The following is a 57,671-nucleotide window of genomic DNA, read 5'->3' as shown; positions in this document are numbered from 1 at the left end:
AATATGATTGCGACTTACGTTGATTTGGATCATATATATGATGTAGCTACAAATAAGTTGGGTATGATTTATGCTAAGAAGAATCAGGTTATAACATACGAAAAAACGGAAAGTGAATATGTCAGACAATTTGAAGATATCCCGAGATAAAAAGGGGAATAATAAAAAAGGTAAGGACGGAAGTACTTCCAATCCTTTAGATAATTTGCAGGGAAGGCTTGTAATCATCCTGTTTATGATTATACTTGCTTTCGCTGCATTGTTTTTTAAGATTCTAATGTTACAAGGAAGTAAGTCTAAGGAATACAATCAAAAGATTCTGTCACAGCAAAAATATGATTCTAGAGATATACCTTACAAAAGAGGTGATATACTCGATAGAAACGGAACATATATTGCTACAAGTGAAAAGGTTTACAATTTGATAATCGATCCGAAGCAGATAAACAGCGATCAGGAAGATTATTTAAATGCTACTGTATCTATTCTGAGTGAAGTTTTCGGATACAGCGCAGATGAGTTGAAAAGTACAATTGCAGAAAAGTCGGACAGCTCATATGTAAAATATGCTAAAGATATAAGCTATGAGCAAAAAACAGCTTTTGAAGAAAAAAAAGAAGAGTACAATAAGTCTTACAAAGAGAGTAAAAGCTCTGAAAGAGTATACGGTATCTGGTTTGAAGAAAGTTATGTAAGAAGATATCCTTACGGTTCAAGTGCATGTAATGTTATAGGCTTTGCAAATAATGAAGATTTGAGCGGTAATTCAGGAATAGAGCAGTATTATAATGATAAATTAATAGGAGTATCGGGCAGGGAATACGGATACTTAAATGATGAATCGTCTCTTGAAAGAGTGATTAAAAATCCTACAGACGGAAATAAGGTGGTTTCGACCATAGATTTGAATATCCAAAAGATTGTAGAAAAACATATTGCAGAATGGCAAAGTTCTACAGGTTCAAATATGACTGCGGCAATAGTGATGAATCCTAATAACGGTGAAATTCTTGCTTTGGCTACCAGCAGAACATTTGATTTGAATAATCCCAGAGATTTGAATAATTATTACTCGCCTGAACAGCAGGCCGAGATGGATGACAAGGCAAAGGTGGAGGCGCTCAGTAATATATGGAGAAACTATGCTGTCAGCGATACATATGAGCCGGGTTCACCTTCAAAGGTATTTACGGTAGCCTCCGCCATGGAAGAGGGAATTATAACAGGCAATGAAAGCTATGAATGTAGGGGATTTGAAGAAGTTGGCGGCTGGAAGATAAGATGCGCCAACAGAAACGGACATGGTGTACTGAATGTTACGGAGGCTCTTATGGAGTCTTGTAATGTGGCGATGATGGATATTTCAAGAGCTGAAGGAAGTCAGAAGTTTTATGAATATCAAAAGGTATTCGGATTCGGTTCAAAGACCGCAATAGATTTGCCGGGAGAAGCGGATACAAGCGGACTTATACATACTGCGGATAATGCAAGTGCAACGGATCTTGCAACAAACTCTTTCGGACAAAATTATAATACAACTATGATTCAACTTGCGGCTGCGTATTCATCTGTTGTAAACGGCGGTTCATATTATCAACCTCATGTTGTAAAACAGATTTTGAATTCAAAGGGTGCAATAATAGAAAATATTGAGCCTGAGCTTGTAAGAGAGACGGTTTCCGCACATACCACAGCGTTTATAAATGAAGCGCTCAGGAGAACGGTAGCGGAAGGAACAGGTAGTGCCGCAGCGGTTGCGGGCTATGATGTCGGCGGAAAAACCGGTACTGCAGAAAAGTACCCAAGAGGAAACGGAAATTATTTGGTTTCTTTTATAGGAAGCGTACCTGCACAGGCACCGGAAGTTGTATGCTATGTTCTTGTGGATACTCCTCATGTGGCGGATCAGGCAAGATCGGCATATGCAAGCTCTTTGTTCTCAAAAATCATGACAGAAGTATTGCCATATATGAATATATATTCAAATGTAGACGAAAGTATAGATGTAAGTTCATTCCCGACTGCAGAGGGTATTACGGACAGCAATACTCCAAAGCAAGAGGAGACAAAGAACTATTCTACAGAAGAAGTAATACCTAACGACGGCGGAAACGGGCTTCCGGGAGCGCCTGCCGGAGAGGGAGAAGAATAAAATTTTGGAGTTATTATGTTAAGAGATACATTGATTGCATTATTGATAGGTTTTGTTGTCACTGCAATTGCCTGTCCTTTGTTTATTCCTGTTTTGCACAGACTTAAATTCGGCCAGATGGTAAGGGATGACGGGCCTAAGGAACATTTGAAGAAGACAGGTACTCCCACGATGGGCGGAATTTCATTTCTGGCCGGCATATTGGTTGCAAGCCTGTTTTTGATACCTAAATATAAAGAAGTGGCGGTAGTATTCTTATTTACTATATCCTATGGTATAATAGGATTTTTGGATGATATTTTGAAAATAAAGAAAAAGCAGTCTGAAGGACTGAAGTCATCACAAAAATTCATACTTCAGCTTGTAGTCAGTGTTATTTTTATAATATATCTGTATAAAATATATGGACTTGACTACGGTGTGCTTATACCTTTTACAGGTTCATTTGATAAAGGTATAATATTAAATCTCGGTATTATCTGGATACCTTTTGCACTTTTTGTAATACTGGGAACCGATAACGGTGTGAATTTTACCGACGGACTTGACGGATTATGCTCAAGCGTTACTGTTATAGTAGCATTATTCTTTATGCTTATAGGATTAAAGGGCGGTTTTTCGGTCACACCTGTTACAGGTGCGGTTATAGGCAGCCTTATGGGATTTTTGATATTTAACGCTTATCCTGCCAAAGTATTTATGGGAGACACGGGTTCTTTGGCACTTGGAGGTTTTGTCGCATCATATGCACTTATGTGCAGGATACCTGTATTTATTGCAGTTATCGGATTTATATATATGATAGAGGTAATATCGGTAATCATTCAGGTCGGATATTTTAAAGCTACAAAGGGCAAGAGATTTTTCAAGATGGCACCTATACATCACCATTTTGAACTCTGTGGCTGGTCTGAGACAAGGACCGTGACAGTATTTTGTGTAGTTACCATAATACTTGGTATTTTAGTTTATCTGTTTATGTAGGAGGCAATATGATTGGAGTTGCGGGCTTAGGAAAGAGCGGTATATCCGCCGCCACATTACTTTTAAAAAATAATGAGGCGGTAATACTCTTTGACAGTAATAAAGAACTTAATAAAGAAGAAATACTTGCAAAGTTTGATAAGGCATATCACAAAAACATAAATATTATTCTCGGAGAATTAAAAAAGAAAGATTTAGAGGATATGTCATATTGTGTTATAAGTCCGGGAATAGATTTGGAGACTGATTTTGTACAGGTACTTAAAGCAAATAACATTCCGATATGGAGCGAAATTGAGCTCGGGTTTAAATACGCTAAAGGCGGATTGATAGCTATAACAGGTACAAACGGTAAGACAACCACAACATCACTTGTCGGCGAGATAATGTCAAATTTTGCAAAAAGCAGCTTTACGGTCGGTAATATAGGAATACCTTATACAGACATTGCAGATAAAACGGATGAGGATTCGGTTACTGTGCTTGAGACATCATCTTTCCAATTGGAAACAATTATCGACTTCAGACCGAATATATCGGCTATTTTGAATATAACTCCGGATCATTTAAACAGACATCATACTATGGAGAACTATATCAAAGTAAAAGAAGATATAAGTAAAAATCAAACTGAAGATGACTTTTGTATTTTAAACTATGAAGATGAGGCTTTGAGAGAATTTGCAGACAGGGTAAAAGCCAAAGTCGTATTCTTTTCAAGCAGGAGAAAGCTTGAAGACGGATTTTATCTTGATAAAGATATTATTATGCAGAGTAAAAACGGTGTTGCAAAAGAAATTTTGGATACAAAGAAGTTGAATATACTTGGCAGACATAATTATGAGAATGTTATGGCCGCAATAGCGATAGCATCTTCATACGGTGTACCTATGGAGAGCATCGTAAATTCATGTTACGCATTTCATGCCGTTGAACACAGAATAGAATTTGTAAAAGAAGTAAAGGGAGTAAGATATTATAACGACTCCAAGGGTACAAATCCGGATGCGGCGATTCAAGCCGTACTTGCAATGCCGGCGGTAACATATATTATTGCCGGAGGTTATGATAAGGGCTCGGAGTATGATGAATGGATAGAGAGCTTCGGTACAAAGGTTAAAAAACTTGTACTTATGGGAGCTACAGCCGGGAAGATAGAAGAGTGTGCAAAAAAACACGGCTTTAATGATATAGTTACGGTTGACAGCATGCAGGAGGCCGTAAAAATATGTGCAAATGAAGCAAAAACGGGAGAATATGTACTTCTTTCACCTGCTTGCGCAAGTTGGGGAATGTTCAAAAACTATGAGGAGCGTGGAAGAATATTTAAGGACTGTGTTAGGGAATTAGGATAATATGGCTGATGATATAAAGAAGAATAAAGCCAAAATTAAAAATGTAGCAAAAAAAGAATTGAAAAACCAAGCCGTAAAAAGAAAAATAAAGGTGGAAAAAGGCGGACAGAAGAAAACAAAAGTTGATACTGCTAAAGAAAATAAAATAAGAAAAATCGGAGTTAAGAAACCGGTTGTTAATGACAGTAAAAAAAATGAAACTAAAAAAAGAAGGTTTTACGATTACAGTCTTATATTTACTATTTTGTTTTTGTTGGTGTTGGGCTTGATAATGATTTACTCGGCAAGTTCATACACTGCAGATTTGAAGTTTAAAAACTCCGCTTATTTTGTAAATAAACAGCTTATCTTTGTTGTTGCAGGTCTTATTCTGATGATATTTGTATCAATAGTACCTTACCAAGTTTGGATAAAACTGTCGAAGCTTATTTACATGGTTGCGACCGCACTTGTCGGAGCTGTTTTGGTTATAGGTAGGGATGCAAACGGAGCAAGAAGATGGATTAATCTGTTCGGTATAAAATTCCAGCCTTCAGAGTTTGTAAAGGTGGCGATTATTATTTTTTCGTCTTACTATCTGGTAAAATATAAAAATGATTTACATTCTACAGACAGAAAGGTTGCTGAAAAGAAACTTTGGTTTTTATTCGGAGTAATCTTTGTTCCGACAGTATTGGTTATGGTTGAAAATCTGAGTACATCCATAATTATATTTTTAATTGCGTTTTGCATGAGCTTTTTAGGTACATCAAATAAGAGACTTCACACAGTAGGTGCAATAGCAATGGGTGTAATTTTGTTTTTCTCAAAACCTTTTGTAAAATTTATATATGAAAGAGGAGCAAGAGATTATCATTTGACAAGATTGCTTGTTTGGGCGGAGCCGGAGAAGTTCAGCAGAGACGGAGGATATCAGGTAATTCAGGGACTATATGCTATAGGTTCAGGAAGTTTCTTCGGCAAGGGACTTGGACAGGGAATGCAAAAGTTTTTCCTTCCGGAGTCTCAAAATGATATGATTTTTGCTATAATAGTGGAAGAACTTGGACTTTTCGGTGCCGGACTTATAATGGGTGCATTTGTATTTTTAATATACAGAATGATAAAGATATCATTTTCTGTAAAGGACCCTGAAGGTGTGTATCTTGTGGTGGGAATTTTGATACATTTGTCTTTGCAGGTTATACTTAATATTGCGGTTGTAACGGGAGTGTTGCCTAATACCGGAGTTTCACTTCCATTTATAAGTTACGGAGGTACATCTATTTTGGTACTGCTTGGAGAGATGGGAATTGTTTTGAGTGTCGCAAGATCAATAAAGCTGGACTACTGATATGAAGAAGTTTTACATTGTTTTATTTTGCCTTGCATTTATACTTGTCGGAATATTTTCGGTCAAAATAACCGATTTTAATTTCGGAGGAAATACAAGGTATACTGATGAAGAAATGAAGGAAATGCTGTTTCCGAATGAATTATCAAAAATAACACTTTATAATTTTATACGAAGTAAATTTAAAAAAGATTACAATATACCTTTCATTCAAGGGGTTGATATATATGTAACCGGAATGGACAGTGCCGATATCATAGTATATGAAAAAAGTGTTGTAGGCTGTGTAAAATATATGAGTTCATATATGTATTTTGATAAGGACGGAATTGTGGTGGAGAGTTCAAATAATCTTCTTGACGGAATTCCGATAATAGACGGTTTGGATTTCGGAAGAGTGGTATTGTATGAGAAACTTCCGATTTCAAATGAAAAAGTTTTTGAAGAAATGCTCAATATCACACAGGTTCTGGTAGGATACGGAATAACGGTAGATAAGATTACAATTTCTTCAGATAATAATATAACATTATATATAGGAAAAATAGAGGTCTATCTGGGAGATTCGAGTGAATTAAACGGTAAAATAGGCGAATTGAGAGATATATGGGAGAAAATAAAGGATTTGTCCGGAATACTTTATCTGGATAATTATAATCCTATAAAAGAAAATACAACATATACTTTTAAGAAGAGATAACTATATAATATACTTAAGTTATTACAGAAGACTTTAAAGAAAAATAAGTTGATATTTATATGAAAAACCTTTATTATAAGATGAGAGTTTGCTTAAGTGTAGGGGTACAGGAGGAATATATCTGTGTTAGAAATAAATAAGCCGGTAAATGAGAATGCAGCGAAGATCATCGTGGTTGGTGTCGGAGGTGCCGGAAACAATGCCGTAAATAGAATGATTGATGAAAATGTAGAAGGCGTGGAATTTATTGGAGTTAATACCGATAAACAGGCCTTGGTTAATTGTAAAGCCGGGAGTATTATACAGATAGGCGAGAAGCTTACAAAAGGACTTGGTGCCGGAGCAAAGCCTGAAGTGGGAGAAAAAGCGGCAGAAGAGAATATTGAAGATATCACAAATAAGCTGAAGAATGCAGATATGGTATTTGTTACATGTGGAATGGGCGGTGGTACAGGAACAGGTGCATCACCGGTTATTGCCAGAGCGTCAAAAGATCTCGGTATACTTACAGTAGGTGTAGTAACAAAGCCTTTCCCTTTTGAAGGCAGACAGAGAATGAAAAATGCACTTGCAGGTATAGAGAATCTGAAGCAGTATGTGGATACTTTGATTGTGATACCGAATGAGAAATTACTTCAGATAGTGGACAGAAAGACCACTATGCCTGATGCTCTTAAAAAGGCTGATGAGGTATTACAGCAGAGCGTTCAGGGTATAACAGACCTTATAAGTGAGACCGCTATAATTAATCTTGACTTTGCCGATGTACAAACAGTAATGACAGGCAAAGGACTTGCACATATCGGTATCGGTTACGGAACAGGAGACAACAAGGCTCTTGATGCTGTGAAGGCTGCTGTTTCATCACCGCTTCTTGAGACAAGTATTGACAATGCCACTCATGTTCTTATTTCAATATCAGGTGATGTCGGTCTTGTTGAGGCAGATGAGGCAACCGGATATGTACGTGAGCTTGTAAGTGAAGAGGCAAATATTATCTTCGGTGTATCATATAATGATGCTGAGCCTGACAGTGTGAAGATTACAGTTATTGCTACAGGTGTAACCAATGCAATAAATGATACTCCTGTAGGAGAATTAATCAGAGATATAAATACCAAGCATCAAAATGATAATATGCCGAAAAGAAATGATGCATATTTGCAGGGAATGCATACGGCGGGTATGGAAAGACCTGTACAGACTCAGCCTGAGCAGAATAATTATATAAATCCTACAGCAAGCTATACAGGAGAGAGCTATCCGGAAGGCGGTTATACCGGTGGATATACAGGAAACTTCGGGCAGTATCAGAGTGATTTTAACAATCCTAATTTGAATACTCAAAACAATCAGGGCTTGAATAATCCGAATATGAACAATCAAAATTATAACGGAAATTATTCATCAGTACAGCGCCCGACTATTATAAGAACAGGTGAAGCAAAGATAAATGTACCTGATTTCTTAAAGAGAAAGAAATAATGCAATTAATAAGCCTTGGAAGAAATTTCCAAGGCTTTGTTGTGCTTATATATAATTTTTGATATATAGTTTGAGCAATCCCTTAAGTAAAAGATTGTCATCTACGATAATATTATGTGTACAAAGAGGTGTTACAAAAGGTGCGAGACCTCCTGTGGCTACCACATTAAGTTTTTCACCAAGCTCTTCTTCCATACGTGATATAATACCGTCCATCATACCTGCATGTCCGAAGAGGATACCGCTTCTCATACTGTCTATTGTATTCTTTGCTATAACTTTTTTCGGCATATCGAGATTTACCTGTGGAAGCTGAGCGGTTTTTGAACTTAGAGTATCAAGTGAGATTCGTAGTCCCGGATGTATTATACCGCCTATATAATTTCCACTTTTATCTACTACAGATATGGTGGTAGCGGTTCCCATATCTATGATTGCCAAAGGGAGAGGATACTCATCCATTGCAGCCACAGCGTCCACTATCATATCGGAGCCGACAGTTTTCGGATTGTCCATAAGTATATTCAATCCTGTTTTCATACCTGATTCTACAAGCATACATTCAATACCGAGTATTTTTTTGATTGCATTTCTGACGGTTTCATTCAGAGGAGGAACTACACTTGATAGAATTGCACCTTCTATATCCGAAGGTTTTATTCCATGTATATCGAGGATACCTTTTATATACATAGAGTACTCAAGATCGGTTCTTGTAGTGTAGGTTGTGACTCTTTCAAGAAAATATGTTTTTTCATTGTCGATACCGCCGATGACAATATTTGTGTTACCCATATCGATTGCTAAAATCATAAAATTATCCTTCTTATGTAAGTAGATTTAAGGCTTTTAAAGTATGTATACCGTCTAAGCGTTTGAGAACGATATTTCAATAAAAGCTTTATTTTATATAAAGTATACTAATCTCTGTTCTTGCTTGCAATAATAAAATAGCGTATAATCGTGTAAGCATTATATCTAAATAAAAATTAAGATTTATGGAGGCTTTATGCTGAAAGATAAAAATATATTACTTGGTGTAACCGGAGGTATTGCGGCATATAAAATTGCAAACCTTGCAAGTATGTTAAAAAAACAGGGTGCAAATGTAAAAGTAATAATGACTGAGAATGCCTGTCAGTTCATCACACCTATGACATTTGAAACTCTTACGGCACAAAAAGTATATACAGATACGTTTGACAGAAATTTTGAATTTAAAGTGGATCATATAGAGCTTGGAAAGTGGGCGGATGTATTTTTGATAGCACCGGCCACCGCAAATGTTATAGGAAAGCTGGCAAACGGTATCGCGGATGATATGCTGACTACTACGGCTTTAGCAATGAGATGTCCTATAGTGGTTTCACCTGCTATGAATACCACTATGTTTGAAAACAAGGTGGTTAAGCACAATATTATGAAACTTAGAACCTACGGTATGGATATTATCCTGCCTGCAAGCGGTCATCTGGCATGTGGAGATAGCGGAGCAGGAAAAATGCCTGAACCTGAAATGCTCTTGGAATATATCAAAAGAGCAGTATATAAGAAAAAGGATCTTGTCGGTAAGAAAGTATGCGTAAGTGCGGGACCTACAAGAGAGGCAATTGACCCTGTAAGATATATATCAAACAACTCCACAGGAAAGATGGGGGTGGAGGTTGCAAAGATGGCGGCTTATCGAGGCGCCAAGGTAAGTTTAATAATGGGACCGTCAAATGTCTTTGTACCTGATTTTATAAGCAGAATTGATATAAAATCAGCTGAGGATATGTATGAAGAGATTATGAAAATATCCGATTCACAGGATATTATAATAAAGGCTGCGGCCGTTGCGGATTATACACCTGCAAATTACAGTGATGAAAAGATAAAGAAAAAAGACGGGGATCTTTCTATTGAACTTTCAAGGACTAAAGATATATTAAAGGAACTTGGAGAGAGAAAAGAAAATAATCCTAAGAAACAGTTTATTTGCGGATTTTCCATGGAGACCGAAAATATGGAAGAGAATTCAAAGAATAAATTGGCTAAGAAAAATGCGGATATGATAGTTGCAAATAATGTAAAGGTTGAGGGAGCGGGGTTCGGAACAGATACAAATGTGGTTACCATATTTACAAAGGATAATGAGATAAGACTTGATAAGCTGTCAAAACTGGAAGTGGCAGAAAAGATATTTGATGAGATAGTGAGGAATTTTTAAGTGAACTTTGGAGAGATAAGTAAGAGAAGAACATTTGCCATAATATCACACCCGGATGCAGGAAAAACAACATTGACCGAGAAGTTTTTGCTCTATGGCGGTGCTATTAACTTAGCAGGAAGTGTAAAGGGAAAAAAGACTGCCAAATATGCGGTAAGTGACTGGATGGAGATAGAAAAGGAGAGAGGTATCTCTGTAACTTCATCTGTTATGCAATTTAACTATGAGGGATTTTGTATCAACATTTTGGATACACCGGGACATCAGGACTTCTCCGAGGATACCTACAGAACACTTATGGCGGCGGATTCAGCAGTCATGGTAATAGATGCAAGCAAGGGTGTTGAGGCACAGACAATAAAACTTTTTAAGGTCTGTGTAATGAGAAAGATACCTATATTTACATTTATAAACAAGCTTGACAGAGAGGCGAGAGATCCTTTTGAGCTCTTGGATGAGATAGAGAATGTGCTCGGTATCAGAACATGTCCTGTGAACTGGCCTATCGGTTCGGGAAAGAATTTTAAGGGTGTATATGACAGACAGACAAAGCAGATAAATAAGTTCACAGCCGCAAATGCGGGTATGAAGGAAGTGGATACACAGCTTATTGAACTTGAGGACAGTAAGCTTGACGATTATATCGGATTTGACTATGCGGATATATTGAGAAATGATATAGAGCTTTTGGACGGTGCAAGTGATGACCTTGATATGGAGAGAGTGTCCGCCGGTGAACTGAGTCCTGTATTTTTCGGCTCGGCTCTTACAAACTTCGGAGTGCAGACCTTCCTTGAGCATTTCCTGAAAATGACCACATCACCTCTTAAGAGAAAAACTCATGACGGAGTGGTGGATCCTATGAAGGATGAGTTCTTCTCGGCTTTTGTATTTAAGATTCAGGCAAATATGAATAAAGCCCACAGAGACAGAATCGCATTTATGAGAATATGTTCAGGCGAATATGATGCCGGTATGGATGTTTTCCATGTACAGGGAAACAGAAAGATAAAGCTCAATCAGTCCACTCAAATGATGGCGGATGAGAGAAAGATAGTGGAAAAGGCATATGCCGGAGATATTATCGGAGTGTTTGATCCGGGTATATTCGGTATAGGTGATACACTTGCCACTGTAAACAATATCGAGTTTGAGGGTATACCTACATTTGCACCTGAGCATTTTGCCAGAGTACGTCAGGTGGACACCATGAAGAGAAAGCAATTCCTAAAGGGTGTGTATCAGATAGCTCAGGAAGGTGCAATCCAGATTTTCCAGGAGTATAATACCGGAATGGAAGAGATAATAGTGGGAGTTGTAGGTGTGCTCCAGTTTGAAGTATTATTATACAGATTGAAAAATGAATATAATGTAGATGTAAAACTTGATAAGTTGCCTTATGAACATATAAGATGGATCGATGAAACATCTACTGTAGATATAGATAAGATACAGGGAACAAGTGATATGAAAAAGATCAAAGATCTTAAAGATCGTCCGCTTCTTATTTTTACACATCCTTGGAGTGTAAGAATGGTTGAGGAGAGAAATGAAGGACTTGTTTTAAGTGAGTTCGGAAAGAACTAGGAAAGGAAAGTTATGAGAAAATACAGAGAAGAAATAGAAAAATATATAGATGAGCACAGAGACGAGATGGTAGCGGATATCATCAAGCTCTGCTCTATAAACAGTACAAGAGGTGAGTATGTGGAGGGTGCACCTTTCGGTGAAGGACCTAAAAGAGCACTTACTATGGCACTGAGTATTGCTGAAAAGTACGGTTTTGATATAACAAACTATGATAATTATGCAGGTGCAATAGATCTTAACAATAAAGAAAAGGGACTTGATATACTTGCTCATTTGGATGTAGTACCTGAGGGAGAAGGATGGAGTGTTACGTCACCTTTTGAACCTAAGGAAATAGACGGAAAGATCTACGGAAGAGGAACTTCAGATGATAAGGGACCTGCAGTTGCGGCGCTTTTTGCTCTTCGTGCGGTTAAGGATCTTAATATACCTGTAAAGAAGAATACAAGACTTGTTTTGGGTACGGATGAGGAGTGCGGAAGCAGCTGTATAAAGTATTACTATACCAAGGAAAAAGAAGCTCCTATGACATTTTCACCTGACGGAGAATTCCCGGTGGTAAATATTGAAAAGGGACAGCTGCAGGGAGAGTTTTCAGCCTCTCTTGAAGATGCGGGTGAAAAAAGACTTGTAAGTATTGAAGCAGGTACAAAGGTAAATGTAGTACCTCCAAAGGCAAAGGCGGTCATAGAGGGATTTGATATAGAAGAAGTGGAGGCAAAAGCCAAGGAAGTAACAAAGGAAACAGGCATACAGTTTAAGTACGATCTTGTGCCGGTTTTTGAGATTACGGCACTTGGTGCAAATGCACATGCATCAACTCCTGAGAACGGAAATAATGCCATTACAGGACTTTTGGAATTACTCTGCAGACTTGATTTTTCTCCTTCAAAGAAGATAGAGACTATAAAGAAATTGTATGCTCTTATGCCGCATGGAGATACAAAGGGTGAGGCGATGGGTATTGCCGTAGAGGACGAGAAAAGCGGTGCACTTACACTTGCTTTTTCAATGCTCACTTTAAAGAATAATATAATGCACGGATTCTTTGACAGCAGAATTCCTGTAAGCGGTGACGGAGATAAGATATTAAAAACCGTAAGGGGAAAATTTGCAGGTATAGATGTGGAATTTTTAAATAATTCGGTTCTGGCACCACATGAGGTGGACGGAAATTCTCCTTTTGTAAAGACCTTGCTATCAATTTATGAAGATTATACAGGTCTTAAGGGTGAATGTATTGCCATGGGAGGCGGTACCTATGTACACAATATCGAAAACGGTGTTGCATTCGGTGCAGTTTTCCCGGGAACTGATACAAAAATGCATGGAGCTGACGAGTTTGTTGTAATAGATGAGCTTATTGCTTCAGCAAAAATATTTGCACAGTCCATAGTGGAGTTGTGTAATTAAGGGGGAGTATGGATTCTATTGTAAGCTTAAAGTCCATGGGCAAAGTCTTTCATACAAAGAACGGAGATGTAAAGGCCCTGGATGATATAAATCTGGATATAAACAGAGGGGAAATATTCGGAATAATAGGTTTATCGGGAGCAGGTAAGTCTACTTTGGTCAGATGTATCAATTATCTAGAGGTACCTACTGAAGGAGATGTGTATTTTGAAGGCAAGCCTTTAAAGCAGATGGGTGAGCAGGGTATAAGAAATATCAGAAGGAATATGGGAATGATATTTCAGCAGTTCAACTTGCTTTCACAGAGAAATATACTGAATAATGTATGTTTTCCTCTGGAAATAAGCGGTGTTCCAAGAGCTGCAGCTGTAAAAAGAGCAAAAGAGTTACTGAAGCTGGTGGGACTCTCAGACAGAGAAAAGGCATATCCTGCGCAGCTTTCCGGAGGACAAAAACAAAGAGTGGCTATAGCAAGAGCGATTGCCACAAATCCGAAACTCTTATTATGTGATGAGGCCACATCGGCACTTGATCCAAAGACTACAAAACAGATACTTGATCTTATAAAAGATATAAATAAAAATATGGGAATTACGGTGATAGTAATAACTCATGAGATGAAAGTTATTGAGAGCATCTGTGATAGAGTTGCAATTATTGAAAACAGCCGTATTGCCGAGATGGGCAGAGTGGAAGACATCTTTGCCAATCCGCAGTCCGACATAGGTAGAAAGCTGATACTTGGTGATGTATTGCCGAATAAAGAAATTGTATCGGGAGTTAAACTTCGTATAGAATTTGACGGCAGAAGCTCTTTTGAGCCTGTACTCTCAAATATGATTTTATCATGTGGAATTCCTGTTAATATTCTTTATGCACAGACAAAGGATATCGGAGGTTCTGCAGTAGGTCATATGATTGTTCAGATATCCGGTGAAGAAGAAGCATTAAAGGCAAAAAGATATCTTGACAGTATAGGTGTAGTATATCATGAGGTGGAATTAACCGAAGGAAAGGAGCTGATATAATAATATGACATCAATGATTTTAAAAGGTCTTTTTGAGACTTTATTAATGACTGTTGCTTCATCATTCTTCTCTTACCTTATAGGTATTCCGCTTGGTGTTGTTTTGGTTGTTACAGATAATACAGGTATAAAGCCTATGCCTAAGTTAAACGGTATATTGGGTGTGATTATAAATCTTATACGTTCGGTTCCCTTTATGATCTTGCTTATTATGGTAATACCTCTTACAAGAATTATAGTTGGAACTTCAATAGGACCTGTTGCCGTAATACCGCCTCTTGTCATAGCGGCGGCACCCTATATCGCCAGAATGGTTGAGTCCTCACTCAAAGAAGTGGATGCAGGTGTAATAGAGGCGGCAAAGTCAATGGGTGCAAGTAATGCCCAGATAATATTTAAAGTGCTTTTACCGGAGTCAAAGCCTTCTCTTCTTGTAGGTGCTGCAATATCCGTTACAACAATACTGGGATATTCGGCTATGGCAGGATTTACAGGTGGCGGAGGTCTTGGAACAATCGCCATAAACTACGGATATTACAGATATCAGACGGATATAATGTTTATTACCGTAGCAATCCTTGTGATTTTGGTTCAAATAATACAGGAAATCTTTATGAGAAGTTCAAAGAGCTCCGATAAGAGAATAAGGTAATATAACCTGTTATAAAAAAAGACTATAAACATATGTCGGCTAAATCATTGACATAATATCTTGTATGGTCTATAAATTGTATATGAAATTTAAGGAGGAATAATAAATGAAGAAAAGAATATTATTAGCATTAGGTTTGGTATCACTTCTTGCACTTGCAGGATGTGGAAAGAAGGCTGCAGATACAAATAAAAGTGAAAGCGCAAGTGAGTCTGTAAGCGAGTCGGCACAAACAAGTGCTGCGGCAAAAGATTTAAAGACAATCACTGTAGGAGCAACTCCTGCACCACACGCTGAAATTTTAGAGGCTGCAAGAGAAGAGTTGAACAAAGAAGGCTATGATTTAAAGATAGTTGAGTACAATGATTATATTCAGCCGAATGTGGCCCTTGATACAAAGGAATTGGATGCGAACTACTTCCAGCATTATCCATACCTTGAGAACTTTAACAAAGAGCACAATACAACACTTGTTTCAGCAGGTGCAATTCATTATGAGCCTTTCGGTATCTATGCCGGAAAGACTGCATCACTTGATGCACTTGCAGACGGTGCAAAGATTTCAGTGCCGAATGATGCTACAAATGAGGCAAGAGCATTACTCTTACTTGAAGCAAACGGACTTATAAAGTTAAAAGAGGGTGCAGGTATCAATGCTACAAAGCAGGATATTGTGGAAAATCCAAAGAACCTTGATATTCAGGAAATTGAGGCCGCACAGGTTGCAAGAACACTTAAAGATGTCGATGTTGCCGTTGTAAACGGAAACTATGCAATCGAGGCCGGATTAAAGGTAAGCGATGCACTTGCTATAGAGGATTCAAAGTCACTTGCGGCTACAACATATGCAAATATTATAGCTGTAAGAGAGGGTGATGAGAAATCAGATGCAACTCTTGCACTTATAAAGGCTCTTGAAAGCGATACTGTAAAGAAATTTATTGAAAGTAAGTATAATGGTGCTGTTGTACCGATGTTCTAATCTATGAGCGGATTTACAGGGAAAAAGATTATATTTACTCTGATTGCCTGTGTACTTGCTTTTGTTTCTGTCGGAAAGATTACATATGCTTCAGAGGCAAGTGTAAAGGCGGCTCTTGACAGTATTGATTTTGAAAGAAAGTCAAAAAATGAGATTAATCTGTTTTTTTCAGGCAGCGGTATAAATGAAGTCGTCAGATATGTCATCCTGAGAAAGGATGCATCTGCAAAGGACTTCAAAGAGATAAAGAGAATTTCATCCAAAGATGTAAATAAAACAGGAAATATCTCTTGTACCGATAAAATAAGCACAAACGGATATGTAAAATATGAGTACAGAGTGGACGCATATTTAAAAAACGGGAAGCAGGTAAAGGGTAAATCAATATTTGCAAGTAATGTCCTTATATGTATTGATCCGGGACATTTTCAGACAAAGAATGCCATAGAGGGAGAGGACGGTTACGGTTACTCGGAATCTATGGCGGTATTAAAACTCGGACTGGCCTTAAGAGACAGTTTAAAGAAAAACTACGGTATATCTTCGGTTCTTACAAGAACAACGGAAAGTATCACCATTGACGGATTTACAGATAAAAATCTGGATGGAGGTCATATTTCACTTAGAGGAGATATGGCGGGAAGAAGCGGTGCGGATTTGTTTATATCATTGCATACTAATTCAAACAATTCACATGCAAACGGATATCCTACAAATTCACAGCCTGTTGCAATTAATAAGCCGCTTATAATATTAAATTCGCTTGCAAAAGAAAATGAACTGTGTATAAATATTGCCAATAAGATAGGAGAGAATCTTTCAACTGTAAACTTTAATGAAGGACTTGCAAAGAGTAAGGATTTTGATTCTGTTAAGAAAGGTTCCTTAAGTGAGTGGACTGTTGCTAAAAATGACAGTATTGCAATAAACGGCAGTGTATACTACAGAATGGGAGAAAACGGAGACTATTACGGTGTACTTAGAGGTGCAAATGTAGCAGGAGTACCGGGAATGATAGTGGAACACGGTTTTCACTCGGTGCCTGAAGTCAGAAAAAAGGCTATGCAATCCGATTTGATAAATAAATGGGTTGATGCGGATGCCAAGGCTATAGCTTCAGGTTTCGGATTTTAAAAATTAACATAAATAAGAGTTATTACAAATAAAACTCCTCAGCAGGTAAACCGACTGAGGAGTTTTTATTTTTAGTAAATAACCATGGCATCATATATCGCAATGGTTGCATTGGATCCCGGGTCTACAGAGTATTGTGAGAATCTCCATATACCGTCATTACCTTTTTTTAGAATATATTCGGGCTTTTGGTTTACTCTTTCCCAGATACGTATCTGACTGTCTGCATTTGCACTCCATGAGTTTTTATATAGAGCGGTATTGACTTGAGTCAGCTTGTCTCCTGTAAATGAAGAGTATTTTCTGTCAAGTATAACATCATAATCTTCGTTGGTAGCAAGTTTTATGGTATTTTCATCCACCACAGTTATAGAACTTACATTGTAGGACATAAGACTTTCACTTACTACATTGGCAAAGCCGCCTGTAACCTGTTTAGTCATCTGATATTTAAGTCCTGTTTCATCTGTAGGACTTACTGTATCGTCAATTTTTGAAGCCATCTGATTGTAGCTGTGTGCATTCATATCTTCAATATAGCTTCTTAGGAAATTGCCGAGAAGGGTGTTGAAGAAGTCATTTCCTGAGTTTGTTTCTATATCCGCACTTCCTCCGACTCCGTCTCCCTTCACATATACACTGATATCTCTCTTATCCGTATAATTATTTGCGTCAGGCATTTCATATTCTATTTCATAGTACTGTTTCATACCCTTGTAGATGTTGCTGTAGAAATTGCCCATATCCATACCGAATGAGTTGAAGTATTTAAATTCACCACCTGAAGCGGAAGTAATCTGAATAAGATCACTGTCATTTGCACTGTAATTATCACCTATTCTGACTATGTAAACAGGAATCTTATATGCCGATACCACATTGATAACATCACTTGCACTATTGTAGCTTCCGACATCTTCGCCGTCGGTAAAAGCAAGGACACATTTTGCACCGGGTATTCCGGATACATCCTGAACGGCATAGATAAGTGTATCATACAGTTTAGTTTGTCCGGATGCGATATATGAAAAAATCTTTTGGTTTAACGCGTTTACATCGGAAGTGAATACACCGCTTTTATCAATATATGAGTTGAACTCTGTAAGCTTTACCTTATCACCTACATTAAACTGAACCGTATTAAGGAAGGTGGACATTACAGTTTTTGCACTGCTCAGTCTTTCTCCTTCCATACTTGCACTTGTATCTGCAACCATATCAATATTTAATGCATCCTTTTGGTCAAGCATTGAAATATTTTTAATTGTAACAGACTGAAAGTCACCGTTTGCAACACTTTTTTGTGATACATAGAACATATTCGGTGAGAGATTTGTGACAACATCACCCGAAGAGTTCTTTACATCCACATACATTCTGACTGTAGGATAATTGGTGTAGTCAAATTGGACTATATTTACATCCAGACCGGTAAGTTTTGTACTTGAGTATTCTACAAGTTTGCTCCAGTTTTCTGAAACCTCCTTGTAATTGATAAAATCATGTTTCTTTAGCATTTCGGAAACGGTTTCACTGTATTCTGCAAGTTTTTTCTTTTCATCTTCCGAAGCATAGGGTACATCGGCATTATCTAATTTTTCTACAAGTTCTTTGGCTGAAGTCTCGATTCTGGATTCTACTTGTGAAGTCAGTTTGACAAGCTTTTTTGCAATCAAAAGCTGATTCTTGTAATCATTGTTTCCGATATCATCACATTCAGCATCAATGTTTTGAAGCCTTTCTTTTTCATTTTCCTCCAGACCGTAAGATTCAAGTTTTTCCACCAGATCCATTTCCCATGCGTTGAACTCCTGACCTTCAGTTATCTTTTTCAGACTGCCCTTGTCAACAAGTCCGCATGCAGTCAAAGAAAACGATATAGTCAAGAAAGTAACAGCGATTATGATTTTTTTCATATTCAATAAAACTCCTTACTTTATTATTAATATTATACATCTTAAAATATTAAGTGTAAATCAGGAACAGAGGTCGATTATATAGTATTCAGGAAAAATTTATGGTAAAATTATTATATAAAGAAGATAAGGGAGAATGAGCATGTTTTGTTCAAAATGCGGAAAGCAAGTCAGAGACGGAATGAATTACTGCACAAACTGCGGTGAGCCTGTAAAAAAGGATGAAGGTGGAGTAAATCTTAAAAAAGATGATGATAAGGTAAGTTCGGCAGCCACTTTACCTCACGGTGATGTTTCGGGTAAAAGTAATACGGAGGGTAATAAGGCTAAAAAAACCAAGAAAAATAAAGGTGTTAAAATTGTATTTATTACAATAGCGGGTATTATCCTTGCACTTCTTTTGATTTTATTTGCTTTAGTTCAGACAGGAATTATCAGCATATCAATTGATGACAGTACAAATCAGGAAAGTGTACTTGATAAAAAAAGCAAGTCGTCAAAGAGAGAAAAGGAAAAGGAGAGAAGAGCCAAGGAAAAAGAGAGTGAAGAGGGAGATGTAACAACAGAAACACAGACAGAGCCCGTTTCTACAGAGGCACAGACCGTACAGCCTGCTACAATGCTAAGTACAGTCGCAATAAATAATGAATTTATTTTGCCTGACAGCAGCGTAAGAGTACTTGATAAAAGTGAATTGGTAGGATTTAGTGCCGAGCAGTGTCGTCTTGCAAGAAATGAAATCTATGCAAAACACGGAAGAATGTTTGATGATGCAGGATTGCAAAACTATTTTAATTCCCGCAGCTGGTATCACGGCACCATACCTGCAAAACAATTTAACGACAATATGTTAAGTGATATTGAGATACAAAACAGAAATTTGATAATCGCCTTTGAAAAGGAGATGGGATATACAAAGTAAGGAGTGAATATGAAAAGAATTAAAAAGTATAATTTGTTATGTACATGTGTATTGGTTATATCTGCAGCAATGAGTATAAGTGTAAGTGCGGGTTTGGCAAAAAGAAAAGTAACTCCGGTTACAAGATACGGTACTGCAGAGACTACAGCTGCTACTCAGGCAGTTAATCAGCAGGAGGATAAGAATTCAAAGGGAAATAGTAAGATAATTACAGATAAAGGCGTGTATCATCTAAGTGAAAACTCAAAGTACAGACCATATTTGTGGAAAAATGCCGACGGTAGTGCTCCCGACTATAAGGCCTATGTATTTGAGCCGACTGTATTCAACGGACATACCGTATTTGTAGATCCAGGACATGGTGACAATAATGCACCCGAAGCCAATCAAAAAAGAGAAAAATATTATCCTGTTGAGGATTCAATGCTAAAGCCCATGAAGACTTCTATGGTAGGTGATAAAGGTTATGGAGTAGGTGTTGAAGCAAGAGACAGTAAAAATATCTATGACAAAACAGAGACGGAGCCTGAATTCAGTTTGAAAGTAGCACTGAAACTTAAGGATTTGCTTATAGATAAGGGATATCGTGTGGTGTTGAGCAGGACTGATTTTAATCAAAATATTTCAAACGGTGCCAGAAGTGCTTTAGCCGGTGAGACCTCGGATATAATGATATCAATTCACTCAAATACAGGTAAAAACTCAGGTACTCTAAGCTTCTATCCGGGAGACAATGATTATATATCGGGTAGTAATTATCCCGGATATACAAATATAATGGGACTGACAAAGACAAATATAGAGTTGTCAAAGAAACTTGCCGAAAATATGGAAAGCAATATTACTGCTGCTACAGGTTTGAAGAATAAGGGAACACATACTGCAGTTCTTAGAATATTCTCATATTCATCTATTCCCACTTGCTTGGTAGAGGTAGGATTTGCCGATAACGCTATTGATGCCAAGATACTCTCAACGAAAAAGGATGAAATTGCAAAATCTATGGCAAATGCTATAGATCAGTACTTTAATAAGTAGTGGAGGTTTTATGAGAAAAATAATATATTTAATTTGTGTATTTGTAAGTATATGTATTTTGTCAGGTTGCGGTTCAAAAAGTGTCACCATAAAATTTGGAGGTGATACTGAAACCGTAGCAGAAAGTAAGGATGAGTCTGAAACGAAAGAGGAGAATGTTAAATTGGAGGAGAGCAGCGTAGGTGAGATGTCTGCTGTAAGTGAAACAGAGACAGAGGCTGTACATTCAGCACCTTTGCAGGAGACTCAGCCTCAAACTGTAGCTGTTACTCAGGCACAGGTTTTGACAACTCTTTATGTAGTGAATTGTAATGAAAGCATTACGCTTCGTGTATCAGATTCCACAAATGCAAAGGAGATAAAGCAGATACCTTTAGGTGCGGCGGTAAGCTTTATGGAGAATGCGGCAAACGGTTTTTATAAAGTAAGTTACAACGGAAGCATAGGTTATGCACTGGCATCATATTTAAGTGTCGACCCGTATGATCATTATGTTGCATCTACAAAAGCAAGCACGGTATGGTCAGGAAAAGTGGTAAGATGCAATGAATATATAACACTTCGTAGGACTCCAAGCACAAAGGGAGAGGAGATTACAAAGATTCCGCTTGGAGCTATAGTTACAGTTTATAGCGGAGCGGATAACGGATTTTATTATATAGATTATGACGGATTTGAAGGCTATGCATTAGCAGGATATATTAATGCATATTGATATTCTATTGTTCAGTAAGCTGTATTATTTGGTATAAGTATCAGCATTATAAATATTGACTAGATATATATCTTGATATATACTATTTGTGAAAGGATGGTGATTTTATGTTGTCAGCAAAAATTTTTGAAAATGGTAGAAGTCAAGCGGTAAGATTACCTAAGGAGTATAGATTTTGCTGTGATGAAGTTATGGTAAATAAAATTGGTGATGTATTGATTTTATTGCCGAAAAACAGTAAGTGGGATTCATTTATTACAGCCATAGATATGTTTTCAGATGATTTTATGGTTGACAGAGGAGAAATCCCGGTTCAAAAGAGAGAAGAACTATGAGATATATGTTGGATACAAATATATGCATATATATAATAAAGAATAAACCGGAGAGTGTAGTAAAAGAACTGAAAAAGCATGATCCTAAGGAAATATGTATTTCCGCTATAACATATGCGGAGCTTATACATGGCGTCGAGAAAAGTATGGCAGTTGATAAAAACAGACTTGCGCTGACATTGCTGTTGTCGAATATAGAGGTGTTGGATTTTGATATTAACGCAGCAAATAATTATGGAAAGATAAGGACATATTTGGAAAAACAAGGAACACCGATAGGTCCTCTTGATATGATGATAGCCGCTCATGCGCAGTCTCTAGGTTATTCTATAGTAACCAACAATATTAAAGAATTTATGAGAGTACCAAATTTAGAAGTATGTAATTGGGTCAAGCAAGCATGAAATTCGATTTCCCCCTTGCATTTATGTAAGAAATGTGCTATAGTGATTAAAATATGTTTGACAGGAAAGTGGGCCGATGGGTCCACTTTTTTATGCATATGAAAGGATAGAAATGAGCAAAAGTGAAACTTATGTAAAAAGAACGGAAGAGTTCTTGGAAAAACTTAGCAGTGAGCTCCAATTTGAAGTAGTGGATGTCGAGTTTGTAAAAGAGGCGGGCGAGTACTACTTAAGAGCATACTGTGATATGGACAAAGAAGGCGGCATAGGAATAGATGACTGTGTCGAAATTTCAAGGCATCTTAGCGACTGGCTGGATGAAAAGGACTTTATTGAAGAGGGATATATTCTGGAGGTTTCCTCTCCGGGACTTGGAAGAGCACTAAAAAAGGATAAGGATTTCCTAAGAGAACTTGGAAAGGAAGTGGAACTCAAGCTCTATAAGGCAAGAGAAGGTGTTAAAGATTTTGAAGGAATATTAAAGGCATTTGACGGTGAAAATATTACTGTAGAAACAGAAGACGGGGACGAAGTCTTTACAAAAAAAGAAATTGCAAATATCAGATTAAAGATAGATTTTTAACGGAGGATAATACTAAGGATGAATAAGGAATTACTGGAGGCACTTGATCTCCTGGAAAAAGAGAAAAATATAAGTAAGGCGGCAATTTTGGAAGCTATTGAGAACTCTTTAATTTCCGCATGTAAAAACAATTTCGGAACAGCGGATAATGTAAAGGTAAGTGTAAATCCCAACACATGTGATTATTCCATAATACAGGCAAAAGAAGTTGTAGAGACTTTGGGCAGCAAGCCTACTATAGAAGACAAGGCAACAAAGATATCACTTGCAGATGCCAGAATGCAAAATCCTAATTTAAGCATCGGTGATACAGTACTTGTACCGGTTATTTCAAAGGAATTCGGAAGAATCGCCGCCGGAGTTGCCAAAAATGTTATCTTACAAAAGATAAGAGAAGAAGAGAGAAAAGTGATATTCAACGACTACTATATGAAGGAAAGAGATATAGTAAGCGGTGTTGTTACCAGATTTATGGGTAAGAATATTGCAATCAATCTCGGCAGAATAGATGCCGTGCTTGCAGAGAGTGAGCAGGTAAAAGGAGAAGAATTAAAACTCGGAGACAGATTGAAGGTGTTTGTGTTGGAGGTAAAGGACAATCCTAAGGGACCGAGAATATCGGTATCAAGAACACATCCCGAATTTGTAAAGAGACTCTTCGAGTCTGAAGTACCTGAAATCAGAGACGGAGTGGTAGAGATAAAGTCAATTTCAAGAGAGGCCGGATCAAGAACAAAGATTGCCGTATGCAGCCATGAAGCCGATATTGACCCTGTGGGTGCCTGTGTAGGTGTTGACGGTGTCAGAGTAAATGCTGTGGTGGAAGAGCTTAGAGGAGAGAAAGTCGATATAGTAAACTGGGATGAAAATCCGGGATACTTGATAGAGAATGCACTTTCACCTGCAAAAGTAATTGCTGTTGTGGCGGATGAAGAAACAAAAGAAGCTGATGTAATAGTTCCTGATTATCAGCTTTCACTTGCTATCGGTAAGGAAGGACAGAATGCAAGGCTTGCAGCCAGACTTACAGGATATAAGATAGATATAAAGAGTGAGAGCCAGGCAAGAGAAATGGGAGTATTTGATTCTTTGGACGGCAGTGAAGATATGTCTGATGATATGCCTGTTGACGAGGGATATACACCGGATACTGAAGAATTTGATGCTGAGGCAGAAATAAAAGATGACAACGACATTGAAGAATAAAACACCTCAAAGAAAATGCATCGGATGTAATGAGTCAAAGCCTAAAAAAGAATTGATACGAATAGTAAGGACACCTGAAGGAGAGATGCTTTTAGACAGCACCGGCAGAGCAAACGGAAGAGGTGCTTATATATGCAATAATATAGATTGTCTGCAAAAAGCAATAAAGACCAAGGGACTTAACAGAGCATTTAAGATGAATGTTGGTAATGATGTTTTATTAAAGCTTAGTGAGGAGATGGCGGAACTTGGCAAGAGATAGGATATTAAATTTAATCGGACTTGCTATGAAAGCAGGTAAAGTGGTGTCGGGAGAGTTTTCAGTTGAAAAGTGCATAAAATCCGGTAAAGCGAGGCTGGTAATAATAGCATCGGACGCATCTGAAAACACGAAGAAGAAATTTGAAGATAAATGTAAATTTTATCATGTTCCTATATTAATATATTCCACAAAGGAAGATTTGGGAATGATTTTGGGCAAAGGGCTTAGATCATCAATAACATTAACTGAGGACGGATTTAAAAATGCAATATTAAAAATCACGGAGGAATGATAATTGAGAGTAAACGATCTGGCAAAAGAATTAGGCAAAAATAATAATGAGTTGACAGCATATTTGAAGGAGAACGGCATATCAAAGGTGGCCATGTCAAATATATCAGCTGATGAAGAAAAAATGCTTAGAGAAAAATTCAATAAAATAGATGGAAATAAAGTAGTGAATAATAATAAAGAAAATATGGAAAACAACAGAACGGTAGAGACTACACAGGAAGTATCGGAAACAAAGAAGGAGGAAGCGCCTAAGAAAAAGGTTGTAGTATTCAGACCGCAGAATGCACAGCAGATGCCTGCAAAAAAATCGGGTTCAAAAACAGCCGCAGCTTCTAAGAAGAATACAAAAAAGGATGCGGAAGCAACAAAGCAGCCTCAAAAGAAGGCTACGGAAGAGAAGAAAACCGATGTTTCAAAATCTGATATTTCAAAAGAAATAAAGAAAGAAGAAAAGGCGGTTGAGACTGTAAAGACAGAGGAAGTTGTTACAGCAAAAGAGCCTGTAGCAAATGTAGAGAGTAAAACACCTGTTGCTACAGAGGAGAAGAAGACACAAGCACCGGTTTTAGAGAATGCAGAGCCTGCTAAACCGAGAAATGTCTATGCGGAGATGGAAGCCGCTAAAAAGGCTAAGGAAAGCGCTCAGCCTATAAGAAATATCTTCAAAGAAAGAGAAGAAAGAGATAAGGCAAGAGGTAAGGATTCCCGTCCGCAAAACAGAGATAAAAAGCCTTTTAACAAAGATAAGGACCAAAAGGGAAACTTTAAGAACGACAGAAACTCAAAGGGCAGAGACGGTGCCGGAAATAACGACAGAAACAGAAACTTTGCCGGAAAAGACAATAAAAACTTCCAGGGCTCAAATGACAGAAACAACAGAAATGACAGAAATAAGGATTTCTCCAAGGATGAGAATACAGGCAGAAGTTTCGGAAACAACAAGCAGCAGGGATTTAAGAAAAATGATTCCGCAGCAGGAGTTCCCGTACTTGACGGTTTAGGCAAGAAAACTTCCAACAGAGTTAATAAGAATAATTTCAAGAATAATAACAAGAACGATAAGAAGCACAGAACCGAGGACGGTCCTGCAAAGGGCAAGGTGAGCAAGCATCCGTTTATAATGCCTGTAAAGCAAAAGGTTGAAGAGGTACAGGATGATATCAAAGAAATCATCATTCCTGAGACAATTACAATCAAGGAGTTTGCTTCAAAGCTTAAGCTTCAGCCGTCAACAATTGTAAAGAAGCTTTTCTTAAAAGGTCAGATAGTTACACTTAATACGGAGCTTACTTTCGAGCAGGCTGAAGAGATTGCTCTTGAGTATGATGTAATCTGTACTATGGAGGAGAAGGTAGATGTTATCGGCGAACTTTTGGCGGAGGCTGAGGATCCGGAAGAGACATTGGTGTCAAGACCGCCTGTAGTGGTTGTAATGGGCCATGTCGATCACGGTAAAACATCACTTCTTGATGCAATAAGAAAAACAAATGTTACCAGCAGAGAGGCCGGAGGTATTACACAGCATATCGGTGCCTATATGGTAAAAATAAACGGAGAGCCTATAACATTCCTTGATACACCGGGACATGAGGCGTTTACAGCAATGCGTATGCGTGGTGCACAGGCTACAGATATCGCAATACTTGTAGTAGCTGCAGATGACGGTGTAATGCCGCAGACTGTAGAGGCTATAAACCATGCAAAGGCGGCAGGAGTTGAAATAATAGTTGCTATCAATAAGATAGACAGACCGGCCGCAAATATTGACAAGGTAAAGCAGGAGCTTTCAGAGTATGAGCTTATACCTGAAGATTGGGGCGGTTCCACAATTTTCGTACCTGTATCCGCAAAAAACGGTGACGGTATATCAAATCTCTTGGAGATGGTAATACTTACAGCGGAAGTAAAGGAGCTTAAGGCAAATCCTAACAGAAAAGCAAGAGGTCTTGTAATAGAGGCGGAGCTTGACAAGGGTAAGGGACCTGTAGCGAGAATACTTGTTCAAAAGGGTACTCTTCATGTAGGAGATTTTATAGCGGCAGGATCATGTTCAGGTAAGGTTCGTGCCATGATGAATGATAAGGGAGTTAAGGTAAAGTCGGCAGGACCTTCAACACCTGTTGAGATTTTGGGACTTGACAGCGTACCGAATGCCGGTGAAGTATTTGTAGCTACAGAAAACGATAAGGAAGCAAAGGCATTTGCGGCTACATTTATCTCGGAGAGCAAGAATAAGCTTATCGAAGATACAAAGGCCAAGCTTTCACTTGACGATCTGTTCAGTCAGATTAAGGCGGGAAATGTCAAGGAACTTCCTATAGTTGTGAAGGCTGACGTTCAGGGTTCTGTAGAGGCTGTAAAGCAGTCACTTACAAAACTTTCAAATGAAGAAGTTGCCGTAAAGGTAATCCATGGCGGTGTAGGTGCAATTAACGAGAGTGACGTTGTACTTGCGGCTGCAAGTAATGCGATTATTATCGGATTTAATGTAAAGCCGGATCAGATGGCAAAGGCTACAGCGGAAAGAGAAAATGTAGACCTTAGACTCTACAGAGTAATCTATCAGGCAATTGAAGATATAGAGAGCGCTATGAAGGGTATGCTTGAGCCTATCTATGAAGAGAAGGTTATCGGACATGCTGAAATCAGACAGATCTTTAAGGCTTCAGGCGTAGGTAATATCGCAGGAAGCTATGTGCTTGACGGTAAGTTTGTAAGAGGTTGTAAGGTAAGAATTACAAGAGACGGAGAGCAGATCTTTGACGGAAATCTTGCATCACTTAAGAGATTCAAGGATGATGTTAAGGAAGTTGCAACAGGATATGAATGCGGTCTTGTATTTGAAAAGTTCAATGATATTAAGGAATTTGACCAGGTAGAAGCATATGCTATGGTAGAGGTTCCAAGATCATAATAAAGAAAGGAATGTATGAGAAAGAACAGTTTAAAGTCTACTATGATCAACTCGGAGGTAATGAAAACCGTATCTGAAATCATAAGAGGTGATGTAAAGGACCCAAGAGTCGCACCTATGACAAGTGTAACAGATGCGGAAGTTACCACAGACTTAAAATACGCAACAATTTATGTCAGCGTATTGGGTGATGATGAGCAGTCAAAGAAGACATTACAAGGTCTTAAATCTTCTTCAGGATTTATCAGAAAAGAACTTGCAAGAAGATTAAACTTAAGAAATACTCCTGAATTAAAATTTGTTTTGGATGAGTCATTGGCTTACGGCATGAAAATGGACAAGCTGATAGATGAAGTAATAAAAAAAGATGAGAAGGGCAATGAATAAACTAATAGAGCTTATTGAAAATGCAAAAAATATAGCTATAACAGGTCATGTAAGCCCTGACGGAGACTGTACAGGATCCACCTTGGGATTGTATAACTATATAACAGAAAATTTTGAAGACAAGAATGTAAAAGTATGCCTTGAAAAGCCTTCAATGAAGTTTTCATTTATGAACGGGTTTGAGCTGATAAGTGAGGACCCGTTTATGGAGGCCGACTTACTTGTTTCTTTAGATGCGTCAGACAGAGAAAGACTTGGAAGCAGAGGTGTAATGCTTGAGAGTGCCGCACAAAGCATATGCATAGACCATCATATCACCAATACAAAGTTTGCAAAATTTAATATAGTGGAAGATTTCAGAAGTTCTACTTGTGAACTCTTGTACACTCTGCTGGATAGTGATAAAGTAAGTGTAGAGACTGCAAAATGCTTATATACAGGTATAGTCCATGATTCCGGAGTGTTTAAATATCAATCCACCACAAAGGAAACCATGGATATAGCCGGAGAACTGATTTCAAAAGGTTTTGATTTCACAAAAATCATAGATGATACATATTTTAAAAAAGATTTTAATGCAAGCAAGCTTTTGGGACTGGTACTTACAAATTCAAAATTGGAATTTGACGGAAAGTGCTGCTACGGTGTTTTGGATTATGATACCTGGAGTAAGTATATTTCAGATAAAAAGAAAATGGATGGAATCATAGACAATCTGAGAAATATAGACGGTGTGGAGATTGCATTATTTATGTATGAGACCGCTAAAGATGAATACAAAGTAAGTTTGCGTTCTATAAATAAAAATGTCAGCAGTATTGCGGCTGCACTTGGCGGAGGCGGTCATATCAGAGCCGCCGGTGCTACAGTGTACGGCAAGGCTGATGAAATTTTAAAAAACACACTATTGCCTATGATTGAGAAAGAATTGAATGGCTAAGAATGCTTATAACGGAATAATAAATATATTCAAAGAAAAAGGATTCACATCTCATGATGTTGTAGCAAAAATGAGAGGAATTCTTAAGCAAAAGAAAATCGGGCATTCGGGAACATTGGACCCGGATGCTGTCGGTGTACTTCCGGTATTGTTAGGCAATGCTACCGTATTGTCGGATATCTTGACTGACAAGTCGAAAGAATACGAGGCGGTACTGCTTTTAGGAGTGTCTACAGATACACAGGATACTTCAGGAGAAATTTCGGAAAAAAAAGACACTTCACATTTGACCGAGGATGAAGTTAAAGAGGTAATAAATTCATTTCTTGGAGAGTATATGCAGCTTCCACCTATGTATTCAGCATTAAAAGTAGGCGGAAAAAAGCTTGTTGATCTGGCAAGAGAAGGCAAGGAAGTAAAGAGAGAACCGAGAAAAGTTGATATTTTCCATATCGATATAATCGATATGGATCTGCCGAGAGTAAAGTTTACGGCCAAAGTAGCTAAGGGAACTTATATCAGAACATTATGCCATGATATAGGAGAAAAACTTTCGGTAGGCGGTTGTATGGAGTCTCTTGTCAGAAAGAGAGTGGACAGATTTGATATAGACGGGGCCATTACCCTAAAACAACTGGAATCAGAGAGAGATAATATAGATAAGAGAATAATGAGTGTGGAAGAGTATTTTTCCTTCCTGCCAAAAATAAATACCTCCCCTGACTTTGATAAATATCTGCATAACGGAAATAAATTAAAATTTGAAAAAGATTTTGAAGACAGTGACTTATATAGAGTCTATGATTCTAATGACATATTTATTGCAATATATAAAAAAGAATCGGATGAATTAAAGCCATTCAAGATGTTTTTATAGATAGGTGATAATGTGATTACATTTATAAATACTACAGACATAAAGATAACAGAGAGAACAGCTGTTGCTATAGGGAAATTTGACGGTGAGCATAGGGGACACAGAAAATTATTCAGAACACTGAAGGAAGAGGCTAATAAAAAGGGTTTAAAGACTGTAGTTTTTTCTTTCAAAACTTTACCGTCAAATATTGTAAGAAATAATCATACCACACAGATATTTACAAATGTGGAAAGACAAAAAAAATTGGAAGAACTTGGAATTGATTATTATATAGAATATCCTTTTGATATGGATATTGCAAAGCTGTCAGGTGAAGAGTTTTTGACAGATATCCTTATCAAAAAACTTGGTATGGCTGTGATAGTTGCAGGAGCTGATGCGGCTTTTGGATATAAAAAGAGCGGAAATGTTGAGCTTTTGAACAGATTGTCAAAGACTTTGGGATATGATGTAAAGATAATTGAAAAGGAAAAGGATGATTTCCATAATGATATAAGCTCAACACTTATAAGATCAAAGCTTGATGAGGGCGATATGGAAGAAGCAAATAAGCTTCTTGGAGGAATATACTCTATAAGCGGTGTTGTTGAGGAGGGAAATAAGATAGGGGCGACCATAGGTTTTCCGACCTTAAATATTTTCCCTTCAAACCAGAAGCATCTGCCCAAGTACGGAGTTTATGCATCCAGAGTAAGAATCGGTGATGATGATACTCTTTATCTCGGACTTACAAATGTCGGATCAAATCCAAGTATTGAAAATGATAAAAAAAATCATATTTCAAGAGTTGAGACATACCTGTATAACTTTGAAGCAAACCTTTACGGCAGAGAAATAGAGGTATATCTTTACAAATATATAAGACCTGAGATGAAATTCGGAAGTCTTGAGGAATTAAAAAACCAAATAAGTAATGATAAACAGGAAGTTTTAAACTTCCTTAACAGTCAAGTAAAATAAAGGAGAACTATGGACGATAAGAATTTATTTGAAAACGGTATAGTGGAAGAAGGTAATGTTTCAGTATCTATAACACTTGAGGATGATACTGTACTTGAATGTGTTGTGCTCAACATTTTCAGTGCCAGAGACAGAGAGTACATTGCGGTAATGCCTGAGGATGACAATGATGAGGGGACTGTATATCTTTACAGATACTCGGAGACCGAGGACGGACAGCCTGAGCTTACCAATATAGAGACCGATGAAGAATATGAGATAGTTGCAGATGCTTTTGACGAGCTTCTTGATGAAGAAGAGTTTGAAGACCTGCTTGGTGAAGAAGATTTATAGTTTTTAATATGGAGCAATGTAGTACTGTTGTATTATATTGCTCCAAAATTTTAGAGAGAATATGAAAAAAGAACTGGATTATTTTTATATTGACGGAAAATACGGATGGAATCAGGAAGATTTCAAAAATCTGTGGATGAATAAGGGCGGATGCGCCTGTGTTACAGCCTGTGACAGCTTTGTTTATATGAGAAAGTATTTGGGTAAAGATAATCTCTACCCATATGATATAGAGAATGTGAACTCACTTGATTATGTGGATTTTTCAAATTACGTAAAGCCTTATCTGAGGCCAAGGTGGACAGGCATAGACAGACTTGAGATATATGTTGACGGTATAAGTGATTTCTTGGAAGATATTGATGAACACAGTATAAGTTTGTCTGAGTTTTCAGGTGATAATGATATTGAGGATGCCGTTAAGATTGTAAAATCTCAGATAGATAAAAAAATGCCGATACCCATGCTTGTACTGATGCATAAAAATCCGAAATTTAAAGATTTCGTGTGGCATTGGTTCTTACTTACAGGATATGAGGAAGACGGCGAAAAATTTATGGTTAAAGTTGTAAGCTATGGAAGTTACAGATGGTTTGACTTTAAAGAGCTGTGGAATACAGGGCATAAACGCAAGGGCGGACTTATATTGTTTAATGAAAACAAGTGATTTATCTTAGATTAAAATTAATTAGCTTGACAATACACTAAATAAAGCATAGATTGATAGAGATAAGGCTTGTGTAGTTGCCGGAAAAAGGATGGAATAATAGAATGGAAAAAAGAAATTTGACATTATTGACTGACCTGTATGAACTTACAATGATGCAGGGCTACCATTTGGAAAACAATGTAAACGAAACGGTTATCTTTGATATGTTCTACAGATCAAATCCGAATAAAAACGGATATGCTATCTGTGCAGGACTTGATCAGGTGATAGATTATATTGAAAATTTGCATTTTGACGATGAAGATATTGAATATCTCAGAAAGACAAAGCTTTTTAGAGATGATTTCCTTGAGTACCTCAGAGATTTTAAATTTACAGGTGATATCTATGCTATACCTGAGGGAAGTGTTATATTCCCAAGAGAACCGCTTGTAAAGGTCATTGCACCTATAATGCAGGCACAGCTTATAGAGACGGCTCTTTTAAACATCATAAATCACCAGTCACTTATAGCAACAAAAGCTGCCAGAGTGGTTTTGGCCGCAGACGGTGACGGAGTAATGGAGTTCGGACTTAGAAGGGCACAGGGACCTGATGCAGGTATCTACGGCGCAAGAGCGGCTGTGATAGGAGGTTGTGTAGGAACAAGTAATGTGCTTTGCGGAAGAATGTTTGACGTACCGATACTTGGAACACATGCTCACAGCTGGATAATGAGTTTCCCCGATGAGCTTTCAGCATTCAGAACCTATGCAAATACTTTCCCGACAGCATGTACACTTTTGGTAGATACATATGATACCCTAAAATCAGGTGTACCGAATGCTATAACTGTATTTAAGGAGATGAGGGCTGCCGGTATACCTCTAAAGAATTACGGTATCAGACTTGACAGCGGAGACCTTGCATACCTTTCAAAGAGAGCCAAAGAGATGCTTGATGAAGCAGGCTTTGAGGATGCAGTTATATCGGCTTCAAATGATTTGGATGAGAATATTATATCTTCATTGAAATTGCAGGGCGCCACAATCAACAGATGGGGTGTAGGTACCAACCTTATTACATCAAAGGATTGTCCGGCATTTGGAGGAGTATATAAGCTTGCGGCAGTTATGAATGAAAAGACAGGAGAGTTTATTCCTAAGATAAAACTGTCCGAGAATGCCGAGAAGATAACAAATCCTGGAAATAAGAAAATATATAGAATTTACAATAAAAAGACAGGCAAGATAATAGCCGATTATATCTGTTTGGAAGAGGAGAATCTGTCTACAGACGAGTCACTTATGCTCTTTGATCCGGTTGAGACATGGAAGAGAACAAAGCTTAATGCAGGTTCATTTGAGACTAAGGAACTCTTGGTACCGATATTTAAAAAAGGTGAATGTGTATACAAATCCCCTTCGGTAATGGAATTAAGAGAATTTTGTAAAAAAGAGCTCGATACCCTTTGGGATGAGTCAAAGAGACTTGCATATCCTCATGAGACATATGTGGACCTTTCACAGAAGTTATGGGATATGAGATACGAGCTGTTACAAAAGTATAATTATCAGGAGTTATAGATTTAAGCAGTAAAAGAAAGAGTAGTATGATACAGGAAATATATCCGAAAGTATTTTATCCTGAATATAGGAGAAAGAAAGCCACAAAGGAAAATAATAAAAAATCATTTGTTTTACATTTTGAGTACAATAAGATAATGCTTATAAAGGATGCATTGACAGGAGCATTGAGTATTCCGAGATTTGAAGATTTGGAAGACGAAGATGAAAATATATATGAAAAATCCTACTATGTAAACTCTGTAGATGATGAGGAATTTTATCTGGTAGATGATATAAGTATTCCTGAGTTTGGCGGATTCTATATGGAGGGCATACAGGTTTTGCGTGAGTTTGAGCCTCGTTATCAGGCTTTTGCAAGTGTAAGTGCATCACAGGTATACAGATGGATGCAGAGCAGAAAATATTGCGGATACTGCGGTACAAAGACTGAAAAATCCGCCACTGAAAGAGCATTGATTTGCCCGAAGTGTAAGAACATAGAATACCCTAAGATATCTCCTGCAGTTATAGTAGCGATCAGAAACGGAAACAAACTTCTTCTTACAAAGAATGCAAAAGGTACTTATAAGTATTATGCCTTAGTTGCAGGCTTTGTTGAGGTAGGTGAAACACTTGAAGAAGCTGTTGCAAGAGAGGTAAAGGAAGAGGTCGGACTTAAGGTAAAAAATATAAGACCTTATAAATCCCAACCGTGGTCGTTTTCAGATACTATGATGCTTGCATTTATTGCGGATTTGGACGGAGATGACAAAATAACTTTGCAGGAAGAAGAGTTATCCGAAGCAAGGTGGTTTGAGAGAGAAGATGTACCTGTACTGCCTTTCCATATAAGCGTAGGACATGAGATGATTCAAAAGTTCAGAGACGGTGAAATATAAAAAAGTCGGGGTTTCCCGACTTTTTTATGGTAGTCTGTACGGATAAAAAGGAAGGTTCCTTATTATTCCATATATTAATAATATAACAATTATAACAATCATGATATTGTTTTCAAGTTTACTTATTTTTCTTTGCCCGGTTTTTATATATCGTAACTGATAAAAAATATAGTAGATTACGATTAAAGGAAAAAGAAATACAAGTATCTGATTATAGTAAAAAGCGGACCTTATATCACCATGAGAAAGTGATACACACATTCTGCTGACCCCACAGCTTGGACAATCCAAATGAGTTATAGTCTTAAACGCGCATGGGATACGGATATGAACAAAATACAGTATATATAAAAAAATACCAAGGCAAGAAATTGCAATGGTATTTTTTATTACTCTTTTAATTCTGTCTTGCATATTAGAATGGAGACTTGTTGCTGTCGCTTTCTGCAAGCTTATTGATAGTATCCTGCATTAAAGCATATGTTACAATTGAAAGACCGAAGAATGAAAGTACAACATAAAGAATAGGACGACTTTCCGCTGTTCTTCCTGTATCTACCATCTTCTGATCCAAAAGGCTACCTGACTTATACACCCAGTATAAGAAGAAAAGCCCGCAAGTAACAAAACTGAGAACAATAACAAGTACAGGTGACATTGCATTAGGATCGTCTGATATTGCATTAATATCAGATGCGATGCAATAAAGCCAATAAAGACTGTAGATACCACATGTTACGATAGATAAAATTATACATGTGACAATATTTTTACTTTGTAAATTACTCATAAAAATACTCCTTTCAAAATAATGGTATTTTTACATGTAAGCCTGTTAGAGAAATCAAACATACATGTACCATTTTGTTAAATTCGAAGAAATTTTAACAAAAAAATATAACATAGTAAATACCATAAATATAATTGTAAAGTTTTATAAAGAATAATGTAATAATAAACCAATACAGTATGAGAAGGGTTATATTATCCATCCTATATAATAAATAAACTAAACAGATGATTATTTAAAAATATTTGAGAGAGAATATCTATTGCTTTGTAAAAGAACATATGATACAATACTGTGGTTGTGAATAAGGCGATGGTCCTCTGGAAGAAATTTTAAGAACATCAAAATAATAGGAGGTTTCACATGAACGATTTAATAAGAAGTATTGAGGCAGAACAGCTTAAGGCAAGTGTTGATGACTTTAGTGTAGGTGATACAGTAAGAGTACACAACAAGATCCGCGAGGGTAACAGAGAGAGAATCCAGATATTTGAGGGAACAGTTCTCAAGAGACAAAACGGTGGTGCAAGAGAGACTTTCACAGTTAGAAAGAACTCAAACGGTATCGGTGTTGAGAAGACTTGGCCATTACATTCTCCATCTGTTGACAGAGTAGAAGTTGTAAGAAAAGGTAAAGTTAGAAGAGCTAAATTATATTATCTTCGTGACAGAGTCGGTAAGGCTGCTAAGGTTAAAGAAGCAGGATCAAGATAATCTGAACTTAATATTTTTAATGGCTGCTACAGATGTAGCAGCCATTTTTTTACATAAATCTGAACAATCCGATAACCTTTCCGAGAATAGTAACCTCTTTTACCAAAATAGGTTCCATAGAATCGTTCTCAGGTTGGAGTCGATAGAAATTTTTCTCTTTATAGAATGTCTTTACAGTAGCTGAATCCTCAACCAAAGCTACGATAATATCGCCGTTTTTTGCCGTATTTTGCTTGGATACAATAATCTGATCGCCATCATGTATGCCGACATTGATCATAGATTCACCTTTGACTCTCAGCATAAATATATCGGTATTTGGCAGAAATTCACTTGGAATAGGGAAATAGTCCGTAATATTTTCTGTTGCCAGTATAGGCATACCTGCAGCAACAGTGCCGACCATCGGCACATTGACCACTTCTCTACGTGTCAGATTGAAAGTATCATCTGTAATTTCTATGGTTCTCGGTTTAGTAGGGTCCTTTCTTATAAACCCCTTCTTCTCAAGAGTATTTAAATGGGCATGCACTGAAGATGTGGACTTCAGTCCCACAAGTTCTCCGATTTCACGAACAGACGGCGGATATCCCTTACTTAAGATAGAATCCTTGATAACATTATATATTTCTTCCTGTTTTTGTGTTAATGTATCCATCGAATCTCCTTTGTATTTCAGATATAATTCTAATACTATCCTAACATATGTTCGATTAAAATGCAAACAAAAGTTCGATTACAAAGATGTTGAAATAAAATTGAAATAAAAAAAGCCTTGAAAATCAAGACTTTCTAAGATGGAGATGACGAGAGTTGAACTCGTGTCCAAAGAACAATTCCCTGTTCTTCTACTATTATAGTTGCTTGTCAAAATTCCCCTTTAAAACAGTCAAACAACAAACTGTAGTAAAGAGTAGCTTCATGATACATCTATATACTCAAAGCTTTGTATATAAGGTTTCTCACATAAGTCGATACAGATTCTATAAGTGTGAGTGCTTATAGGTCTGCAACTGCCTTAGGCAGCGTATGCTAAATTTTCTTCAGCGTTTATATTTAATTTTGCCATTTAACGCATTGCATACGAATAGCTTCACCAGCTGCATGTTCCCTGTCGAAACCGGTACATCCCCAAAACATATGTAAATACAGAATTTACATATGATATTCTAACATATATAAAGAAAAATGCCACTTAAAATTTTCTTACATCAAAGAGTATATACTATATATCATGCATAACAGGTTATAAGATATATGTATAATGTAAAACTTTACTTTTTTTATAAATTATCTTACTATAGTAAAACGAAACAGGTCGACAGACTTTTAATATATATGTTAGGAAGTAGAGAAATGTTCAATATAGATGTAAAACTTACACCGGATGATGAGTCGGAGGTACTTAGGTATCTTCAGCATAACGGTAAAGAAATAGATGAAAACCTTCATGCACAGGTGCTCGAGTGCATGGATAAAATAAATGCCGTGGCAAAGCCGAACTTTGTTTTCAGAGAATGGGAGCTTGAAAACAAGGGAGAATTTCCGGCGGAGCTTGACTTTTTTGTGGGAAACAGTATCAAAAAGCATATAAAAGATTGCCATAAGCTTATTTTGATGGCGGCTACAATAGGAGTCGGAGTTGACAATGCCATAAGAAAAGAAGAACTTAAAAATGTTGCAAATGCACTTATTATGGACTCATGCGGTTCGACACTCATAGAAGCTGTTTGTGACAGTATAGAAGCAGGCTTTAGAGAGCAGTATTTAAAGGAAAACAATTATCTGACATTCAGATTTTCACCCGGTTACGGTGATTTGCCTATAACCATACAGAGACAGTTTGTAAATGTGGTCAATGCGACAAGAAGAATAGGAGTAAATGTCAGTGACAGCGGAATAATGTTACCGAGAAAGTCGGTGACAGCTATAATAGGAGTCAGCGATCAAAAACTGGAGACACTTAAAAAGACCTGCGCAGGATGCAATCTTTTAAAATCCTGCAGATATAGAAAGATAGGAGTCAGATGTTATGCATAAATTATTTATACTTGACGGTGCAATGGGAACAATGCTTCAGGCCGCCGGTATGAAGGCCGGAGAACATCCTGAGGTTTTCGGATTTGACAATCCGGATATAGTAAAAAACATACATTTAAAATATATAGAATCAGGAAGTAATGTAATATATACAAATACATTCGGTGCAAATGCACATAAACTTGAAGGCTGTAAAATAGATGTGGATACAGCTGTAAAGACTGCAATTAAGTCTGCAAAGGAAGCAATAGCGGAGAGTAAAAGGGATGTAAAGATAGCTCTTGATATCGGACCTATAGGAGAGCTTTTGGAGCCGCTTGGCGTACTGAGATTTGAGGACGCCTACGAAATTTATAAAGAAATGGTAGTTGCAGGTGAAAAATATGGGGCCGATGCTATCATATTTGAGACATTTACAGATCTTTATGATGTAAGAGCGGGTGTACTTGCGGCAAAAGAAAATACAAAACTACCTGTATGGGTAACAATGACATATGAGACCACAGGAAGAACCTTTACCGGAACAAAGATAGAATCTATGGCGGTAACACTTGAGGGACTTGGCGTGGATGCGATAGGTTTTAACTGCTCTCTGGGACCGAAAGAAATACTGCCGCTTGCAAAAAAGCTTAAAGAATGGACTAATCTCCCTATTATAATAAAGCCTAATGCAGGACTTCCAAACCCTTCAACAGGTGAATACGATCTGCTTGCAACAGATTTTGCAAAGTTAATGGCGGAATTTGGAGAAATAGGAATAGGGTACGCAGGAGGATGCTGCGGTACATCACCGGAATTTATCAGCGAGTTAAAAACAGAGTTTGAAAACAGAGAGTTTTCTGAGATAAAGCCTGTAAAGGCAAAGACAGGTATATGCTCCGGAAATGAGATGGTGGAGCTGAACGGCGTAAGAGTTGTAGGTGAGAGATTAAATCCTACCGGAAAGAAAAGATTCCAGGAAGCACTCTTAAACCATGAGATGGAGTATATATGCAAGGTTGCAATAGAGGAAGAGGAATCGGGTGCTGATATACTTGATATAAATGTAGGTGTTCCGGGCGGTGATGAAGTTGCACTTATGATAGAGGCAGTAAAGGCGGTACAATCTGTAGTTAATATTCCGTTACAGATAGATTCATCAAATCCTGAGGCAATAGAAGCCGGACTTCGTGTATACAACGGTAGAGCTATAGTAAACTCTGTAAATGCCGAAGATGATAGACTTGATCTCATACTTCCTATTGTAAAAAAATACGGTGCGGCGGTTATAGGACTGGCTTTAAATGAGAACGGTATACCTACAACAGCACAGGAAAGATTTGACAATGCAAAGCATATACTTGATAAGGCACTTGAGTATGGCTTAAAGAAAGAGGATGTTATTATTGATTGCCTTACACTTACAGTTTCGGCACAGCAGGATCAGGCAAAAGAGACGCTTGAGGCTGTAAGAAGAGTTACAAAGGAGCTTGGCTTACATACCACTCTTGGTGTCAGCAATATTTCTTTCGGACTTCCTGCAAGAAGTCATATCACAGAGAATTTCCTGATACAGGCAATGTATGCAGGACTTGATCTGCCCATAGTAAATCCGAATATTGAAGGCATTATGAACGCAATATACTCATTCAAGGTGCTTTCAGGCGAGGATAAGGACTCTGTAAAATATATTGAGAGATTTGCGACTGTAAAGGCTGAAACCAAGGTGGTAGCAGTATCGGACAATGGTGAAGTTACAAAAGAAGTTGTTCAGGATGCAATATTAAAAGGACTTAAGGAAGAGACATATAATAATGCAAAGAAGCTTTTGGAGACAAAAGGAGAGCTAGAAATAATAAATGAATACCTTATACCGGCACTTGATACGGTGGGAGATTTATATGAAAAGCAGGTAATATTCCTCCCACAGCTTATCAATGCCGCCAATGCCGCAAGCTCCGCCTTTGAGCTTATCAAAGAAAGAATAGCAAATAAGGGTGAGCACAATGTCAGCAAGGGTAAGATAGTTGTATGTACCGTAAAAGGCGATATACATGATATCGGAAAAAATATAGTTAAGGTAATATTGGAAAACTATGGTTACAGAATGATTGACCTTGGAAGAGATGTGGATATTCAAAAAGTGGTGGATACGGTTATAAGAGAGGATGTAAAGCTTGTAGGACTTTCAGCACTTATGACCACCACATTACCTGCAATGAAAAAGACTATTGAAGAGATTAGAAAAGTGTCAAATGATTGTAAAGTATGGGTTGGCGGTGCAGTACTTACAAAGGAGTATGCCGACGAGATGGGGGCGGACTTCTATGCACCTGATGCCAGAAGTTCGGTTGATATTGCAAAGACAGTTTTAGGATGATAATTTATGGAAAATATTAGAGATTATTTAAAGAACAATATATTGCTCTTTGACGGAGCAATGGGAACATACTATGATGAACTTACAGATGACGGTATCGGATGCGAACTTGCAAATATTAAAAATTCTGAGCTTATAAAAGGTATTCATAATGAATATATCGAAGCGGGAGCAAAGGCGATACTCACAAATACCTTTTCTACAGGTATAGATGCATTCTCAGGTGACAGAGAATTGCAAAAAAAGGTAATAGTTGCAGGTATAGACATAGCGCTTGAGGTTGCAAAATCCAGAGCATATGTATTTGCGGATATGGCTTCAATAAATGCCGACAGCAATAGTGCAGCATTTGAGGAATACAAGATCATTGCGGATATTTTCCTTGAAAAAGGTATAAATAACTTTTACTTCGAGACAAGAAACAGCACCATCGGTTTGAAATCTATAGGTGAGTATATTAAGGAAAAATCACCGGAAGCTTTTATAATAGCATCATTTGCAGTAATGCCTGACGGTTATTCAAGTGAAGGGTATTATTATAAAACAATGTTTAAAGAAATCTGTGAGTCCGGTTTCTTTGACGGAGTGGGACTTAACTGTGTTTCCGGTGCAAATCATATGGCAAAACTTTTAAAGGATGTGGACACTGAAGGACTATACCTTGCAGCTATGCCGAATGCCGGATATCCTATAGTAAGAGACAATAAAATACACTACGGATCATTGGCAAATTATTTTGCGGCTCAGATAGAAGATATTCTTGATATGGGTGTAAACGTAGTCGGAGGATGCTGCGGAACAACTCCGAAACATATAGAGCTTCTAAAAAAGAGCATGAGTGGAATGCTTATAAAGCCGAGAAAATCCGTAAAGAAAGAAAAGAATATCTCACAGAAAATAAGATTAAACAGATTTGAACAAAAGCTTATATCCGGACAAAAGCCTATAGCCGTAGAACTTGACTCACCGATAGATACAAATATTGCCAAGTTTATAGACAATGCGGCAAAATTAAAGTCGGCAGGTGCGGATATAGTAACTATAGCGGATAATCCTATAGCAAGAGCAAGGATGGACAGCTGTTTGCTTGCTTGTAAAGTCAGAAATGAACTTGACTTTGATGTGCTTCCGCATATGACTTGTAGAGACAGAAATGTAAATGCTGCTAAAGGCCTATTACTTGGTGCAAGTGCAATGGGAGTTGACAATGTACTTGTAATCACAGGAGATCCGATACCGAATGCTCAAAGAGATGAGATAAGATCTGTATTTGAGTTTAATTCAGTGAAGTTTGCAAACTTTATCAAATCTTTGAATGATGAAGTTTTTGAAAGCCCTATGAATATCTGCGGTGCTTTAAATGTAAATGCCAAGAACTTCAGTGCAGAGCTTAGAAAAGCTAAAAGAAAACAGGAAAACGGTGTAAAGGTACTCTTTACTCAGCCTGTTTTAACAAAAAGAGCTATTGACAATCTTAAAGAGGCCAGAGAAAATCTGGATGTTAAGATAATGGGTGGAATTATTCCTATCGTAAGTGAGAGAAACGCCAGATATATGCAAAGTGAAGTGAACGGTATATATATTACCGATGATATCGTGGAAAAGTATATAGGCAAAGAAAGAGAAGAAGCCGAAGAGATCGCACTTTCAATGTCAAAAGAGATAGCAAATGAAATCTATGATCTGGTTGACGGATATTATCTTATAACTGTTTTAAACAGAGTAAATTTAATGGAAAGACTTATAAAGACTGTAAAAGAGGTTTGTGAAAACAGATAAAAGGGCAGAAGCCCTTTTATCCTCTGAGTTTTTCTATACATTTTTTTAATATTTCAAAGGTTTTGTTGACCTCATCTTCCGTATTGTACTTGCTTAATGTAAGTCGCAAGGAAGATGAGGCTCTTTTTTTATCATTTGAAATTGCCATAATCACATGTGAAGGATCTATACTGCCGGTGGTACATGCTGAGCCAAGAGATGCACATACACCATTTTGATTTAATAAAATCAGGAGCAGTTCACCGCTTATATTTTCAAAGTAGATATTTATATTGTTAAAAAGTCTGTTATCCATATCACCGTTTATATGAGAGCCTTCTATATTTTCAAGTATCAAAGAAAATAACTTATCTCTTAGAGATTTTACATATAAACTGTCTTTATCCAAAGTTTCATAGGAATTTTTCAAAGCATTTGCCATAGCGATTGTACCGAATGTATTTTCCGTACCCGCTCTGCGATTTCTTTCCTGACTGCCGCCATGTATTAAAGATGTAAGCTTAATACCGCTTCTTATATATAAAAATCCTACACCCTTTGGTGAGTGAAATTTATGTCCGCTTGCACTGAGTAAATCAATATTCAGCTCATTTACATCAATATGAAGGTGTCCTACAGCCTGTACAGCATCGGTATGAAATAAAATATTGTGCTCACGGGCAAGCTTTCCGATTTCTTTAATCGGCTCTATAGTGCCTATTTCATTGTTTGCAAACATTATGCTTATAAGGACTGTATCTTCTCGGATAGTAGACTTAAGCTCATTTATATCAATAAGCCCTTTTTCATCAGTACTTAGATAAGTGACTTCATATCCTTTTTTTTCAAGGTAAGAGAGCGTATGCAGTACAGAGTGATGCTCAATCTTTGAACTGATGATATGCTTTCCTTTATTTTCCATAAGTTCAGAAGCCTTTAGAATTGCCCAGTTATTTGATTCACTGCCGCCTGAGGTAAAATAAATCTCATTATATCTTGCACCGAGGATATCTGCTATCATCTCTCTGGCATCTTCCATATCAGCCTTTACATCATTTGCCATAGAATAGCTTGATGAAGGATTGGCATAGTTTTCAAATAAATATTTTTTTGCTATATCAAAAGCCTTTTTATCTACCACAGTGGTAGAGGCGTTGTCCATATATATCATAGTACTCCTGTTCTTTATTAAAGGTGTGGCAGAGAGTTTCTGCCATACAGTATAAATAATATTAACAATAAAATAGTAAATGATTGAATTTGAATTGACAAGTATAATATGAGTATTGTATAAAAATCCTATAATTTAAGAAGAGGTGATATACCGATTCTGGAGCAATAATGTAGAGGTGATTATGAGATTTGAGGGTAGAATACTGGGGAAAGCCGGTGTTAATAAGATGCAGACAGCATATACGGTATATAATATTCTTATAGATATGGGCTACAGTATGAGATTTTCCTTTGATAAAAATGAGTACAGTATATCATATATGAAAGAGGAGAATGATATTTTGTTCTTTAATGATGCGGAGCATATGATAGAGGTATACAATTATGAAAGAAATTTTGAAATACCGACCGAAAGAGCAAATGAACTTGGGCTTGAGACATATTATCGTTTTTCGAATATATATGGAAAAGAATTGATTATTCTTGAATTGTTGCACAGATATTTAGAGGAGAATCCCAATGATATCTTTTATGTGGATAATGGAAGATACTATAATAAAGCGATGATAGACAGTATTTATAACGGAAAGTCTGATAAGAATTGGATTTATAAATCACCATACAGCATAGGAAGCATGGATTACTATATAAATATATGTCTTACGACAATCGGAGCTTTTACTAATGGTATGCTAAAGACATTGTACTCTAAAAATACTACAGAAGGTGTAGAACTTAGATATGAAGGAAGAATAATCGGCAAAAGACCTAACTCAAAGCATGGGCTTCCTCACAGAATGATACATACATTGAGAACAATGAATAAAAGAGAAACATTTAATATCAAAAGAGACAGCTATAATATATTATATGTAAAATTCAATAAGGATGATTACTTTTATAATGAGGACAGGGTGATTGAAATATACTGTAACACTCAGATGACAGATATCCCTACAGATGAAATAAAACAGATGGACTTTGAGACATATTTTAGGATTACCGATCTTATAGGAAAAGAGATGCAGGTGCTTGAAATAGTACATAGCTATTTAAATAAGTTTCCGGATGATATTTTCTACATTGATAACGGTTGTTTCTTTACAAAATCACAGATTGATGAAATATTTAATAATAAGGACAAAAACGAAAAATGGATATTTAAGAAAAGAGAAAGGGACAGATTTTAGTAGGTATCATGGCTGGAGATGTAGGAATTTTAAGAAGAAAAGATGATAACAGTTTTAGAGATATAAAAGATATTGTAAATATACTGATGTCAAGAGGGTTTACTTCGGAATCTTTATATGATTATGGTAATTGTTATATGTTTTCCGTAAATAAACCCGATTATGATGATGATTTCAGATGGTATTTGGATGACAGATCTTCATGGGCAATTATGTATATTTATATAATAAAAAGGGAGCATTCGTATTGCTGGGCAGTAGAAGATTCTTCCGGAAAAAAGATAGACTACTATAGATATGTATATATTGAGGGAAGCGGTAATCGAGGCTTTATGTATTTAAATTTTTTACATGAATATTTTAAACTGTTTCCGGAAGATATATTTAAAGGGGAAGCAGATTATTTATATACAAAAGAAGATATTGACAGGATATATGAAAAAGAAATATGGCTTGAGAATTGGTATGATCTTGATCCGAAGACTTTATAGTATAATTGATACAAGTATATGATATACTATAAAGCATAGATTTCAATTTTGGAGAATATATGGAAAAGAAAAAAGTAGTGGTAGGTATGTCCGGTGGAGTGGACTCTTCAGTGGCAGCCTATCTTTTAAAAGAAGCCGGATATGATGTCACAGGTGTGACTATGCAGATATGGCAAAGTGAAGATGAAGAGGATATGTCCGGCAGTGGAGGATGCTGCGGTCTGTCTGCAGTGGATGATGCCAGAAGAGTGGCAAGGGATATCGGGATACCTTATTATGTAATGAATTTTAGAGACGAATTTAAAGATAAGGTAATAGATTATTTTGTAAATGAATATGTGCAGGCAAGGACACCTAATCCATGTATAGCCTGCAACAGATATGTAAAATGGGAATCTCTTTTAGAAAGAAGTATGATGCTTGGGGCGGATTATATTGCTACAGGGCATTATGCAAGAATAGAAAAGCTTGAAAACGGAAGATATGCACTAAGAACATCAAAAACAAGTGCCAAGGATCAGACCTATGCACTTTATAATCTAACACAGGAGCAGCTTTCAAGAACATTGATGCCGGTGGGAGATTATGAAAAGGATGAGATAAGAGAGATTGCAAAAAAGTTCAATCTCAGAGTGGCAAATAAGCCCGACAGTCAGGAGATTTGCTTTGTTTCAGACAATGACTATGCCTCATTTGTAGAAAGTGAAATAGGAAAAAAGATGCCTGAGGGAAACTTTGTGACAGCTGACGGAGAGATACTTGGAAAGCATAAGGGAATACTTCACTATACAATCGGACAGAGAAAAGGACTTGGTATAGCGCTTGGGCATCCTATATTTGTTACCGAGATAAGACCTGAGACAAATGAAGTTGTAATAGGTGAAAATGATGATGTTTTCGGATACAGTCTGGAAGCATACAATCTCAATGCCATGGCGGTTGAGAAGTTTTATGACGGCATGAGAGCTGTAGGAAAAATAAGATATTCACATAAGGGCGAACACTGCACAGTCAAGGTACTCGGAGAAGATAGGATAAGAATAGACTTTGATGAAAAGGTAAGAGCAATCACACCGGGACAGGCTGTTGTACTGTATGATGAGAGCGGACTCGTACTTGGTGGCGGAACAATTATAGAAAGATGCGATTAAATGCAAGACACTATATAGGCTGTAATAACAGAAAGGTTATAGATATATGAAAAAATATCTTTTTAGAATTTCGTTAATATCAAGCATGGGTATAAGTTACATAATCGCAATGATACTTTTTGTAATGTATCAGTTGGCGGAGTCTTTAAGATCATATGTCTATGGTTTAAATAGGCTTAGTTTACAGGAATTTATACCGGGCTTAATTATGTGGAGTTTCTTTGTATCTATAATATTGGTGTACCCGATAGTTTTGACGGGGTATCATATTATACTTTTATATCTGGAGGCAAATAAGCAGCTTTTAAAACCTTTTATCAGATTTGATCAGGTGGCTATATGGTATGGCTTGATATTGGAATTCTTGTACCTTACAGAAGGAAAATATGTCACAGGTTCTGACTGGAGTGTACAGCTGAAGAATCTGGAAATGCATACACCGATTTTTTCAGAAGCGGCTCCCACAATTACTTTTATTTTTATAATAGGTATTGCGGGGTACTTGTATCTGAGAGTCAGGCCATTAAAGAAAATACCGCCTTTGATGGCGATTATTTCAATGTCTGCAATGTATCTTTGGGTAATTGAAGTTATTGTTTTTACAGTACAGGTTTTTAAAGGTGATTTATCGGGTGACAATTTGCTTGATTTGTATCTGCTTGTTTACCCTATTTGTATTATCTGCATTGTTGCAAGAACTGTAATTTCAAAGGTTCATGAATGGCAGGAATATGAAATGGAAAGAGCAAAAATACAAAGAAATCAGTTTTTAAATTTTGCAGATAAAATACTGTCAAACTCAAAACTTTGGCCTATATATGCAATCGTCTTTATGTTCCCTTTACTTGGAATAATAATAGGAATATTACTGCTTTTCGGTCAGGCACCGGATTCTGTTATAAAGGCATGGACCGAAACTGCAGATTGGACATTGTCTCTAAAGGAAGCACCTCAAAATATTGAATATGATGAGCATTATCTTTGTACTGTAGCGGCAGGTGGACATAAAAAGATTGTAAAGCCGATACGAAAAGGAATTCGCCATGGACACGAGGTCATTGTGAACAGACAGCTATGTATAGCAAATGCCTTTGAACAGATCCTAGAGGAAAAAACTCCACGCTTCCACAAACTTGTAAGAGGAATATATGATCGCTACGGCTTTCCTGTTGCAAGACTTATAAAGAGCAAATGGATTGCAGATATTATATATATTTTGATGAAGCCTTTGGAATGGATATTCTTAGCGGTAATATATATGAGCGATGTACATCCGGAAAACAGAATAGCGACCCAGTATATGGGGAAAAACGATTAATATTAAATGTACTGTAAGTGAAAAATTATTGTAATTTCTTCAGTACAAAATAAAAGTATCCTGTAAAGTACAAGTTTTTAACTAAATATATAAGTATTAAAGGATGGTGTGAGCTATGAATGAGTTAAATCCTATGAGATATAAAAATTGGAACAAATTAAAGTTAAATATCAGTATGAAAATCATAAAAAAGTATATGTTAAGCTTAGTTGTAATAACAGCTGTACTTGTAGGTTGCGGTGTAAATGTTAAACAGGATTCTAATTTATCTCAAGGAATAATAAAGGATGGAGTTTGTCTTGAACTTATTTCAGACATAGATATGACACCGATGCATTATCTTACATTTAGAAAAAAGGACACTACTAATGGAAAGATAATTAAAATTGAAGGAGAAGATCATCAGCTGGATATTTCAGTACAAAATTTAGTTGCATATAATTTTGAAGATGGAAATCTTGTGATGGAATTGAATACATTGGAGGAAAATTTTCCGATTAGCATAATTTTTGACGGATATGAATATTTATACTCACCAACCAAGGTTTCTCCAAAAACAATTACTTTAAATTACGATATCAGCTATGATATTTATACTGCAAAAATTGATAAAAGTGAGATTTACCCAAATTCTATAGTTTTATATCTATCAAACCCCAATGATAAGGATGCTTTTCACGAAGCTTTTATTCTGGTAGATGATGATACAGGAAAAGAAACGGTTGCAAATACAATGTTTACGGATGAAGGTATGACATTTATTTTTCCCGGGAAGGATTTAGGGAAAAAGGATAGTATAACTGTTAAAATTGGAGGTAAGGACAATTACAGCTTTCAGGATATTTTACTTAAATAATCACAAAGCTAAGATATAGGTATGAGTATAAAGTGTCTAATATAATAAGAAAAATAAAGGGAGTATGTGACTTACTATGAGTTACATACTCCCTTTGTTGAAACTGTTACTACTACAGTTCTTTTCACGGAGGCGAAGAGATTCGAACTCTCGTGCCACGAAAAAGTGACAACCTGATTTCGAGTCAGAGTCGCTATCCGGACTTTGAAGGAAAACGGCGGAAACTCACGGACAATGCGAGAGTTTGCAAACCCTTGAAAAATCAGCATTTTTCCGCCCTTGAAGGTTGAAAATCCCGAAAGCCCAGACAGAGCAAGGAGTTCGAAAGAAATCTGGTTTTGGGGAGAAAAAAGCCCGTTGGGGAGAAGATGGGGAGAACTCGGGGAGAAATCACAGTCCAATGCAGATGATACCTACCGATACCGAACATCAAAATCAAGGTGGTTATCCGCATGACTGAAAGCATGAAATATTACGAATCCATCCGTCGCAAATACCCTGAGACGGTCTCGAAGGATCAGTTCTACCAAATCGCCCATATCAGCAAAGCAACCGCTCTGCACCTTCTGCAAAACGGTTTAGTCCCATGCAAAGATACGGGCAAGAAAACCCGCCGGTACACAATCCGCACCGACGATATAATCTTCTATTTGATTGACCGGGAGCTTCACCCGGAGGTCTACCGCGCACCGGATCGCTGGTATCAGGAACGGTCAGGTCATTACAATTCGCGTGTCACATATCGGAATGAGCTGACGAAGCTGTCCGAAGAGGAACGAGCCAACTTCCGAAAATATATGGAAGACGAGTTTTGTCAGTACGGCGATCTGCTGACCGTCGTTGAAGTGGCTGAGGCAATCGGCTACTGCGATACTTCGCTTCATCGCTGGTGCAACGCCAAGAAGCTCAAATCATTCAATATCTCCGGAAAGTTCCTTATACCAAAGATCAGCCTCGTAGATTTCCTCGTTTCTCAGTACAGCTTCGACATTACACGAAAAACTTGGAAGCACACGCTGCTCATCAAAAGTTTTCTTGATAGACTTGATACAACAGAATAATTCGTACAGCAAAGCCCCGTTATTGCACTGCGCATAGCAGAACAATAACGGGGCTTATTTTTTGTCAAATTGGAGGTCAAGGCAATGAACACAAGAGATTCCGCCAAGGCATTTGACGCCTTGATGCAGGAAACGCCGTATTCCCATTTCGATAGTGGCTGCGAGGGTATTATGCCGGAATGCCGTACTTGCCGCTTTCACCGTCCCTTCTGGAAATATCAGTCCTGCGTGTTTGCAGAGTGTCCCTACTGCTGCAATCCCGTTTCAACCCTCAAAATTCAAAGTGGCACATCTGATGCCGGAAAGGAAGCCAGTCATGGATAACAAAATTGAAATCTTCAAGAACGAACAGTTCGGTGAGGTGCGGACGATCCTCATCGGTGACGAACCGTGGTTTGCCGGGAAGGATGTCGCATTGGTGCTAAGGTATTCAAATCCCCAAAAAGCAATCCGAGACCATGTTGATGAAGAAGATAGAACGGTGAACGAATCGTTCACCGTACACGGGACGCCGATTACCCTCATCAATGAATCGGGGTTGTATTCTCTGATTATGTGTAGCAAATTACCCGAAGCCAAAGCCTTCAAACGCTGGATCACGCATGAGGTCATTCCCACCATCCGCAAAACCGGCGGCTACATGACGGACTCCCTTCTGAAACGTATTCAGAAGGAACCAGCGATCATTGTAGAGTTCGCTCAAGCGTTGATTCTGGAAAAGAATCGCGTGAAGGCTCTTGAGTGTGAGCTGAACACGGCAAAGCCCAAAGCCGATTACTACGACGCCTTCATCAATCCGGATGACTGCACCAATATCCGAACGACGGCGAAGGAACTGAAAATCCCGGAGCGCAAGTTCGTCCAGTTCCTTCTCAGGGAGAAGTACCTGTTCCGATCTCCCTCCGGTCAGCTTCTTCCCTACAACAAGGACAGCAATGCCGGACTGTTCATCGTCCGCGATTTTGTGACATACTGCTACACCGGTTCTCAGACCTACTTCACGCCGAAGGGCAAGGATGTCATCCGAGTGAAGTTCCAGAAAAAGTGCGACGAAGAACTGCTTCCCAAGATGGCAAGGTGATTTCTGTGGCATTCTATCGCGTAAACAAGAATCGTGGCTATACCGTCATGGCGAACTTCCACCTCCGAGACAAGAGCCTGTCACTCAAGGCGGTCGGGCTACTCTCAAAGATGCTCTCGTTCAATGATGGCTGGAAGTTCTCGACCAAGGGGCTTTCTGCAATCTGCAAGGAAGGTCCGGATGCCATTCTCTCCGCGCTCCGTGAGCTTGAAAAGCACGGCTACCTTGTCCGGCACCGGCAGAGAGACGGTAAAGGCAGGATGAGCAGCACAATCTTTGAGATATACGAAGAGCCGCAGGAGTCCACGCCAGAACGGGAAATGCCACACACGGAAAATCCATGTGTGGAGAAGCCAGATGTGGATAATCCACGCGGGGATAAGTCCGCACAAATAAATACTGATCAAGTAATTACCCAAGAAAGAAATACTCTCTCAAAGAACTATCAATCCATCAATCTTGATGGGATGGACAGGATGGATGAGCGAAGCGAGTATGAAGAGATTATCAAAGAGAATCTTGACTACGACATTCTCTGTCAGGATCCGAAGTTCGATAAAGACCGCTTCCGGGAGATCATGGACATCATGCTGGATGCCGTCTGCTCTACCGCTCCGACCATCCGTATCAATGGCGAGGATATGCCGCAGCAAGTGGTTAAGTCCCGCTTTCTCAAGCTGAATAGCAGCCACATAGAGTACGTTCTGGAAGCAATGAACAAGAACCCGTCAGACATCCGTAATATCCGGGCGTACCTGTTGACCGCTCTGTATAACGCCTCTCTGACGATAGACAATTACTACTCCGCCCTCGTCAACCATGATTTCTACGGGCAGGACAGAACGGCAGGGTCAAAGAAGCCGAAAACCTACGATTATAGCCTTTGTGAAGACACTCTTTAATGAATACCATCGTGAGCAATGCTCGGAAAGGAGGACAGTGTAAATGAAAACTATCTATCGTCGGATTGTGCCGCCTTAGCTTCGGCAGCAGTCCCCATAATCATTCCAACGAAAGGAGGTAAACGCCGCAATGCAGGATGAAGTCAACACCAAAGTTGTTGCAATCATGATCAAGGGCGGAAAAATCTCAGCCGAGGTGCTGAAAAAGGCACTGGACAAGTTCGTGCAGGAGATTGAGAAGGCGCAGAAGCAGATGCAGCAGCCAAAAAACTATCGCGGCAAGCAGTCCATCAAGCATCTGATGAGCCAGAACGCCGCCATCTCCAACATCGAAGTGACAGACGGCAACATCAAGTCCTTTGAACGAACAGCCAATAAATACGGTCTGGACTTTGCGCTCAAGAAGGACATTTCCGTTGAACCGCCCAGCTATCTTGTCTTCTTCAAGGGACGGGACGTTGATGTGATGACCGCCGCCTTCAAGGAGTTCTCCGCAAAAACCGTCATGCAGAAGGAACAGCCGTCCATCCGGCACAAGTTGGATCAGGAGAAAGCTCAGAGCAAGGCGCAGCACAAAGAGAAGGTCAAGGTCAAGACCAAGGATCGGGGTGTGGAGCTGTGAACAAACCCGATGTGAAGAAGCTCATCCTTCTGAACCTTCCGTATGTCTTCGCCTTCTACTTTGCAGATAAGATCGCCGCCGTGTTTCGTCTCGCTCCCGGCACGGAGTTCATCGACAAGCTGACAAACGGCTTTGCCGTGTTCGGCACTGCCTTTGCAAATCCGCTGCCCAGCTTTCATCCCGTCGATCTGCTCATCGGTGTGATTGCCGGTGCGCTGCTCAAGCTGGCGGTCTACGTCAAGGGCAAGAACCGCAAGAAGTTCCGCCAAGGCGAAGAATACGGATCTGCCCGATGGGGTAAGCCGGAGGACATCAAGCCGTACACGGACCCGGAGTTCTCCAACAACGTTATCCTGACGCAGACGGAGTTTCTGACCATGAACAGCCGTCCAAAGCAGCCGAAATACGCCCGCAACAAAAACATCCTTGTCATCGGCGGTTCCGGCTCAGGTAAAACGCGCTTTTTCGTGAAGCCGAACCTGATGCAGATGCACAGTTCCTATGTGGTCACTGACCCAAAGGGTACGGTGCTGATAGAGTGCGGCAAGATGCTCGAAAAGGGCGGCTATGTCATCAAGTCGCTGAACACCATCAATTTCCGAAAATCCATGCACTACAACCCTTTTAGCTACATCCGCAGTGAGAAGGACATCCTCAAGCTGGTCAATACGATCATCGTCAACACGAAGGGAGACGGCGATAAGTCCGGCGAAGATTTCTGGGTCAAGGCGGAAAAGCTCTACTACACAGCTCTCATCGGCTACATCTGGTATGAGGCACCCGACCACGAGAAAAACTTTACTACTCTGCTCGAAATGATCAATGCCTCGGAAGCCAGAGAGGACGATGAGACCTTCAAGAACCCTGTGGATGTCATGTTCGACGAGCTGGAAGCCCGCGACCCTGACCACTTTGCGGTCAAGCAATACCGCAAATACAAGCTGGCGGCGGGAAAGACCGCGAAGTCGATCCTGATTTCCTGCGGTGCAAGGCTTGCGCCCTTCGACATCGCAGAGCTGCGGGAGCTGATGAGCTACGATGAGATGGAGCTGGACACCATCGGAGACCGAAAGACGGCGCTGTTCGTCATCATTTCCGATACCGATGACACCTTCAATTTCGTTGTAGCGATCATGTATTCCCAGCTCTTCAACCTTCTATGCGACAAAGCAGATGACGTTTACAACGGACGGCTTCCCGTCCATGTTCGCTGTCTGCTGGACGAGTTTGCGAACATCGGTCAAATCCCGAAGTTTGATAAGCTCATCGCAACCATTCGAAGCCGGGAAATCTCGGCGTCAATCATCTTACAGTCCCAGTCTCAGCTCAAGACCATCTACAAGGATGCGGCGGACACCATCACGGGCAACTGCGACTGCACACTTTTCCTCGGCGGAAAAGAAAAATCGACTCTCAAGGAAATCAGCGAGGTGCTGGGCAAGGAGACAATCAACCTTTACAACACCTCAGAAACCCGTTCCAACAACAACTCCTATGGCTTGAACTATCAGAAGACCGGCAAGGAACTGATGTCTCAGGATGAGATCGCCGTCATGGACGGAGCCAAGTGTATTTTGCAGCTTCGAGGCGTGAGACCTTTTCTCAGTAACAAATACGACATTACGAAGCATCCCAAATACCGGCAGCTCTCCGACTACGACAAGCGGAACACCTTTGACATCGAGAAGTACCGGCAGCACAAGCTGGTGGTCAAGCCCGATGACACATTCGACCTCTATGATATGGGCGAGGTCGATGCAGATTAAAGCCCCGTCGCTGCACTGCGCAGTGGGTAAAGCCTGATGGCTCATCCCAAAGCAGAACAGCGACGGGGCTTCTTTTTTTATGCCCATTTTCAATAATACACACTCAACTTTCATCGATTCAAGGAGGAAAATCTATGACTTTCATCAATCAGGCTGTCACGGTTCTTCAGACGCTCGTTATCGCCCTCGGCGCAGGTCTCGCAGTGTGGGGTGTTGTCAACCTCATGGAAGGCTACGGCAACGACAACCCCGGCGCCAAGTCTCAGGGCATCAAGCAGCTCATGGCTGGCGGTGGTGTGGTGCTGATCGGCACGACCCTCATCCCTCTGCTCTCCGGTCTGTTCGGTTAATCCGGCAGCCGCGCAGAAGTAACCATCGGGGCGGGTGCTGGAAAAGGCACTCGCCCTTCACAATTCACCAACGATTTAAGGAGGAAATTCAAGTATGGCATTTATCAATCAGGCAGTTACGATTCTCCAGACGCTGGTTATCGCCCTCGGCGCAGGTCTTGCGGTGTGGGGTGTTGTCAACCTCATGGAAGGCTACGGCAACGACAACCCCGGCGCTAAGTCTCAGGGCATCAAGCAGCTCATGGCTGGCGGCGGTGTGGTGCTGATCGGCACGACCCTCATCCCCCTGCTCTCCGGTTTGTTCGGCTAATCCACGGCAAGCCCAGCTTAAACGAAGGGTGGTGAAATATTGGGCAGCATTTTAGAAAAGATCGAACAAGCTCTCAAGGATATGCTGATCGGATGGATCGAGAGCAACCTGACCAATATGTTCACCGATGTCAACGAGAAGGTAGGAACGATTGCCGCCGAAGTTGGGCAAACACCGTCCGGCTGGAACGGCGGCGTGTACCAGATGATCCGGGGACTATCCGAAAACGTGATAGTCCCCATCGCTGGTATCATCATCACCTTCGTTTTGTGCTACGAGCTGATTTCCATGATCACCGAGAAAAACAACCTTCACAACATGGACACTTGGATGTTCTTCAAGTGGTTTTTCAAGGCGGCTGTGGCGATCTACCTCGTGACGCATACGTTTGACATCGTGATGGCAGTATTCGACATCGGGCAGAACGTGGTTTCCGGTGCAGCCGGAGTCATCCACGGCAACACCAGTATTGATATTGATTCGACGATTGCGCAGATGCGTACTGGCATGGAGAACATGGGCGTCGGAGAACTGCTCGGACTGTCGATAGAAACGCTCCTGATCAGCTTGTGCCTCAAAATCATGGCGATCCTCATTACAGTCATTCTCTACGGGCGCATGATTGAGATTTACTGCACCGTGAGCATCGCGCCTATTCCCATCGCAACCATGAGCAACCGCGAATGGGGCAGCATCGGCACGAACTATCTGAAAGGCTTGTTCGCTCTGGCATTTCAGGGATTTCTCATCATGGTCTGCGTCGGCATCTATGCGGTGCTGATCAACGGCATGATCATCGCAGACAACATTCATTCGGCTCTGTTCTCTGTGGCAGCGTACACGGTTATTCTGTGCTTCTCGCTGTTCAAGACCGGAAGCCTCGCAAAATCCATTTTCCATGCGCACTAAGGAGGTCGGCAGCATGAAGAAGTACAGCATCATCTACGCCGATCCCCCTTGGGCGTATCGGACTTACTCCAAGAAGGGACAGGGACGGTCGGCGGAAAGCCACTACCCGACAATGTGCATTGAAGACATCAAGGCACTTCCGGTCGGTGAGCTTGCCGCTAAGGACTGCGCTCTGTTTCTCTGGATCACGTTCCCGTGCCTCTGTGAAGCACTCGAAGTGCTGACGGCATGGGGCTTTTCTTATAAGACCGTGGCTTTTGTATGGGTGAAGCAAAACCGAAGGAACGACGATCTCTTTACCGGCATGGGCTACTGGACAAGGGCGAATGCCGAAATCTGCATCCTTGCAACAAAGGGACATCCGAAGCGAGTTGACGCCGGTGTGCGTCAGGTCATCCTCAGCCACATCGAAGAGCATTCCAAAAAGCCGGATGAAGCGCGGGAGCGCATTGTTCGGCTCATGGGAGATCTTCCCCGCGTGGAGCTTTTTGCCCGTCAGTCTCCCGAAGGCTGGGACGTTTGGGGCAACGAGGTCGAATGCACGGCTCATCTTCCTATGGAGGAAACACCATGCTGCGGCTAAGGCCCATCTCTCTTCGAGACGCCAACGAGTACGTCCGGCAGCATCACCGGCATCATAAGCCGGTTGCCGGTCACAAGTTTTCCATCGGCTGTGAAGCAGACGGTGAGCTGGTCGGCGTAATCATCGCTGGGCGTCCCGTCAGCCGGTATCTGGATGACGGCTTCACATTGGAGGTTACAAGGCTATGCACCAACGGGGCGAAGAACGCTTGCAGCTTTCTCTACGGCGCGGCGGCAAGAGCTGCTGCGGCTATGGGCTATAAGCGCATCATCACCTACACGCTGGAAAGCGAAAACGGTGCAAGCCTTCGGGCTTCCGGCTGGATTTGTCAAGGCAAAGCGGGTGGGCTTCGCTGGACAGGCAAGCGTCAGCCGAAGGAGGATCAATATCCCGCACAAATGAAGCTGCGCTACGAAAAGCAGCTTAGAAAGGAGGAAACAGTCAATGGCATTTGTTCCGGTCCCGAAGGATCTTAACCGCGTCAAAACGAAGGTCATGTTCAACCTGACCAAGCGGCAGCTCATTTGTTTTTCCATCGCTGCGGCAGTCGGCGTCCCGATCTTCTTTCTGGCAAAGGCGCATCTCGACTTGTCTACGGCGGCAATGCTGATGGTGGTGATCATGCTTCCGTTCATCTTCTTCGCGCTTTACGAGAAGGACGGTCAGCCCGCCGAAAAGTATCTGTATCACATCGTACAGTCCATGTTCATCCGGGACAAGGTGCGTCCCTATCGCACGAACAATCTCTACGCTGAGATTCAGCAGAAAATCAAAGAACAGGAGGAATTGCAGCTTGAACAACAGCACAGCAAAGGCAAAGCCTAAGATGACCGTCAAAAACGGTGTCGTTTACGGCGATGCCCTTTCCGCTCAGGAAAAGAAGCGGATCGTCATGCAGAAGAAAAAGGACAGGAAGGCAAAGAAAGTCCGCAAGTCCGCCCAGCAGACCATCCCCTATGTGGAGATGTGCCGTGACGGTATCTGTAAGGTGAACAGCCGCCTCTACACGAAGTCCATCGCCTTTGAGGACATCAACTACCAGCTTGCGCAGAATGAGGACAAAACTGCCATCTTTGAGAACTGGTGCGACTTTCTGAACTACTTCGACAGCTCGATCTTCGTCCAGCTCTCCTTCATCAATCAGAAGGCAAGCCTCAATGAGTTCCGCAAGCGCATCAACATTCCGGCACAGGAGGACGCCTTCAACGACATCCGCTCCGAGTATTCCGGTATGCTGCAAAACCAGCTCACCAAGGGCAACAACGGGCTGATCAAGAAGAAGTACATCACCTTCGGCATTGAGGCGGACTCCCTCCGCACGGCAAAGCCGAAGCTCGAACGCATTGAAACCGACATCATCAACAACTTCAAAACTCTCGGCGTGAAAACCGAGCCGCTGTCCGGCTACGAACGGCTGAAAGTGCTTCATGATGTGTTCAATATGGACACCAATGAACCGTTCCGCTTTTCCTTCGATATGGTTGCCCGGACAGGGCTTTCCAGCAAGGACTTCATCGCGCCCACTTCCTTTGACTTCCGTGAAGGCAAGTGCTTCAAGATGGGCAGAACCATCGGTGCGGTGAGCTTCCTGCAAATCCTCGCGCCGGAACTCAATGACCGTATGCTTGCCGACTTCCTTGAGATGGACAGCAACATCACGGTCAATTTTCATATCCGGACGATTGACCAGGCGAAGGCAATCAAGAGCATCAAGTCGAAGATCACCGACCTCGACAAGATGAAGATTGAAGAGCAGAAAAAGGCGGTCCGCTCCGGCTACGATATGGACATCATCCCGTCCGATCTCGCCACCTTTGGCGGTGAGGCGAAGCGTCTGTTGCAGGATCTCCAGACCCGCAATGAGAGACTGTTCCTTGTGACCATCCTCATCATGAACACGGCAACCAACCGCCAAAAGCTCGAAAATGCTGTGTTCCAGACCGCCGCCATTGCCCAAAAGTATAACTGTGCGCTCAAGCGTCTTGACTTCCAGCAGGAGGAAGGGCTGATGTCCTCTCTGCCTAT

General features: G+C 39.4%; 60 protein-coding genes and 1 other RNA gene (2 of these 61 running past the window's edge). 54 read left to right on the top strand and 7 right to left on the bottom strand.

The features are described 5' to 3' along the window. From HMPREF1135_RS06055 to ftsZ, 7 genes are all read left to right on the top strand, one after another. Positions 1–150: the end of a hypothetical protein gene (locus HMPREF1135_RS06055; RefSeq protein WP_007593147.1), read on the top strand. It extends 357 nt beyond the left edge of the window; 150 of the gene's 507 nt are visible here — the last part of the coding sequence; the start codon falls outside the window, past its left edge; the stop codon is at positions 148–150. Further along, complete coding sequence (locus HMPREF1135_RS06050) at positions 119–2,152, top strand: peptidoglycan D,D-transpeptidase FtsI family protein (RefSeq protein ID WP_007593146.1); 2,034 nt, start codon at positions 119–121, stop codon at positions 2,150–2,152. Before HMPREF1135_RS06055 ends, HMPREF1135_RS06050 begins: the two co-directional genes overlap by 32 nt. A gap of 15 nt (positions 2,153–2,167) precedes the next feature. After that, the gene (gene mraY, locus HMPREF1135_RS06045; protein ID WP_007593144.1) at positions 2,168–3,136 is read left to right on the top strand and encodes a phospho-N-acetylmuramoyl-pentapeptide-transferase; all 969 of its coding nucleotides are present in this window, start codon (positions 2,168–2,170) and stop codon (positions 3,134–3,136) included. Between the two features lie 8 nt (positions 3,137–3,144). Next, positions 3,145–4,491, top strand: a complete 1,347-nt coding sequence (gene murD / locus HMPREF1135_RS06040) for a UDP-N-acetylmuramoyl-L-alanine--D-glutamate ligase (RefSeq protein ID WP_007593142.1) — start codon at positions 3,145–3,147, stop codon at positions 4,489–4,491. 1 nt (position 4,492) lies between these two features. Further along, positions 4,493–5,824: an FtsW/RodA/SpoVE family cell cycle protein gene (locus HMPREF1135_RS06035; protein WP_007593140.1), complete on the top strand. Its 1,332-nt coding sequence runs from the start codon at positions 4,493–4,495 to the stop codon at positions 5,822–5,824. Position 5,825: 1 nt separating this feature from the next. Further along, positions 5,826–6,524, top strand: coding sequence for a cell division protein FtsQ/DivIB (locus HMPREF1135_RS06030; protein ID WP_007593138.1), 699 nt, complete (start codon positions 5,826–5,828; stop codon positions 6,522–6,524). Positions 6,525–6,647: 123 nt separating this feature from the next. Further along, the gene (gene ftsZ / locus HMPREF1135_RS06025) at positions 6,648–8,009 is read left to right on the top strand and encodes a cell division protein FtsZ (protein ID WP_007593137.1); all 1,362 of its coding nucleotides are present in this window, start codon (positions 6,648–6,650) and stop codon (positions 8,007–8,009) included. 45 nt (positions 8,010–8,054) lie between these two features. Here ftsZ and HMPREF1135_RS06020 read toward each other — a convergent pair whose 3' ends face one another. Then, entirely contained in the window at positions 8,055–8,822 is a 768-nt protein-coding gene (locus HMPREF1135_RS06020; protein WP_007593136.1) for a type III pantothenate kinase, read from the bottom strand. 196 nt (positions 8,823–9,018) lie between these two features. On the opposite strand from HMPREF1135_RS06020, the gene coaBC reads away from it, so the two are divergent. From coaBC to HMPREF1135_RS05985, 7 genes are all read left to right on the top strand, one after another. Further along, on the top strand, positions 9,019–10,218 hold the full coding sequence (coaBC, locus tag HMPREF1135_RS06015; RefSeq protein ID WP_007593135.1) for a bifunctional phosphopantothenoylcysteine decarboxylase/phosphopantothenate--cysteine ligase CoaBC: 1,200 nt from the start codon (positions 9,019–9,021) through the stop codon (positions 10,216–10,218). Continuing rightward, positions 10,219–11,805 carry a peptide chain release factor 3 gene (locus HMPREF1135_RS06010; RefSeq protein WP_007593133.1) on the top strand — a complete coding sequence of 529 codons (1,587 nt, stop codon included), beginning with the start codon at positions 10,219–10,221 and terminating at the stop codon, positions 11,803–11,805. A 12-nt stretch (positions 11,806–11,817) separates the two neighbouring features. Then, entirely contained in the window at positions 11,818–13,221 is a 1,404-nt protein-coding gene (pepV, locus tag HMPREF1135_RS06005; protein ID WP_007593131.1) for a dipeptidase PepV, read from the top strand. Positions 13,222–13,229: 8 nt separating this feature from the next. Next, positions 13,230–14,249 carry a methionine ABC transporter ATP-binding protein gene (locus tag HMPREF1135_RS06000; protein ID WP_007593130.1) on the top strand — a complete coding sequence of 340 codons (1,020 nt, stop codon included), beginning with the start codon at positions 13,230–13,232 and terminating at the stop codon, positions 14,247–14,249. A gap of 4 nt (positions 14,250–14,253) precedes the next feature. Continuing rightward, entirely contained in the window at positions 14,254–14,901 is a 648-nt protein-coding gene (locus tag HMPREF1135_RS05995) for a methionine ABC transporter permease (RefSeq protein ID WP_007593128.1), read from the top strand. A 106-nt stretch (positions 14,902–15,007) separates the two neighbouring features. Further along, positions 15,008–15,883 carry a MetQ/NlpA family ABC transporter substrate-binding protein gene (locus HMPREF1135_RS05990; RefSeq protein WP_007593126.1) on the top strand — a complete coding sequence of 292 codons (876 nt, stop codon included), beginning with the start codon at positions 15,008–15,010 and terminating at the stop codon, positions 15,881–15,883. Between the two features lie 3 nt (positions 15,884–15,886). Beyond that, a complete protein-coding gene (locus tag HMPREF1135_RS05985) occupies positions 15,887–17,017 on the top strand; it encodes an N-acetylmuramoyl-L-alanine amidase family protein (RefSeq protein ID WP_007593123.1) in 1,131 nt (376 codons plus the stop codon). A 71-nt stretch (positions 17,018–17,088) separates the two neighbouring features. Here HMPREF1135_RS05985 and HMPREF1135_RS05980 read toward each other — a convergent pair whose 3' ends face one another. Further along, positions 17,089–18,933 (bottom strand): VWA domain-containing protein, encoded by a 1,845-nt coding sequence (locus HMPREF1135_RS05980; RefSeq protein ID WP_007593120.1) that lies wholly within the window; start codon positions 18,931–18,933, stop codon positions 17,089–17,091. A gap of 142 nt (positions 18,934–19,075) precedes the next feature. Here HMPREF1135_RS05980 and HMPREF1135_RS05975 point away from each other — a divergent pair, with 142 nt between their 5' ends. The 18 genes from HMPREF1135_RS05975 (at position 19,076) to nudC (ending at position 34,222) form a co-directional block, all read left to right on the top strand. Then, entirely contained in the window at positions 19,076–19,855 is a 780-nt protein-coding gene (locus tag HMPREF1135_RS05975) for a YARHG domain-containing protein (RefSeq protein ID WP_007593119.1), read from the top strand. A gap of 9 nt (positions 19,856–19,864) precedes the next feature. After that, positions 19,865–20,893, top strand: a complete 1,029-nt coding sequence (locus HMPREF1135_RS05970; protein WP_007593118.1) for an N-acetylmuramoyl-L-alanine amidase family protein — start codon at positions 19,865–19,867, stop codon at positions 20,891–20,893. Between the two features lie 10 nt (positions 20,894–20,903). Beyond that, a complete protein-coding gene (locus tag HMPREF1135_RS05965; protein ID WP_007593117.1) occupies positions 20,904–21,608 on the top strand; it encodes an SH3 domain-containing protein in 705 nt (234 codons plus the stop codon). A 107-nt stretch (positions 21,609–21,715) separates the two neighbouring features. Continuing rightward, positions 21,716–21,943: a type II toxin-antitoxin system antitoxin VapB gene (gene vapB / locus HMPREF1135_RS05960; protein WP_007593116.1), complete on the top strand. Its 228-nt coding sequence runs from the start codon at positions 21,716–21,718 to the stop codon at positions 21,941–21,943. Further along, positions 21,940–22,347 carry a type II toxin-antitoxin system tRNA(fMet)-specific endonuclease VapC gene (vapC, locus tag HMPREF1135_RS05955; protein WP_007593115.1) on the top strand — a complete coding sequence of 136 codons (408 nt, stop codon included), beginning with the start codon at positions 21,940–21,942 and terminating at the stop codon, positions 22,345–22,347. The genes vapB and vapC overlap by 4 nt, the downstream gene beginning before the upstream one ends. A gap of 76 nt (positions 22,348–22,423) precedes the next feature. Further along, the gene (gene rimP, locus HMPREF1135_RS05950) at positions 22,424–22,930 is read left to right on the top strand and encodes a ribosome maturation factor RimP (RefSeq protein WP_007593114.1); all 507 of its coding nucleotides are present in this window, start codon (positions 22,424–22,426) and stop codon (positions 22,928–22,930) included. Positions 22,931–22,948: 18 nt separating this feature from the next. Next, on the top strand, positions 22,949–24,136 hold the full coding sequence (gene nusA, locus HMPREF1135_RS05945) for a transcription termination factor NusA (RefSeq protein ID WP_007593112.1): 1,188 nt from the start codon (positions 22,949–22,951) through the stop codon (positions 24,134–24,136). Further along, the gene (gene rnpM, locus HMPREF1135_RS05940) at positions 24,114–24,398 is read left to right on the top strand and encodes an RNase P modulator RnpM (RefSeq protein WP_007593110.1); all 285 of its coding nucleotides are present in this window, start codon (positions 24,114–24,116) and stop codon (positions 24,396–24,398) included. Before nusA ends, rnpM begins: the two co-directional genes overlap by 23 nt. After that, the gene (locus HMPREF1135_RS05935) at positions 24,385–24,690 is read left to right on the top strand and encodes a L7Ae/L30e/S12e/Gadd45 family ribosomal protein (RefSeq protein WP_007593108.1); all 306 of its coding nucleotides are present in this window, start codon (positions 24,385–24,387) and stop codon (positions 24,688–24,690) included. Before rnpM ends, HMPREF1135_RS05935 begins: the two co-directional genes overlap by 14 nt. A 3-nt stretch (positions 24,691–24,693) precedes the next feature. Then, positions 24,694–27,606 (top strand): translation initiation factor IF-2, encoded by a 2,913-nt coding sequence (gene infB, locus HMPREF1135_RS05930; protein ID WP_007593106.1) that lies wholly within the window; start codon positions 24,694–24,696, stop codon positions 27,604–27,606. Positions 27,607–27,621: 15 nt separating this feature from the next. Continuing rightward, entirely contained in the window at positions 27,622–27,993 is a 372-nt protein-coding gene (gene rbfA / locus HMPREF1135_RS05925; protein ID WP_007593104.1) for a 30S ribosome-binding factor RbfA, read from the top strand. Beyond that, positions 27,986–28,933, top strand: coding sequence for a DHH family phosphoesterase (locus HMPREF1135_RS05920; protein ID WP_007593102.1), 948 nt, complete (start codon positions 27,986–27,988; stop codon positions 28,931–28,933). The genes rbfA and HMPREF1135_RS05920 overlap by 8 nt, the downstream gene beginning before the upstream one ends. Further along, a complete protein-coding gene (gene truB / locus HMPREF1135_RS05915; RefSeq protein WP_007593100.1) occupies positions 28,926–29,810 on the top strand; it encodes a tRNA pseudouridine(55) synthase TruB in 885 nt (294 codons plus the stop codon). Before HMPREF1135_RS05920 ends, truB begins: the two co-directional genes overlap by 8 nt. A gap of 12 nt (positions 29,811–29,822) precedes the next feature. After that, positions 29,823–30,773, top strand: a complete 951-nt coding sequence (locus HMPREF1135_RS05910) for a bifunctional riboflavin kinase/FAD synthetase (protein WP_007593098.1) — start codon at positions 29,823–29,825, stop codon at positions 30,771–30,773. A gap of 9 nt (positions 30,774–30,782) precedes the next feature. Continuing rightward, positions 30,783–31,106, top strand: a complete 324-nt coding sequence (locus HMPREF1135_RS05905; protein ID WP_007593096.1) for a DUF1292 domain-containing protein — start codon at positions 30,783–30,785, stop codon at positions 31,104–31,106. 61 nt (positions 31,107–31,167) lie between these two features. Next, positions 31,168–31,773 (top strand): hypothetical protein, encoded by a 606-nt coding sequence (locus HMPREF1135_RS05900; RefSeq protein ID WP_007593094.1) that lies wholly within the window; start codon positions 31,168–31,170, stop codon positions 31,771–31,773. 104 nt (positions 31,774–31,877) lie between these two features. Further along, positions 31,878–33,341, top strand: a complete 1,464-nt coding sequence (locus tag HMPREF1135_RS05895; protein WP_007593092.1) for a nicotinate phosphoribosyltransferase — start codon at positions 31,878–31,880, stop codon at positions 33,339–33,341. A 26-nt stretch (positions 33,342–33,367) separates the two neighbouring features. Then, on the top strand, positions 33,368–34,222 hold the full coding sequence (nudC, locus tag HMPREF1135_RS05890; protein WP_007593090.1) for an NAD(+) diphosphatase: 855 nt from the start codon (positions 33,368–33,370) through the stop codon (positions 34,220–34,222). A 24-nt stretch (positions 34,223–34,246) separates the two neighbouring features. Here nudC and HMPREF1135_RS14445 read toward each other — a convergent pair whose 3' ends face one another. Continuing rightward, on the bottom strand, positions 34,247–34,636 hold the full coding sequence (locus tag HMPREF1135_RS14445) for a DUF2752 domain-containing protein (protein WP_034212983.1): 390 nt from the start codon (positions 34,634–34,636) through the stop codon (positions 34,247–34,249). Position 34,637: 1 nt separating this feature from the next. Then, a complete protein-coding gene (locus HMPREF1135_RS05880) occupies positions 34,638–35,012 on the bottom strand; it encodes a DUF4234 domain-containing protein (RefSeq protein ID WP_007593089.1) in 375 nt (124 codons plus the stop codon). Between the two features lie 363 nt (positions 35,013–35,375). On the opposite strand from HMPREF1135_RS05880, the gene rplS reads away from it, so the two are divergent. Then, entirely contained in the window at positions 35,376–35,726 is a 351-nt protein-coding gene (rplS, locus tag HMPREF1135_RS05875; RefSeq protein WP_007593088.1) for a 50S ribosomal protein L19, read from the top strand. Between the two features lie 49 nt (positions 35,727–35,775). On the opposite strand, the gene lexA is transcribed toward rplS, so the two are convergent. Both lexA and ssrA read right to left on the bottom strand, forming a co-directional pair. Beyond that, a complete protein-coding gene (gene lexA, locus HMPREF1135_RS05870) occupies positions 35,776–36,384 on the bottom strand; it encodes a transcriptional repressor LexA (protein WP_007593087.1) in 609 nt (202 codons plus the stop codon). Positions 36,385–36,521: 137 nt separating this feature from the next. Further along, positions 36,522–36,859: a transfer-messenger RNA gene (ssrA, locus tag HMPREF1135_RS13710) on the bottom strand. 223 nt (positions 36,860–37,082) lie between these two features. Between ssrA and HMPREF1135_RS05865 the strand changes: the two genes are divergently transcribed. Genes HMPREF1135_RS05865 through HMPREF1135_RS05855 form a run of 3 tightly spaced genes read left to right on the top strand, consistent with a single transcriptional unit; the run spans position 37,083 to position 41,904 of the window. Next, positions 37,083–37,766, top strand: a complete 684-nt coding sequence (locus HMPREF1135_RS05865; protein ID WP_007593085.1) for a vitamin B12 dependent-methionine synthase activation domain-containing protein — start codon at positions 37,083–37,085, stop codon at positions 37,764–37,766. Next, positions 37,759–40,125, top strand: coding sequence for a homocysteine S-methyltransferase family protein (locus tag HMPREF1135_RS05860; RefSeq protein ID WP_007593083.1), 2,367 nt, complete (start codon positions 37,759–37,761; stop codon positions 40,123–40,125). Before HMPREF1135_RS05865 ends, HMPREF1135_RS05860 begins: the two co-directional genes overlap by 8 nt. A 6-nt stretch (positions 40,126–40,131) precedes the next feature. Next, positions 40,132–41,904, top strand: a complete 1,773-nt coding sequence (locus tag HMPREF1135_RS05855; RefSeq protein WP_007593081.1) for a bifunctional homocysteine S-methyltransferase/methylenetetrahydrofolate reductase — start codon at positions 40,132–40,134, stop codon at positions 41,902–41,904. Between the two features lie 16 nt (positions 41,905–41,920). Here HMPREF1135_RS05855 and HMPREF1135_RS05850 read toward each other — a convergent pair whose 3' ends face one another. Beyond that, on the bottom strand, positions 41,921–43,054 hold the full coding sequence (locus HMPREF1135_RS05850) for a cysteine desulfurase family protein (RefSeq protein WP_007593079.1): 1,134 nt from the start codon (positions 43,052–43,054) through the stop codon (positions 41,921–41,923). A 184-nt stretch (positions 43,055–43,238) separates the two neighbouring features. Between HMPREF1135_RS05850 and HMPREF1135_RS05845 the strand changes: the two genes are divergently transcribed. The 18 genes from HMPREF1135_RS05845 to HMPREF1135_RS13695 form a co-directional block, all read left to right on the top strand. Continuing rightward, positions 43,239–44,246: a hypothetical protein gene (locus HMPREF1135_RS05845; protein ID WP_007593076.1), complete on the top strand. Its 1,008-nt coding sequence runs from the start codon at positions 43,239–43,241 to the stop codon at positions 44,244–44,246. A gap of 8 nt (positions 44,247–44,254) precedes the next feature. Then, positions 44,255–44,737: a hypothetical protein gene (locus tag HMPREF1135_RS05840; RefSeq protein WP_007593074.1), complete on the top strand. Its 483-nt coding sequence runs from the start codon at positions 44,255–44,257 to the stop codon at positions 44,735–44,737. 59 nt (positions 44,738–44,796) lie between these two features. Continuing rightward, entirely contained in the window at positions 44,797–45,888 is a 1,092-nt protein-coding gene (gene mnmA, locus HMPREF1135_RS05835) for a tRNA 2-thiouridine(34) synthase MnmA (protein ID WP_007593072.1), read from the top strand. A gap of 46 nt (positions 45,889–45,934) precedes the next feature. Further along, positions 45,935–47,206: a DUF6688 domain-containing protein gene (locus tag HMPREF1135_RS05830; protein WP_007593064.1), complete on the top strand. Its 1,272-nt coding sequence runs from the start codon at positions 45,935–45,937 to the stop codon at positions 47,204–47,206. Between the two features lie 115 nt (positions 47,207–47,321). Continuing rightward, positions 47,322–48,062: a hypothetical protein gene (locus HMPREF1135_RS05825; protein ID WP_007593062.1), complete on the top strand. Its 741-nt coding sequence runs from the start codon at positions 47,322–47,324 to the stop codon at positions 48,060–48,062. A 452-nt stretch (positions 48,063–48,514) separates the two neighbouring features. After that, positions 48,515–49,123 carry a helix-turn-helix domain-containing protein gene (locus HMPREF1135_RS05820; RefSeq protein WP_007593049.1) on the top strand — a complete coding sequence of 203 codons (609 nt, stop codon included), beginning with the start codon at positions 48,515–48,517 and terminating at the stop codon, positions 49,121–49,123. Between the two features lie 84 nt (positions 49,124–49,207). Further along, positions 49,208–49,447: a hypothetical protein gene (locus HMPREF1135_RS05815; protein ID WP_034242958.1), complete on the top strand. Its 240-nt coding sequence runs from the start codon at positions 49,208–49,210 to the stop codon at positions 49,445–49,447. Next, complete coding sequence (locus tag HMPREF1135_RS05810; RefSeq protein WP_007593047.1) at positions 49,440–50,204, top strand: BRO family protein; 765 nt, start codon at positions 49,440–49,442, stop codon at positions 50,202–50,204. The genes HMPREF1135_RS05815 and HMPREF1135_RS05810 overlap by 8 nt, the downstream gene beginning before the upstream one ends. Before the next feature lie 5 nt (positions 50,205–50,209). Beyond that, on the top strand, positions 50,210–51,106 hold the full coding sequence (locus HMPREF1135_RS05805; protein WP_330369985.1) for a DUF6017 domain-containing protein: 897 nt from the start codon (positions 50,210–50,212) through the stop codon (positions 51,104–51,106). A gap of 130 nt (positions 51,107–51,236) precedes the next feature. Further along, a complete protein-coding gene (locus HMPREF1135_RS05800) occupies positions 51,237–51,728 on the top strand; it encodes a PcfB family protein (protein ID WP_007593043.1) in 492 nt (163 codons plus the stop codon). Continuing rightward, the gene (locus HMPREF1135_RS05795; protein ID WP_007593041.1) at positions 51,725–53,494 is read left to right on the top strand and encodes a VirD4-like conjugal transfer protein, CD1115 family; all 1,770 of its coding nucleotides are present in this window, start codon (positions 51,725–51,727) and stop codon (positions 53,492–53,494) included. Before HMPREF1135_RS05800 ends, HMPREF1135_RS05795 begins: the two co-directional genes overlap by 4 nt. A 134-nt stretch (positions 53,495–53,628) precedes the next feature. Then, a complete protein-coding gene (locus HMPREF1135_RS05790) occupies positions 53,629–53,844 on the top strand; it encodes a Maff2 family mobile element protein (RefSeq protein WP_007593038.1) in 216 nt (71 codons plus the stop codon). Positions 53,845–53,938: 94 nt separating this feature from the next. Next, positions 53,939–54,154 carry a Maff2 family mobile element protein gene (locus tag HMPREF1135_RS05785; RefSeq protein WP_007593036.1) on the top strand — a complete coding sequence of 72 codons (216 nt, stop codon included), beginning with the start codon at positions 53,939–53,941 and terminating at the stop codon, positions 54,152–54,154. A gap of 39 nt (positions 54,155–54,193) precedes the next feature. Next, positions 54,194–55,063: a VirB6/TrbL-like conjugal transfer protein, CD1112 family gene (locus HMPREF1135_RS13705; protein WP_084761720.1), complete on the top strand. Its 870-nt coding sequence runs from the start codon at positions 54,194–54,196 to the stop codon at positions 55,061–55,063. A 13-nt stretch (positions 55,064–55,076) separates the two neighbouring features. Continuing rightward, a complete protein-coding gene (locus HMPREF1135_RS05775; protein ID WP_007593032.1) occupies positions 55,077–55,646 on the top strand; it encodes an MT-A70 family methyltransferase in 570 nt (189 codons plus the stop codon). Beyond that, positions 55,634–56,122, top strand: coding sequence for an XF1762 family protein (locus HMPREF1135_RS05770; RefSeq protein ID WP_006573555.1), 489 nt, complete (start codon positions 55,634–55,636; stop codon positions 56,120–56,122). The genes HMPREF1135_RS05775 and HMPREF1135_RS05770 overlap by 13 nt, the downstream gene beginning before the upstream one ends. Continuing rightward, entirely contained in the window at positions 56,091–56,471 is a 381-nt protein-coding gene (locus HMPREF1135_RS13700) for a PrgI family protein (protein WP_005934790.1), read from the top strand. The genes HMPREF1135_RS05770 and HMPREF1135_RS13700 overlap by 32 nt, the downstream gene beginning before the upstream one ends. Before the next feature lie 67 nt (positions 56,472–56,538). Then, positions 56,539–57,671, top strand: partial view of a VirB4-like conjugal transfer ATPase, CD1110 family gene (locus HMPREF1135_RS13695; RefSeq protein ID WP_330370021.1) — the 5' end (the start) only. The gene runs 1,201 nt beyond the window's last position; the window shows 1,133 of its 2,334 coding nt (coding positions 1–1,133); the start codon lies at positions 56,539–56,541; its stop codon lies beyond the right edge, outside the window.

Origin of the sequence: Lachnoanaerobaculum sp. OBRC5-5 (assembly GCF_000296385.1) — a bacterium.
In the GTDB taxonomy this organism is placed as follows: Bacteria; Bacillota; Clostridia; order Lachnospirales; family Lachnospiraceae; genus Lachnoanaerobaculum.
Note: the sequence above shows the minus strand (reverse complement) of the source record. Positions and strands in the feature narration are given on the sequence as shown.

Bases quoted from the DNA above. Each gene is read 5' to 3' on its own strand.
- HMPREF1135_RS05865 (WP_007593085.1), top strand. From the start codon at position 37,083: ATGTTCAATATAGATGTAAAACTTACACCGGATGATGAGTCGGAGGTA.
- HMPREF1135_RS05800 (WP_007593043.1), top strand. From the start codon at position 51,237: ATGCAGGATGAAGTCAACACCAAAGTTGTTGCAATCATGATCAAGGGC.
- HMPREF1135_RS05995 (WP_007593128.1), top strand. From the start codon at position 14,254: ATGACATCAATGATTTTAAAAGGTCTTTTTGAGACTTTATTAATGACT.
- HMPREF1135_RS05905 (WP_007593096.1), top strand. From the start codon at position 30,783: ATGGACGATAAGAATTTATTTGAAAACGGTATAGTGGAAGAAGGTAAT.
- HMPREF1135_RS05775 (WP_007593032.1), top strand. From the start codon at position 55,077: ATGAAGAAGTACAGCATCATCTACGCCGATCCCCCTTGGGCGTATCGG.
- HMPREF1135_RS05810 (WP_007593047.1), top strand. From the start codon at position 49,440: ATGGATAACAAAATTGAAATCTTCAAGAACGAACAGTTCGGTGAGGTG.
- nusA (WP_007593112.1), top strand. From the start codon at position 22,949: ATGAATAAGGAATTACTGGAGGCACTTGATCTCCTGGAAAAAGAGAAA.
- rnpM (WP_007593110.1), top strand. From the start codon at position 24,114: ATGACAACGACATTGAAGAATAAAACACCTCAAAGAAAATGCATCGGA.
- HMPREF1135_RS14445 (WP_034212983.1), bottom strand. From the start codon at position 34,636: ATGCAAGACAGAATTAAAAGAGTAATAAAAAATACCATTGCAATTTCT.
- HMPREF1135_RS06035 (WP_007593140.1), top strand. From the start codon at position 4,493: ATGGCTGATGATATAAAGAAGAATAAAGCCAAAATTAAAAATGTAGCA.
- lexA (WP_007593087.1), bottom strand. From the start codon at position 36,384: ATGGATACATTAACACAAAAACAGGAAGAAATATATAATGTTATCAAG.
- rimP (WP_007593114.1), top strand. From the start codon at position 22,424: ATGGGTCCACTTTTTTATGCATATGAAAGGATAGAAATGAGCAAAAGT.
- rplS (WP_007593088.1), top strand. From the start codon at position 35,376: ATGAACGATTTAATAAGAAGTATTGAGGCAGAACAGCTTAAGGCAAGT.
- murD (WP_007593142.1), top strand. From the start codon at position 3,145: ATGATTGGAGTTGCGGGCTTAGGAAAGAGCGGTATATCCGCCGCCACA.
- HMPREF1135_RS05900 (WP_007593094.1), top strand. From the start codon at position 31,168: ATGAAAAAAGAACTGGATTATTTTTATATTGACGGAAAATACGGATGG.
- HMPREF1135_RS05820 (WP_007593049.1), top strand. From the start codon at position 48,515: ATGACTGAAAGCATGAAATATTACGAATCCATCCGTCGCAAATACCCT.
- HMPREF1135_RS13700 (WP_005934790.1), top strand. From the start codon at position 56,091: ATGGCATTTGTTCCGGTCCCGAAGGATCTTAACCGCGTCAAAACGAAG.
- HMPREF1135_RS05980 (WP_007593120.1), bottom strand. From the start codon at position 18,933: ATGAAAAAAATCATAATCGCTGTTACTTTCTTGACTATATCGTTTTCT.
- HMPREF1135_RS05845 (WP_007593076.1), top strand. From the start codon at position 43,239: ATGAGATTTGAGGGTAGAATACTGGGGAAAGCCGGTGTTAATAAGATG.
- HMPREF1135_RS05785 (WP_007593036.1), top strand. From the start codon at position 53,939: ATGGCATTTATCAATCAGGCAGTTACGATTCTCCAGACGCTGGTTATC.
- HMPREF1135_RS05965 (WP_007593117.1), top strand. From the start codon at position 20,904: ATGAGAAAAATAATATATTTAATTTGTGTATTTGTAAGTATATGTATT.
- mraY (WP_007593144.1), top strand. From the start codon at position 2,168: ATGTTAAGAGATACATTGATTGCATTATTGATAGGTTTTGTTGTCACT.
- vapB (WP_007593116.1), top strand. From the start codon at position 21,716: ATGTTGTCAGCAAAAATTTTTGAAAATGGTAGAAGTCAAGCGGTAAGA.
- HMPREF1135_RS06000 (WP_007593130.1), top strand. From the start codon at position 13,230: ATGGATTCTATTGTAAGCTTAAAGTCCATGGGCAAAGTCTTTCATACA.
- HMPREF1135_RS05990 (WP_007593126.1), top strand. From the start codon at position 15,008: ATGAAGAAAAGAATATTATTAGCATTAGGTTTGGTATCACTTCTTGCA.
- HMPREF1135_RS05880 (WP_007593089.1), bottom strand. From the start codon at position 35,012: ATGAGTAATTTACAAAGTAAAAATATTGTCACATGTATAATTTTATCT.
- HMPREF1135_RS05920 (WP_007593102.1), top strand. From the start codon at position 27,986: ATGAATAAACTAATAGAGCTTATTGAAAATGCAAAAAATATAGCTATA.
- truB (WP_007593100.1), top strand. From the start codon at position 28,926: ATGGCTAAGAATGCTTATAACGGAATAATAAATATATTCAAAGAAAAA.
- pepV (WP_007593131.1), top strand. From the start codon at position 11,818: ATGAGAAAATACAGAGAAGAAATAGAAAAATATATAGATGAGCACAGA.
- HMPREF1135_RS05850 (WP_007593079.1), bottom strand. From the start codon at position 43,054: ATGATATATATGGACAACGCCTCTACCACTGTGGTAGATAAAAAGGCT.
- HMPREF1135_RS05825 (WP_007593062.1), top strand. From the start codon at position 47,322: ATGAATGAGTTAAATCCTATGAGATATAAAAATTGGAACAAATTAAAG.
- HMPREF1135_RS05770 (WP_006573555.1), top strand. From the start codon at position 55,634: ATGCTGCGGCTAAGGCCCATCTCTCTTCGAGACGCCAACGAGTACGTC.
- nudC (WP_007593090.1), top strand. From the start codon at position 33,368: ATGATACAGGAAATATATCCGAAAGTATTTTATCCTGAATATAGGAGA.
- HMPREF1135_RS06030 (WP_007593138.1), top strand. From the start codon at position 5,826: ATGAAGAAGTTTTACATTGTTTTATTTTGCCTTGCATTTATACTTGTC.
- coaBC (WP_007593135.1), top strand. From the start codon at position 9,019: ATGCTGAAAGATAAAAATATATTACTTGGTGTAACCGGAGGTATTGCG.
- HMPREF1135_RS05985 (WP_007593123.1), top strand. From the start codon at position 15,887: ATGAGCGGATTTACAGGGAAAAAGATTATATTTACTCTGATTGCCTGT.
- HMPREF1135_RS05840 (WP_007593074.1), top strand. From the start codon at position 44,255: ATGGCTGGAGATGTAGGAATTTTAAGAAGAAAAGATGATAACAGTTTT.
- HMPREF1135_RS05895 (WP_007593092.1), top strand. From the start codon at position 31,878: ATGGAAAAAAGAAATTTGACATTATTGACTGACCTGTATGAACTTACA.
- HMPREF1135_RS05975 (WP_007593119.1), top strand. From the start codon at position 19,076: ATGTTTTGTTCAAAATGCGGAAAGCAAGTCAGAGACGGAATGAATTAC.
- HMPREF1135_RS05790 (WP_007593038.1), top strand. From the start codon at position 53,629: ATGACTTTCATCAATCAGGCTGTCACGGTTCTTCAGACGCTCGTTATC.
- HMPREF1135_RS05830 (WP_007593064.1), top strand. From the start codon at position 45,935: ATGAAAAAATATCTTTTTAGAATTTCGTTAATATCAAGCATGGGTATA.
- HMPREF1135_RS05860 (WP_007593083.1), top strand. From the start codon at position 37,759: ATGCATAAATTATTTATACTTGACGGTGCAATGGGAACAATGCTTCAG.
- HMPREF1135_RS06050 (WP_007593146.1), top strand. From the start codon at position 119: ATGTCAGACAATTTGAAGATATCCCGAGATAAAAAGGGGAATAATAAA.
- vapC (WP_007593115.1), top strand. From the start codon at position 21,940: ATGAGATATATGTTGGATACAAATATATGCATATATATAATAAAGAAT.
- HMPREF1135_RS05815 (WP_034242958.1), top strand. From the start codon at position 49,208: ATGAACACAAGAGATTCCGCCAAGGCATTTGACGCCTTGATGCAGGAA.
- rbfA (WP_007593104.1), top strand. From the start codon at position 27,622: ATGAGAAAGAACAGTTTAAAGTCTACTATGATCAACTCGGAGGTAATG.
- HMPREF1135_RS05855 (WP_007593081.1), top strand. From the start codon at position 40,132: ATGGAAAATATTAGAGATTATTTAAAGAACAATATATTGCTCTTTGAC.
- mnmA (WP_007593072.1), top strand. From the start codon at position 44,797: ATGGAAAAGAAAAAAGTAGTGGTAGGTATGTCCGGTGGAGTGGACTCT.
- HMPREF1135_RS05970 (WP_007593118.1), top strand. From the start codon at position 19,865: ATGAAAAGAATTAAAAAGTATAATTTGTTATGTACATGTGTATTGGTT.
- HMPREF1135_RS06020 (WP_007593136.1), bottom strand. From the start codon at position 8,822: ATGATTTTAGCAATCGATATGGGTAACACAAATATTGTCATCGGCGGT.